51 protein-coding genes (2 of these 51 only partly in view) are annotated in these 57,671 nt (G+C 50.2%); 33 read left to right on the forward strand and 18 right to left on the reverse strand.

Annotated elements, in window-relative coordinates; all coding sequences use genetic code 11:
• The 5 genes from GM173_RS08515 to GM173_RS08535 all read left to right on the forward strand — a co-directional run.
• Positions 1-642: the 3' portion of a hypothetical protein gene (locus tag GM173_RS08515; protein ID WP_203570952.1), read on the forward strand. It extends 204 nt beyond the left edge of the window; only the last 642 of its 846 coding nucleotides appear in the window; its start codon lies off the left edge, out of view; its stop codon occupies positions 640-642.
• Positions 643-662: 20 nt separating this feature from the next.
• The gene (locus GM173_RS08520) at positions 663-1,424 is read left to right on the forward strand and encodes a GIN domain-containing protein (RefSeq protein ID WP_203570953.1); all 762 of its coding nucleotides are present in this window, start codon (positions 663-665) and stop codon (positions 1,422-1,424) included.
• Between the two features lie 325 nt (positions 1,425-1,749).
• On the forward strand, positions 1,750-3,201 hold the full coding sequence (gene nhaC / locus GM173_RS08525) for a Na+/H+ antiporter NhaC (RefSeq protein ID WP_203570954.1): 1,452 nt from the start codon (positions 1,750-1,752) through the stop codon (positions 3,199-3,201).
• Between the two features lie 136 nt (positions 3,202-3,337).
• On the forward strand, positions 3,338-4,345 hold the full coding sequence (glsA, locus tag GM173_RS08530) for a glutaminase A (RefSeq protein WP_203570955.1): 1,008 nt from the start codon (positions 3,338-3,340) through the stop codon (positions 4,343-4,345).
• Between the two features lie 28 nt (positions 4,346-4,373).
• Entirely contained in the window at positions 4,374-5,999 is a 1,626-nt protein-coding gene (locus GM173_RS08535) for an MFS transporter (RefSeq protein ID WP_203570956.1), read from the forward strand.
• Between the two features lie 223 nt (positions 6,000-6,222).
• Here GM173_RS08535 and GM173_RS08540 read toward each other — a convergent pair whose 3' ends face one another.
• Genes GM173_RS08540 through macA form a run of 3 tightly spaced genes read right to left on the reverse strand, consistent with a single transcriptional unit; the run spans position 6,223 to position 10,723 of the window.
• Complete coding sequence (locus GM173_RS08540; RefSeq protein ID WP_203570957.1) at positions 6,223-7,608, reverse strand: efflux transporter outer membrane subunit; 1,386 nt, start codon at positions 7,606-7,608, stop codon at positions 6,223-6,225.
• Positions 7,605-9,554, reverse strand: a complete 1,950-nt coding sequence (locus GM173_RS08545; protein WP_203570958.1) for a MacB family efflux pump subunit — start codon at positions 9,552-9,554, stop codon at positions 7,605-7,607. Before GM173_RS08545 ends, GM173_RS08540 begins: the two co-directional genes overlap by 4 nt.
• Positions 9,554-10,723: a macrolide transporter subunit MacA gene (gene macA, locus GM173_RS08550; protein ID WP_203570959.1), complete on the reverse strand. Its 1,170-nt coding sequence runs from the start codon at positions 10,721-10,723 to the stop codon at positions 9,554-9,556. The genes GM173_RS08545 and macA overlap by 1 nt, the downstream gene beginning before the upstream one ends.
• A gap of 297 nt (positions 10,724-11,020) precedes the next feature.
• Here macA and GM173_RS08555 point away from each other — a divergent pair, with 297 nt between their 5' ends.
• Positions 11,021-12,364 (forward strand): esterase-like activity of phytase family protein, encoded by a 1,344-nt coding sequence (locus tag GM173_RS08555; protein WP_203570960.1) that lies wholly within the window; start codon positions 11,021-11,023, stop codon positions 12,362-12,364.
• A gap of 77 nt (positions 12,365-12,441) precedes the next feature.
• Here the strand turns inward: GM173_RS08555 and GM173_RS08560 are convergent, their stop codons facing one another.
• A complete protein-coding gene (locus GM173_RS08560; RefSeq protein ID WP_203570961.1) occupies positions 12,442-15,981 on the reverse strand; it encodes an ImpA family metalloprotease in 3,540 nt (1,179 codons plus the stop codon).
• A 244-nt stretch (positions 15,982-16,225) separates the two neighbouring features.
• Here GM173_RS08560 and GM173_RS08565 point away from each other — a divergent pair, with 244 nt between their 5' ends.
• From GM173_RS08565 to corA, 3 genes are all read left to right on the forward strand, one after another.
• Positions 16,226-18,406 carry a CHASE2 domain-containing protein gene (locus GM173_RS08565; RefSeq protein WP_203570962.1) on the forward strand — a complete coding sequence of 727 codons (2,181 nt, stop codon included), beginning with the start codon at positions 16,226-16,228 and terminating at the stop codon, positions 18,404-18,406.
• A 91-nt stretch (positions 18,407-18,497) separates the two neighbouring features.
• Positions 18,498-19,184 carry a FecR family protein gene (locus GM173_RS08570; RefSeq protein ID WP_203570963.1) on the forward strand — a complete coding sequence of 229 codons (687 nt, stop codon included), beginning with the start codon at positions 18,498-18,500 and terminating at the stop codon, positions 19,182-19,184.
• 93 nt (positions 19,185-19,277) lie between these two features.
• A complete protein-coding gene (corA, locus tag GM173_RS08575) occupies positions 19,278-20,240 on the forward strand; it encodes a magnesium/cobalt transporter CorA (RefSeq protein WP_203570964.1) in 963 nt (320 codons plus the stop codon).
• Between the two features lie 48 nt (positions 20,241-20,288).
• Here corA and GM173_RS08580 read toward each other — a convergent pair whose 3' ends face one another.
• Both GM173_RS08580 and GM173_RS08585 read right to left on the reverse strand, forming a co-directional pair.
• Positions 20,289-21,035: a substrate-binding periplasmic protein gene (locus GM173_RS08580; protein ID WP_203570965.1), complete on the reverse strand. Its 747-nt coding sequence runs from the start codon at positions 21,033-21,035 to the stop codon at positions 20,289-20,291.
• 98 nt (positions 21,036-21,133) lie between these two features.
• Complete coding sequence (locus tag GM173_RS08585) at positions 21,134-22,045, reverse strand: LysR family transcriptional regulator (protein WP_203570966.1); 912 nt, start codon at positions 22,043-22,045, stop codon at positions 21,134-21,136.
• A 265-nt stretch (positions 22,046-22,310) separates the two neighbouring features.
• Between GM173_RS08585 and GM173_RS08590 the strand changes: the two genes are divergently transcribed.
• The 11 genes from GM173_RS08590 to GM173_RS08640 all read left to right on the forward strand — a co-directional run bounded on the left by GM173_RS08590 (position 22,311) and on the right by GM173_RS08640 (position 33,100).
• Positions 22,311-22,955, forward strand: a complete 645-nt coding sequence (locus tag GM173_RS08590) for a transglutaminase-like domain-containing protein (protein ID WP_203570967.1) — start codon at positions 22,311-22,313, stop codon at positions 22,953-22,955.
• 122 nt (positions 22,956-23,077) lie between these two features.
• Positions 23,078-24,358: a glutamate--cysteine ligase gene (gene gshA / locus GM173_RS08595; protein WP_203570968.1), complete on the forward strand. Its 1,281-nt coding sequence runs from the start codon at positions 23,078-23,080 to the stop codon at positions 24,356-24,358.
• The gene (locus GM173_RS08600; protein WP_203570969.1) at positions 24,358-24,690 is read left to right on the forward strand and encodes a DMT family transporter; all 333 of its coding nucleotides are present in this window, start codon (positions 24,358-24,360) and stop codon (positions 24,688-24,690) included. The genes gshA and GM173_RS08600 overlap by 1 nt, the downstream gene beginning before the upstream one ends.
• Before the next feature lie 122 nt (positions 24,691-24,812).
• Positions 24,813-25,760 (forward strand): glutathione synthase, encoded by a 948-nt coding sequence (gene gshB / locus GM173_RS08605; RefSeq protein ID WP_203570970.1) that lies wholly within the window; start codon positions 24,813-24,815, stop codon positions 25,758-25,760.
• Complete coding sequence (locus GM173_RS08610; protein ID WP_239078444.1) at positions 25,757-26,812, forward strand: FAD:protein FMN transferase; 1,056 nt, start codon at positions 25,757-25,759, stop codon at positions 26,810-26,812. Before gshB ends, GM173_RS08610 begins: the two co-directional genes overlap by 4 nt.
• Before the next feature lie 227 nt (positions 26,813-27,039).
• Entirely contained in the window at positions 27,040-27,444 is a 405-nt protein-coding gene (locus GM173_RS08615; RefSeq protein ID WP_203570971.1) for a PTS sugar transporter subunit IIA, read from the forward strand.
• Positions 27,445-27,524: 80 nt separating this feature from the next.
• Complete coding sequence (locus GM173_RS08620; RefSeq protein ID WP_203570972.1) at positions 27,525-27,797, forward strand: HPr family phosphocarrier protein; 273 nt, start codon at positions 27,525-27,527, stop codon at positions 27,795-27,797.
• Positions 27,798-27,881: 84 nt separating this feature from the next.
• Positions 27,882-29,609 carry a phosphoenolpyruvate--protein phosphotransferase gene (gene ptsP / locus GM173_RS08625; protein WP_203570973.1) on the forward strand — a complete coding sequence of 576 codons (1,728 nt, stop codon included), beginning with the start codon at positions 27,882-27,884 and terminating at the stop codon, positions 29,607-29,609.
• A 67-nt stretch (positions 29,610-29,676) separates the two neighbouring features.
• On the forward strand, positions 29,677-31,323 hold the full coding sequence (locus GM173_RS08630; RefSeq protein ID WP_203570974.1) for a GGDEF domain-containing protein: 1,647 nt from the start codon (positions 29,677-29,679) through the stop codon (positions 31,321-31,323).
• Complete coding sequence (locus GM173_RS08635) at positions 31,316-32,395, forward strand: tetratricopeptide repeat protein (RefSeq protein WP_203570975.1); 1,080 nt, start codon at positions 31,316-31,318, stop codon at positions 32,393-32,395. Before GM173_RS08630 ends, GM173_RS08635 begins: the two co-directional genes overlap by 8 nt.
• A gap of 39 nt (positions 32,396-32,434) precedes the next feature.
• Positions 32,435-33,100 carry an O-methyltransferase gene (locus GM173_RS08640; RefSeq protein WP_203570976.1) on the forward strand — a complete coding sequence of 222 codons (666 nt, stop codon included), beginning with the start codon at positions 32,435-32,437 and terminating at the stop codon, positions 33,098-33,100.
• A 299-nt stretch (positions 33,101-33,399) separates the two neighbouring features.
• Here the strand turns inward: GM173_RS08640 and GM173_RS08645 are convergent, their stop codons facing one another.
• The 6 genes from GM173_RS08645 to GM173_RS08670 form a co-directional block, all read right to left on the reverse strand.
• Complete coding sequence (locus tag GM173_RS08645; protein ID WP_203570977.1) at positions 33,400-34,383, reverse strand: peptide ABC transporter ATP-binding protein; 984 nt, start codon at positions 34,381-34,383, stop codon at positions 33,400-33,402.
• Entirely contained in the window at positions 34,376-35,359 is a 984-nt protein-coding gene (locus GM173_RS08650) for an ABC transporter ATP-binding protein (protein ID WP_203570978.1), read from the reverse strand. Before GM173_RS08650 ends, GM173_RS08645 begins: the two co-directional genes overlap by 8 nt.
• A 7-nt stretch (positions 35,360-35,366) precedes the next feature.
• Positions 35,367-36,287: an ABC transporter permease subunit gene (locus tag GM173_RS08655; RefSeq protein ID WP_203570979.1), complete on the reverse strand. Its 921-nt coding sequence runs from the start codon at positions 36,285-36,287 to the stop codon at positions 35,367-35,369.
• A 7-nt stretch (positions 36,288-36,294) separates the two neighbouring features.
• Entirely contained in the window at positions 36,295-37,305 is a 1,011-nt protein-coding gene (locus GM173_RS08660) for an ABC transporter permease subunit (RefSeq protein WP_203570980.1), read from the reverse strand.
• Between the two features lie 91 nt (positions 37,306-37,396).
• A complete protein-coding gene (locus GM173_RS08665; RefSeq protein WP_203570981.1) occupies positions 37,397-38,995 on the reverse strand; it encodes an ABC transporter substrate-binding protein in 1,599 nt (532 codons plus the stop codon).
• A 268-nt stretch (positions 38,996-39,263) separates the two neighbouring features.
• Positions 39,264-40,031 carry a DUF2189 domain-containing protein gene (locus tag GM173_RS08670; RefSeq protein WP_203570982.1) on the reverse strand — a complete coding sequence of 256 codons (768 nt, stop codon included), beginning with the start codon at positions 40,029-40,031 and terminating at the stop codon, positions 39,264-39,266.
• Between the two features lie 192 nt (positions 40,032-40,223).
• Between GM173_RS08670 and coxB the strand changes: the two genes are divergently transcribed.
• The 5 genes from coxB (at position 40,224) to GM173_RS08695 (ending at position 44,712) form a co-directional block, all read left to right on the forward strand.
• Entirely contained in the window at positions 40,224-41,330 is a 1,107-nt protein-coding gene (gene coxB, locus GM173_RS08675) for a cytochrome c oxidase subunit II (protein WP_203570983.1), read from the forward strand.
• Positions 41,331-41,339: 9 nt separating this feature from the next.
• The gene (ctaD, locus tag GM173_RS08680; protein WP_203570984.1) at positions 41,340-42,971 is read left to right on the forward strand and encodes a cytochrome c oxidase subunit I; all 1,632 of its coding nucleotides are present in this window, start codon (positions 41,340-41,342) and stop codon (positions 42,969-42,971) included.
• Between the two features lie 147 nt (positions 42,972-43,118).
• On the forward strand, positions 43,119-43,622 hold the full coding sequence (locus tag GM173_RS08685) for a cytochrome c oxidase assembly protein (protein ID WP_203570985.1): 504 nt from the start codon (positions 43,119-43,121) through the stop codon (positions 43,620-43,622).
• Positions 43,619-43,810 carry a DUF2970 domain-containing protein gene (locus tag GM173_RS08690; RefSeq protein ID WP_203570986.1) on the forward strand — a complete coding sequence of 64 codons (192 nt, stop codon included), beginning with the start codon at positions 43,619-43,621 and terminating at the stop codon, positions 43,808-43,810. Before GM173_RS08685 ends, GM173_RS08690 begins: the two co-directional genes overlap by 4 nt.
• On the forward strand, positions 43,810-44,712 hold the full coding sequence (locus tag GM173_RS08695) for a cytochrome c oxidase subunit 3 (RefSeq protein ID WP_203570987.1): 903 nt from the start codon (positions 43,810-43,812) through the stop codon (positions 44,710-44,712). The genes GM173_RS08690 and GM173_RS08695 overlap by 1 nt, the downstream gene beginning before the upstream one ends.
• Positions 44,713-44,785: 73 nt before the next feature.
• On the opposite strand, the gene GM173_RS08700 is transcribed toward GM173_RS08695, so the two are convergent.
• Positions 44,786-44,974, reverse strand: a complete 189-nt coding sequence (locus tag GM173_RS08700) for a DUF2909 domain-containing protein (RefSeq protein WP_203570988.1) — start codon at positions 44,972-44,974, stop codon at positions 44,786-44,788.
• Here GM173_RS08700 and GM173_RS08705 point away from each other — a divergent pair.
• The 5 genes from GM173_RS08705 (at position 44,958) to paeA (ending at position 49,574) form a co-directional block, all read left to right on the forward strand.
• Complete coding sequence (locus GM173_RS08705; RefSeq protein ID WP_203570989.1) at positions 44,958-45,689, forward strand: SURF1 family protein; 732 nt, start codon at positions 44,958-44,960, stop codon at positions 45,687-45,689. The genes GM173_RS08700 and GM173_RS08705 overlap by 17 nt on opposite strands.
• Entirely contained in the window at positions 45,673-46,125 is a 453-nt protein-coding gene (locus GM173_RS08710; protein WP_203570990.1) for a hypothetical protein, read from the forward strand. The genes GM173_RS08705 and GM173_RS08710 overlap by 17 nt, the downstream gene beginning before the upstream one ends.
• 26 nt (positions 46,126-46,151) lie before the next feature.
• On the forward strand, positions 46,152-47,168 hold the full coding sequence (locus GM173_RS08715) for a COX15/CtaA family protein (RefSeq protein WP_239078445.1): 1,017 nt from the start codon (positions 46,152-46,154) through the stop codon (positions 47,166-47,168).
• The gene (gene cyoE / locus GM173_RS08720; RefSeq protein ID WP_203570992.1) at positions 47,165-48,061 is read left to right on the forward strand and encodes a heme o synthase; all 897 of its coding nucleotides are present in this window, start codon (positions 47,165-47,167) and stop codon (positions 48,059-48,061) included. The genes GM173_RS08715 and cyoE overlap by 4 nt, the downstream gene beginning before the upstream one ends.
• A 211-nt stretch (positions 48,062-48,272) precedes the next feature.
• Positions 48,273-49,574, forward strand: a complete 1,302-nt coding sequence (paeA, locus tag GM173_RS08725) for a polyamine export protein PaeA (protein WP_203570993.1) — start codon at positions 48,273-48,275, stop codon at positions 49,572-49,574.
• A gap of 3 nt (positions 49,575-49,577) precedes the next feature.
• On the opposite strand, the gene GM173_RS08730 is transcribed toward paeA, so the two are convergent.
• From GM173_RS08730 to creB, 5 genes are all read right to left on the reverse strand, one after another.
• On the reverse strand, positions 49,578-50,396 hold the full coding sequence (locus GM173_RS08730) for a dienelactone hydrolase family protein (protein WP_203570994.1): 819 nt from the start codon (positions 50,394-50,396) through the stop codon (positions 49,578-49,580).
• A 225-nt stretch (positions 50,397-50,621) separates the two neighbouring features.
• Positions 50,622-51,971 (reverse strand): cell envelope integrity protein CreD, encoded by a 1,350-nt coding sequence (creD, locus tag GM173_RS08735; RefSeq protein WP_203570995.1) that lies wholly within the window; start codon positions 51,969-51,971, stop codon positions 50,622-50,624.
• 92 nt (positions 51,972-52,063) lie between these two features.
• Positions 52,064-53,491: a two-component system sensor histidine kinase CreC gene (gene creC / locus GM173_RS08740; RefSeq protein WP_203570996.1), complete on the reverse strand. Its 1,428-nt coding sequence runs from the start codon at positions 53,489-53,491 to the stop codon at positions 52,064-52,066.
• Between the two features lie 85 nt (positions 53,492-53,576).
• On the reverse strand, positions 53,577-54,080 hold the full coding sequence (locus GM173_RS08745) for a hypothetical protein (protein WP_203570997.1): 504 nt from the start codon (positions 54,078-54,080) through the stop codon (positions 53,577-53,579).
• 80 nt (positions 54,081-54,160) lie between these two features.
• Entirely contained in the window at positions 54,161-54,841 is a 681-nt protein-coding gene (gene creB, locus GM173_RS08750) for a two-component system response regulator CreB (protein WP_203570998.1), read from the reverse strand.
• 200 nt (positions 54,842-55,041) lie between these two features.
• Here creB and GM173_RS08755 point away from each other — a divergent pair, with 200 nt between their 5' ends.
• From GM173_RS08755 to GM173_RS08765, 3 genes are all read left to right on the forward strand, one after another.
• Positions 55,042-55,773, forward strand: a complete 732-nt coding sequence (locus GM173_RS08755) for a substrate-binding periplasmic protein (RefSeq protein WP_203570999.1) — start codon at positions 55,042-55,044, stop codon at positions 55,771-55,773.
• Positions 55,774-55,810: 37 nt separating this feature from the next.
• Entirely contained in the window at positions 55,811-56,008 is a 198-nt protein-coding gene (locus GM173_RS08760; protein WP_203571000.1) for a SlyX family protein, read from the forward strand.
• Positions 56,009-56,186: 178 nt separating this feature from the next.
• A protein-coding gene (locus GM173_RS08765; RefSeq protein ID WP_203571001.1) for a BCCT family transporter crosses the window boundary here: on the forward strand, positions 56,187-57,671 show its 5' portion. The gene runs 534 nt beyond the window's last position; 1,485 of the gene's 2,019 nt are visible here — the first part of the coding sequence; the start codon lies at positions 56,187-56,189; its stop codon lies beyond the right edge, outside the window.

Below are 57,671 nucleotides of genomic sequence, written 5' to 3' on the forward strand. Positions count from 1 at the left end.
GTGCTGTATATCGCGCTGGTTGGCGTTTTGCTGACGATACCCGGCCTGCCTTACCGCGATAAAGACGATAAATCACTGTCATTTTGGCGCTCTTTGCCCATCAATGAAGCGAGCGCGGTGATTGTGCCGGTGTTGATGAATGCGTTGTTGCTACCGTTTTTGGCGATTGTGTCTGCGCTTGGGCTTAATGTCTTGCTCTCTGCGCCACTGTGGGTTTCTGGTTTGACGGCATCCATGGGCGTGAATGTCTTGCTGGCTTTGCTCGGTTTTAGCTTGCAGGCTTTGCTGGTCTTGCTGTGGTTTTTGCCGCTGGTGCTGTTGCTGGCCTTGGGTAATAGCACGATTCGCCGCTGGGGAATTGTGATCGTCTTGATTGCTGCTTTTATGGTGCAGTCCTTGCTCGGAAGTTTGAGCCATTACGCGCCAGCGAGTCGCTTCGTCGATATTTATTTCTCGGGTCTGTTTGGTGTGATGAATCAAGTGGAGTTAGAGCGCTTTTTGGCGACGGACAGCACTTTATTGATGCAAATCGGTAATCTGCTGCGTTTTGCGATCAACGTGCCTTTTGTCATTACGGTGTTGATCAGTGGACTTTGTCTTGCCGCGCTCATCTGGCGTCGCAAAGCTGGTCAAACCGCCTAAGCCTTAAGGGGAAAGCGAGAATGAATAATATGAAGCAGCTAAAAAAATGGTTATTTCCAGCGTGCGTCTTGGCGGTACTAGCCTTGGGTACGGTGACTGTTTGGCAAGCAAAACCCAACCCGCATTTTGTGATTAACAATGGCTCTGCCGCGTTTGAATTTGCGCTGCAAAGCAAAGGTGCGATTCAACCGAGCGGCAAGGTGGTGCAGGTTTTGCTCAGCAACCAAGGGGCAAAATTAATTAATCGTAGCCCGGTGAATGTGCGGCAATTTTCTGCGCCGAAAGCAAGCATTGAGTTAGATGAGGCACTGCTGGCTGAGTTGGACCAGGACTTATTGGCGCAAGGCATTATTGAGCTGCGCAATGGGCAAAATATCAGCCCTAATATGCCAGCAATTGTTTTTAATAGCGCTTTGGTGGCTGATCAAAGCGTGTTGAGCGAAGTCGAGAATGACGGCAGCGGAATTACCAAAATCCAGTCACCTAATTTGAAGCAAATCCGTGTTTCTAACCGTGGCGCAGGCCGAGTCGAAATATTGACCAATAAAGTGCAAACCGCCATCGTCTCTAATGTTGGCGTTGGCGAGGTCTACCTGCCGAATGTGGGTCAGATTCAAATCGATAGTCGTGGTACAGGCAATGTTTATGTGGAAGACGCTGATACTGCAACCGTGCAGTTGTATGGCGTCGGTACCGTTACCTTTGCCAATGAGCCGAAAATGAATGCCAACATTAAAGGGATGGGGAAGATCAAAACGATGACGCCACATCCTTACGAATAATCAGCAGTCACGCATAGCGTGATTAAACAAAATTTGCGCTATTTATGATGGGTATAGTTAGCTAAATATTATTTTTAAATGTCTAGGTGTAGATACCCATTGCCGTAATTAGTTGTGATACTCGTTGCGGCATTTTTGTTGTTGGTCGATCGTCGGGCTTTTCACTCACTCTATTCTCTAGCTTGCCTAAGAACCTGCTGCTTAGTCTGTCGGCAAATTTGCGCTACAATTTACTACGCCCTTAGTAATCACTGCGGCATGCCGTAAACTATCACTTGCCGTTTGATTCATCTATTCCAAGTCCACATTCGAAGCGAGCCTCATCATGCAACGCCCAGACTCTGTTCAGCCGCTCAGCCTTATTGAAGCCATTATTCCCGTTGCGGCACTGATTTTATTAGTTGGTTTATCGTATTTCTTATTTGGTGATGCGGGGGCGCTAGGCCCTAACCAAGTGGCTTTGGTGGTGGCGACGATGATTGCCGTTTTCATCGGATGGCGGCGAGGCCATTCGGGCGAGTCCTTAGCCAAGGCGGCGACGGATAGTGTTTCCACTGGTATTGGCGCGGTGTTTATTTTATTTGCCGTGGGCGCATTAATTGGTACCTGGGCGCTCAGTGGCACCTTGGTGGCGATGGTGTATTACGGCTTGCAGCTACTAAGCCCGAATTACTTTTTTGTCACGGCCTGTGCAATCACCGCGCTGGTTTCATTGTGCATCGGTAGCTCTTGGACGGTGGTTGGTACGATCGGGGTTGGCTTTATGGGCATTGCGATGAGCATGGACCTCAATCCCGCGATTGCCGCTGGTGCCGTGATTTCAGGGGCTTATTTTGGCGATAAATCATCGCCACTGTCTGATTCGGCCAATTTATCTGCGGCTGCGGCGGGGGTTGAGCTGTATGACCATATTCGTGAAACGTTACTCACTTCGATTGTCGCATTGCTGCTGGTACTGGCACTGTTTTTTGTTTTGGGCCAGCCCGGTGACTTTGATGCATCCGAAAAAATGAAGGCCATTAGCAATTCATTCGAGATTACGCCGCTGTTGTTTATTCCGCTGGTGGTGGTGATTGCGCTGGCATTGTTGCGTGTTCCTGCGGTCACAGCGATTTTCTTAGGTGCGATTGCGGGTGGCATTTTGGCGGTGATTGTGGCGCCTGAGCGTGTTATTGCCTTTGCTGATGCAGGTGATTTACCTGCGCCGATTGCGATGTTTAAAGGTGTTTGGCTGGCTTTGGCCAGTGGCTACACCTCCACCACTGGCTTTGCGCCGATGGATTTATTGGCGACGCGCGGCGGTATGGACAGTATGCTCAATACCATTTGGTTGATTGTGACGGCGCTGGCCTTTGGTGGTGTGGTGGAAAAAGTCGGCGTGCTTGATCGCCTGATTACGCCGATTATCAGTAAGGCCAAATCAGATGGTGCTTTGGTGAGTAAATTAGCAGCTTCGATTTTTGCCACCAATGTGATTACCGCCGACCAGTACATCGCGATTGTATTGCCGGGGCGTATGTTTAAAAATGCCTTTGCTCAGCGCGGCTTGGCGCCAGTCGTGCTATCGCGTGCCGTGGGTGATACGGCTACACCGACTTCGGCGCTGATTCCGTGGAATAGCTGCGGCGCGTATATGGCGGCGACCTTAGGGGTAGCAACATGGAGCTATGCGCCATTTGCATTCTTCTGCTTTATCAGTCCTGCGATTACGATTGCGATTGCGTATGCGGGGATACGGATGAAGCGGATTGAAATCGCGCCTAGCGCTACGAATTAGTTTTGGCTCGGTATAGCTTTGTAAGCTTTATATACATTGACTTTGCTGTTAATGCGGGTGATTTTTATCGATTTGCTTATGCTACTGGCTTGTTAGGGGCATGGTACTGACGTAGATATAATAGGAGATAATAAAAATGTATCAAAGACTTCACCTAGAAGATCAGGACGAGTTTTTCAGGGTATCGACTGGCAAGTTGCCTGACTTGGAGCTTGTTCGCGATATTGTTAATCAAGCATATGAACGATTTGCCGATGATCGAACGGGCGCAGTGGCTGACTACATTCCAGCATTAGCTCGAGTTTCGCCAGATTTGTTTGGCATATCCGTGGTTGGGGTAGGTGGGAGCGATGTAGGGGTTGGCGATTGCGATCACATGTTTTCAATCCAAAGTATATCGAAGCCTTTTGTTTTTGCTTTGGTTTGTGAGGCGGTAGGGGCAGAAGGTGCTCGCGCAAGAATAGGTGTCAATGCAACTGGGTTGCCGTTTAACTCGGTGATGGGAATTGAACTTAATGCAGACCGGACTATGAATCCGATGGTGAATGCGGGGGCGATTGCGACGACGAGTTGCGTGCCAGGCAAGACGGCTGAAGAAAAATTTCGATTTATCCAAGAAGGCCTTTCACGCTTTGCGGGGCGGCAATTGGAGGTGGATGAAGAGGTTTATACCTCTGAAGCTGCAACTAATCTTCGCAATCGCGGTATTGCAAAATTACTGGAGGGTTATGACCGCATGTATTGGGATGCTCTGGAGGCAACTGATATCTACACCCGCCAGTGCTCGCTGAATGTGACAGCCAAAGACTTGGCAGTAATGGGCGCTACATTGGCGGGTGGTGGAGTGAATCCGATTACCCATGAAAGAGTGATTGATACGCGCAATTGTCGGCGTGTATTGGCCGCTCTGGCAACAGCAGGCCTGTATGAGCAGTCCGGTGATTGGCTCTTTGAAGTTGGCCTTCCAGGTAAAAGCGGGGTAAGTGGTGGGATCATCACGATAGCCCCAGGGAAGGGAGCTGTTAGCGTATTTTCACCGCGATTGGATGAGGCTGGAAATAGTATCAAAGGTCAACTGATCTCGAAATATCTATCAGAACGGTTAGGCCTTAACTTGTTCGCATCACAACCCGAACCCTTTTAATTTTTGCTAATTAGCTTCAGGAGTAAAGATGAGCACGAATACAGAAGAAGTAAAACAATCCTGGTTTCCAATGGTTATCATCGCCATGGGGCAGGCGCAGATGTCACTGAACATCAACGCCCTGCCTGTTTCGATTAGCGGTATCGTTGCCGAATTCAATGTCGCCCCGACGACAGTTGGCACCGCGATTGTCGCCTATTCACTCGGCGTGGCTGGTTTTATTATGTTGGGTGCCAAACTTGGGCAGATGTTCGGTTCATTGAAGGTGTTTCGCGCGGCAACTCTGGCATTGATGATTGGGGTCAGTATCGTAACCTTTAGTCCAAGTGCACTTTGGCTAATCCTGGGTCAGTTGATCTGCGGCCTGGCTGCTGCAGTTATCGTACCGACGTTGGTTGTATTGATTGCAAACAATTATCGAGGAAAGCAGCAAGCCGCTGCGTTAGGTATGCTCGGATCCGTTCAAGCCGCGGCAACCGTAACTGCTTTCTTCATGGCGGGTATCATCGGTGATCTGTTCGGATGGAGGTATGCCTTTGGCCTCGTGATCCCATTCACTGCTGCTGTGCTGGTAATGTCTGGCAAGCTCAAGCCCATTCCTCCACTTCCTGGCACGAGAATTGACTTTGTTGGTGTACTGTACGCAGCTACGGCGATTATTCTGCTTAGCTTTGGCTTTAATAACCTCAATCGTTGGGGGCTTTTGACTGCCGGGCCAAATGCGCCGTTTGATATCTTTGGTCTGTCACCTGCGGTTCTGATGATCGTGGTTGGCCTGATTGGTCTTCAACTATTCTTGGCTTGGACACAGAAGCGTGAGGCCGCGAAGTTGACGCCGCTGCTGTCTTTAGAAGTGTTGGAGTCTCGTCAAGAGCGTGGTGCTGCCTTTGCGATGGCGATGATTGTGTTGCTCGGAAATGCAATGACATTCCTCGCCCCCTTGTATATTCAAATGGTGCAAGGGCGATCAAGTTTTGACACGGCTGTTGCGATGATTCCTTATCAGTTTGCAGTTTTCGTTGCTGCAATGGTTGTCGTGCGCTTCTACCAGACCTATAACCCGCGCCAAATCGCCCGAGCCTCTTTTGTCTTGGTTGCTGTTGGCATGGCTGTTTTGTCCGTAGTGATGTTCAATGAATGGGCAAACCCGTTCGTTGTGGCCGGTTTGGTTATGGTTGGTATCGGTCAAGGTGCGCTAGTCACCTTGCTGTTCAATATTCTGGTGACTTCGTCACCAACCGAACGAGCTGGTGACGTGGGAGCATTACGAGGTACAGTGAACAACCTTTCGGCTGGTGTTGGTACCGCTATCGCTGGTGCACTGGTCGTTGGCATACTGTCGGTGAATATTCAGAAAGCCGTCGTTGATCATCCAGAGATTCCGCCGAGTTTAGTGGCTCAGGTGAATATGGATAATCTGACATTTATCAGCAATGATCGCTTAGAGACCGCTTTGGCTAGTACAACGGCTACGCCGGAACAAGTCGCTGCGGCATCGAAGGTGAATGCTGATGCTCGTTTGCGTGCGCTCAAACTCACTTTCTTGGTGCTCAGTTTGCTTTCTCTGCTGATGATTGTTCCTGCACGTATGCTGCCTTCTTACCGTGCAGGGGAATTGCCACCTGGCCCGCAGCCTCAAGATAAATCTGCCTAACGTTGATCTTAGTTATAAGTCTGGTGCGCTGAATGAGTGCACCAGCTTGTTATCCAATCAAATAGTCGCGATTGCGCATACGGGAATTCGAATGAAGCGAATTGCTGTTATGGCAATGTTGCGAATCGAGCTGTATCACCCTGCTTAAGCCGCCAATTGTATTGTTACGTTGGCGGTTTTTGTCTGTGCTGCTTATGCTGCTGATTGTGGGTTGCGTTAAAATTTAGTTGGAGATAACAATCGGCGCGCCACCCAGTACTTTGTAGATTTCCACGCTCGCCAGCGCGAGCTGATAGCGGTGTTGCAGCAACGCATGGTCGGCAGCTTGGCGGCGGGTGCGGGCGTTCAGTACCGAATCGAATGCCATCGCGCCAGCTTGGTAGCGCAACTGTGTTTGTTGCTCGGATTTTTTCGTTTCTTCGGCCAGCGCTTGCATCCGTGGCAATTCGGTTTTCAAATGCGCTAGATTGGCGAGCGCAGCTTCGACTTCCTGCAGTGAAACATATAGTTTTTGCCGATATTCAATCACTGCCTGCTCGTAATCGGCAGCACTGGTTTTGTTCGCCAGTTCCATTTCATTGAATTGAATAAACGGTAAACTGAGGCCCGCGCCCAAAGTTGCAACCGGATTGCTTAGTAAATTCATCAAATCCTGACTACTCGTACCCAAGCCTCCAGTGAGCGACAAGCTTGGATACCAGCTTTTGCGCGTTACCTGTTGGTCGGTAAAGCTCGCTTGTAATCGAGCGGTTGCCGCTGCCAAATCAGGGCGACGATTTAAAAGATCGGCAGGCACTCCTGCTGGAATCTCGGGGTAGACGCTGGGTAAATCTGCTGCGGTGCCGAGCGTGCTTTGTGGTGCTTGATCGAGTAGTAAGCCCAATCGCCATTGGCTCTTGGCTAATTTGAGCTGGGCTTGGCTGAGCTGATTTTCTTGTTGCAAGGTGCTGCTACGCGCCTGTGTGACATCTAAGCCTGACACCACACCTGCGTGATAGCGGCGCTCGACGATGCTTTGCGTGTCTTTGGCGCGCTGCAATTCATCCTGCGCGAGTTGGAGTGCATCCTGATCGCGCGCTATCGTCCAGTAGCTGCTGGCCACGCTGGCCATAATGCTTTGCTGCATTGCCGCTAGTTCTGCAGCGCTGGCGCGCTCACGCCAACGTGCCGCTTGCTGCTGATCGGCAAGTTTGCCCCACAGATCGATTTCCCAGGACACGCCCAGATTCGCCCCATAACTGTCGCCACGATAGCGACTTGGATCGAGCTCCCACGAGGCGCTGCCATTGGCGCTAGCCGATACATTTGGTGTACGGTCCAGCCCGCGCTGCGCGACCACAAAGCCCGCTTTGCGTAAACGAATCGCTGCTACGGCGATATCTGCATTGCGTTCACGCGCGGTTTTTTGCAAAGCCAGCAGTGATTCATCGGCAAAGCCTTGCCAAAAAGCCTGATCCGATTGCACAGCTGAAGCCGTGGTGGGCGCTTGCCATTGCTGCGGTAAATCCACTGCTGGCGCTTGCCATTGTGGCGACGCGCAGGCGGTCAGTAGCGCCACCCAAAATGGCGATACGCGACATAAAGTTCGAGTCAAAATCAGCATCCTCATTCGCGTGCCAGCGCCTCAATCGGCGCGAGCTGCGCCGCACGACGCGCGGGTAAAAATCCAAAGACAACACCGACCACCGTTGCGCACAGCACCGCCGTCGTAATCGAGCCAACAGAGAAAATCATCTGGAAATCTTTTACAAAGTGATTCACCGCCAATCCCAGCAGCGCCGACAGCGCAATCCCAATTGCGCCACCGAGCAAGCACACCACAATCGATTCGATCAAAAATTGAATCCGAATATCCGATTGCCGCGCGCCGACCGCCATTCGAATACCAATTTCGTGAGTGCGTTCGGTCACTGACACCAGCATGATATTCATGACGCCAATCCCGCCAACGACCAGCGAAATGACGCCGATCAGCATTAAAAACATCTTGATGCTATTGGCGGTGCTCTGAAATGATTTCACAAAATCCTGCATATTGCGTGTGTAAAAATCTTTCTTGCCGTGCCATTGCTCCATCCGCGTCAGCAGCGCTTGCTCGGCTGCGTCGAGCGATACATCGGGTTTAATTTGCACCGTGATGCGGCTAAAGTGCTGCTGGCCAAACATTCGGCTGCCTGCGGTGGTGTACGGCACCCAGACTTCCAAACTATCGCCGCCAAAACCGCTGGACTTTTTCTCGGCAACACCGATCACTTGCACCGGCATATTGCCGAGTAAAATCACTTCACCGATGCCCGTTTCGTCGCCAAACAGCGCTTTGCGGGTGTCTTCGCCGATCACCGCCACTTGCGATTGCCGCCGCACATCGTCATCAGAAAACGCCACACCAAACTGCATTGCCTGATCGCGTACCGTAAAATACGCAGGTGATACCCCCTGTATCACCGTGGCGGCATCATTACTCTTGTATCTCGTGCGCATACCCTGTGAGGTAATCGGTGTTACCGCTTGCACATACGGCTCGGTCGCTAGCAATGCCAAATCGGATTCGCGCAGCGATTGCACGCTCATCGCTTTATCGTCGCCTAAACCGGAGCCTGGCAAAATATCCAGATTGCTTGCGCCTAAACTGGCGAAATTTTTCAGCACTGATTGCTCCATGCCATCGCCCAACGCAACAATCGATACGACTGAGGCGATGCCGATGATGATCCCCAGCATCGTCAGCAGGCTGCGCATCCGGTTGGCGAGTAGCGCCCGAAACGCCATCGCAAATGCTTCGCGCCAGCGCCCCAGCAAGGCTTGTGGTGTCGCGTCTTGCGGCGGCGGGGCGGGTGCATCAGCGGGTAGTTTGACTTCATCACGCGTCGGATTGGGCGCGTCCGAGACGATTTTACCGTCGCGAATTTCAATAATCCGATCCGCTTGTGCCGCAACGTGGGCATCGTGCGTCACCAAAATGACGGTGTGGCCTTGTTCGTGTAGCTCTTTTAGAATCTGCAATACATCCGCGCCGCTGCGCGAATCGAGCGCGCCGGTTGGCTCGTCGGCCAGAATCACTTCGCCGCCATTCATCAGCGCCCGCGCAATCGAAACGCGCTGCTGCTGGCCGCCAGAGAGTTGACGTGGGCGATAATTCAAACGCTCGCCCAGCCCCAAACGGCTGAGCAGCATCGCCGCACGTTGTTGCCGCTCGGCAAGCGGCGTACCCGCATAAATCGCTGGCATCGCAACGTTTTCCGTTGCGCTCAGTGCACCGAGCAAATGATAGCGCTGGAAAATAAAGCCAAAATGGTCGCGGCGAAGTGCCGCCAATTCGTCGGCATTGAGCTCGCCGACTTCGCGGCCATTAAATCGGTACGAACCCTCAGTCGGGCTATCCAGACCGCCGAGCAAATTCATCAGCGTCGATTTACCTGAGCCCGATTGCCCGATAATCGCGATCATTTCGCCCGCTTCGATGACGATATTGATGTCGTCCAGAATGCGGATTTGCTGTTCGCCTGCGGCAAAGGTGCGGCCAATGCCGGATAGCTCAATCACTGGCGTTGCCATTAGCGTGGCCCCGGTGGACGTTTGCTGCTTTTCGCAGTGCCGCCTTCTGCATCATGGTTCATTGCGCTGGCGATAACGACTTTTTCGCCTTCTTTCAGTCCCGATTTCACTTCGGCTACAATATTGCCGCGCAAACCGATGTCGACCTTGCGCTCGCTGATTTGCCCTTGGGCATCGATCACTTTAACTTGATTTTTACCATTGATCGCACCGACCGGAATCGTTAGCACATTGCGCGCCTCGGCTAAAATAAAGGTCACTTGTGCGGTCATTTGCAGCCGTAGCAAGCCTTGCAAGTTCGGCACGAAAAAATGTGCGTTATAAAAAATCGCGTTATTGATTGTTTGTGGTGTGGGCTCTACGCCTGCGACGGTGGCGTTGATCCGTGTTTCTGGTGCGCCCAAGACTGAAAAATACAGTGGCGTACCGATTTTCAAGCGCACCACATCGGCCTCGGCCACTTGCGCTTGTACTTTCATCGTATCCATATCCGCCAAAGTTAAAATCGTCGGCGCCGACTGGATAGCGTTCACCGTTTGGCCTTCTTTGACGGCAATCGACGCGACAATGCCATCCATCGGCGCCAGAATTCGCGTAAAGCCCAGATTGGTTTTGGCCGTTGCCAATTTAATTTGTGCCTGACGCAATTGAGCCGCAAGCTGCTTGATTTCCGCTTCGCGCATTTTGACGGCGTTGGCTGCTGATTCCAGCTCTTTACGCGGCGTGGCGTCGCCTTCCATCATTGTTTTTTGCCGCGCCAATTCTTTTTGTGCGTCATCGAGCGCAAGCTGCTTAATCATTTTTTGCGCTTCCAGGCCTTCAATCGACATTTGCGCTTCGTCGAAATCATTTTGCGACACGCTTGGATCGATCTCGGCGAGCAAATCACCTTTTTTGACACGATCACCGAGTTTCACCAGCAAACGCTGAATTTGCCCCGAAGCCTGCGCGCCGACATCGACGGTTTTTGCTGCTTCGACTTTACCTGTCGCCAGCACCGAAACCTCCACATCGCCGCGCTTGACCGGGCTGCTAATGACTTGGCTGATTGGATCAACGGTCTCATGTGTAAAGTACGCGTAGCCACCAGCGATTAGCCCCAGCACGATGATCCAGCGTAGCCAAGCAAGTCGGGACCAGAAGCGCAAAATCGGTGACAGCACAGACATTCAGTAGACTCCAAAATAATGAAAACGCGAGCGCAAAAAGGCGCGTGATCGCTTGCTATGACCACGTAATAAAATACCAAAGAACGCGTTACAAAATATGTAAATTAATACCACGCCAAACTAACACCGCTGACGTATATTTGCACCAATAGGTATATCCTTGAGGTCAATTAAAATTAATGCATGCATTGATATACGTCTGTAATTAACTCAACTCTGCATTTTTGTCATCTTAATGTCATTGAGCGCGCCTAGTATCGCGCGCACGATAAGCCCATTCCATATTGAGAAATGATTATGTTGAAGTTACTTCCTATCGCCGCTTTATTGGCTAGCGTGGTGCACGCTGCACCTGCATTTGAATTGCAAACGAGTGAGCATCCTGCAATTGCTTCGATTGAGCGTTACGCGGTGCAAACCCCGAGCAAAGAAAATATCAATTACAACGGCCAATTTATTAGCGTGTTTCCCAAAGGATTCGGATTTGCGCCAGGTTCGGGTTTGGCGCTGAAAAAAATGGATAAAGACGGCACGTTGTATTTTTGGGCAACGGGCGATCGTGGCCCGAATGCCGATGCGCCTAAAGTGCTTGAAGGCGAAAAAAAACGTGAGGCAAAGATTTTCTTGGCGCCGGATTACGCACCACGCTTTGCTGAAATTAAAGTGACTCGCAAGCAATCGGCCGATGTGATTTCGAGCAAGCCGTTTTTGATCGACGGTGAATTAGCCAGCGGCCTGCCACTGCCGAAAGGTACGGTTGGTAGTACGGGTGAAGTCGCGCTGACTGATGGTTTGAAAACGCTCAATGCCAATACTCGTGGTATTGATCCAGAAGGGATTGTTGCGGATAAAAACGGCAAACTATGGGTGGTGGATGAGTATGGCCCATTTTTGATGCATGTCGATGCGGCCAGTGGCAAAGTGCTCAAGCAACTCGCGCCGGGCGCTGGTTTGCCCGAGGTGTTAAAGCATCGCCAACCGAATCGCGGTTTTGAAGCCGTTGCCGTAACACCAAACGGCAAAGTGTATGCCATGCTGCAATCGACGCTGAATATTGATGGCGAAACTAAATCAACAGCGCAATTTATTCGTTTGGTTGAGTTTGATCCAAGCACGGGCGCAACGCGGATGTTGGCTTATCCTTTGGATGTCGACGCGTATAAAAAAACCGGTGACGCAAAAATTGGCGACTTGGTGGCGATTGATAACACCCGTTTTGCTTTGATCGAGCAGGGTAAAGGCAAAGACAAAAAGCTGCGTAATGTCTTGTATGTGATCGATATTGCGGGCGCGGATAATTTGGTCGCCATCGATGGCAAAGAGCCTGAATTTGCCAGCAAAGACGCGTTGGCGAACGTGAAGATGATTCGTAAACAGCGCGTGCTGGATTTGCGTGAGCTAGGCTGGACTGCTGAAAAAGCCGAAGGCTTGGCGCTGTTTGAGAATGGCATCGCGGTGATGAATGACAATGACTTTGGCCTAAAGTCTGAGCTAGCCAGTGGTAAAGATGTGGATGATTTGCTGATTAAAGATGGGCAATTGCCTGATGGCGACCGTCTTGTCGTTGCGCCAAGCGCTGAAACGACTGATTTGTGGTTGTTGAATTTAAAACAACCACTCAAAAATTATTTCCCTAAGTAATTAAAGCCATAAGAAAAAGCCCTTGCTGCGTTAGCAAGGGCTTTTTTGTACCTGTTTAGGTGATGCTCTCATTCGTTTTAATATGGATAGTTTGGTGTTTGTCCTGCCAAATTGACCCATTGCCCTGTACTGGGTTGATTATGTTTACCGCTGGCTATTGCATAAAACTCTTCTGCAGCAATCGGTAGCCCTAGGCTAGCGACTGAATCGCGCGCGGTTTGCGAGACACTCATGCCGTACATAGCAAATATCGCTCGTAAGTCTTTGCCAATGATTTTTGAGCTGAGCACAAATAACAAATCAGGATTGCTGATGGTGTTATTGCTAAAGCTGCCCATCGCGTATTTATTTTTGTTATTGGCATCCCAGGCACGAGCGACGAGGCGATCGCCTTTGGTGAGCAGCGTAAAGTAGTCGAGCGTGGCCTCCATACTAGGAATGCTTTCCATTGCGCGGTATTTGCTGAACAAGAATGCGAGTTGGAAATGCACCGCGCGCATTGGGTCTTGTCCCTTATTCATATCCCAAAGATTGGCTTGCATATCCAGCAGTTTGGCGTCTCCTGTGAGTCCGCTATTGCGGTTGGCGACGATGCGCTGATACAAACCGGGGTAATCCGTATTGTGGCCCGTATCGATGCCCAGCGTTTTAAATTGGCGCATCATTTGAATGCTGGCGAGAATATTATTGTCACATTCAACCACGCAGCCTTTGCCATTAAAGGTAATGTGCATCACCCGCTGTACTGTATTGTGGCCTAGTTCATGGGCATGCCCCCAACCGGTGCCGCCAATCCCGGAAAAGCCATCAGATGGATTGCCAGAACAAAGATAACCACAGGCCGCGATCCAACCGATAAAGTGTTGCACGCTAGGTGCACGATGAATCGGTCCAGTGCAGTCCCAGCTAAATTGGCTACATAAGGTTGAAACATTATTGCTCATCGGCATATTGTTGTAGCCGTTGGCAATGTGGTTGGAGTCGAACAAGCTGCCTTTGATTTGATCGACAATGACGACTTTAGGATCAGCATTGCCGATAGCTTGCTTGGCGTAGCCTATCGTTTGCTGGATTTCACCACCGACAAATTTGGATGTTTGCCAGCCAAAATCGCCTCGATTAAGGGCGGCTACCGCCTCGGCAATATCGGCCTCAGTTTGTGGTTTAGTAAAGTCAAAGTGGGCGTATTTGGCCGCGCCACGGATGCGTAAAGTCACGCTTTGCCCTGCAGTAGCACCACTGTAGCGCAGCATTAATGGCCCGCCAAATGGCGTCACGAATACGCTTTCTCCGCTGTCTGCTAGCGGAATCGGGAAAGATTGTGGTTCACGCGGGCGTTTGTAGCCTTGGTTTTCGTTATCGGTCAGTGGGTTGCCATAAGCGCGTACATAACTGGTTTGTAAATTGAGCTCACTGGTACCACCATCATTAACTACCTCGATATACACAGGTTTGCCTGGAATTGCACCGCGGCCAATCGCCGTGATGCCAGAACTTTGCGCAATGGTGACTTCGAGCGTTTCGCTTGTGCTGCTTACTGGAATCGCTTGTGCCGCCGCAGGCATGTAGTCACCTTGCCCTGTTTTGCTAACGTTGGTATCGGCTCGATTGTAGGCTACCCACGAGTCTGAGGCGTAGGTACGCAAAAATTTAGCAGGGTCTTTGCTGCGAAAAATAGTGCCATATTGAATACTCGGGCGATATAAATCCGCCCAGTTAATCAACAAGCGATGAAGTTCTGTTGTGGGATTTGTGAAAATATTGATGTTTCGGCTTTGCATCCAAGCCATTTCATCTTGCATTTGTGAAATGGCATTGGTCAAGGCTGTTTCATTGCTGATGTTGAGGTTTGGATTATCTTGGCTCAATTCAGTCAGCGCACGCACGAGGTCGCCCATTTGATCGGCTTTCTTGATGGAGTCCGCGATCGTACGGCTTGCACCGACAGAAACCCCTGCCAACGGTGCAAACCAGTTGCCAGGATAGCCACCCAACTCCATGCCAACGCCCTGCAATACTTTGCGACCACCAGCCGATTCGATCCAGCTTGGGTGCATATAGATTATGGCTTTGCCGTTTTCTTGATATTGGCGAACCAGCGCAGAGAGGGTTGGGCTGTCTTTAACGCCGCCACCAAACACCAGTACATCCGCTTCTCGCCAACAGTTGTTATTGGCATCGGCTAGATCACAGCTAATCACTTGCGGCGTTTTGCCAAGCAGCGTGATGAATTTGCTGACTGTGGGGGCGTCATAGCCTGCTGTGGCAAATTTGAGTGTCGCCGGTAGCGGGCCAGTGGCTTTACCGGTCACCACCCAATTAAATGCACGGGTAAATAAGGGTAGATGTTGTGTTTCCTTGGACTGGTAGGCCATCCAATTGAGCACATTCGCGCCATAGGCGAGCGCACGCCCCTGACCAAACTCTGAAATTGCGGCCATTCCGCTGCCATCGTCGGCCACAATGAATGGTATCGCTGACGTTGAGTTTGAGCGTTGAATTTCGCTACTGCTGCTCGTGCCATGATTCAATGTCAGATTAAGGCTGGCATCACCATAGATATCTGCAATTGCAGTCGATTGGCGTTGTTGGTAACTGATTGCCCGTTCCGTCGCGAGACCTAGCGCTTGCTTGGCGGGGTCAGAAGCGGGTGCAGGTGTCACTGTTGGAGGGGGCGTCACCGAAGGCGGTTTAAAGTCCGGATTGTTTGTGGGCGGCGGTGTGATGACAATATGTCCTGGCGAAGTTGCAACTGGGGTAACACTTGCTCCGGCGCTTGGTGTTGGGCTTGGTGGTTTAGGGGTGCTGCTTGGCTTCATCGTGATAACGGGGCTTGGCGTACTGACTGGCGTGGTTACCGCAGTAGGGGGCGTGCTCGGTTTTAGGTTGGTTTCTGGGGTGTTTGCAATGTCCGTATTGCTACACGGGCCTTGATTTCGCCAGTTTTTCCAATCTTTCCGTTTTTTCCAAAAGGCTGCACTAAAGATATTGGTGCTCACTCGTTTGGGGTTTTTATTGGCATTTTGCTTGTTCGCTTGATAATTACTGCCGCCCAAACTAACGATTTCACCTGCGGCATAGACGATGTTAGACGCCCAAGGTGCGGCGCATTTGGGCGCGATTGGTGCATTCAATAAGGGCGCTGTCGTGCTGGCGATCAGCTGCTCTGTGGAGCTTGCTGGGCTATTGACCGTTGCCGATGTAAAACGACTGACGCTTTGCAAAGGGGGATTGCTTGCCTGCGCCGATGAGGTGTCGCTGGCTTGTTTGTATCCTTGTAGGTACTCGTTGTGGTCGCGCGAAATTGGGGCCAAATACGGGCTGGGTGTGCTGCTCACGGCAGCGTGTTCTGTTTCGATTAACTTAAGTTGCTTGGCTGTGCTGGGCGTCACTGCTGTTGCGGCACCTAGATCCCGCCATAGCGCAGGTGCTTGGCTTGGTTGCCATATTGAATTAGAAATTTGGTCTGTTCGTGCTTGGTAATCACGTCCTTCAAATGTCACCACATCGTTCGTTTGATAGGCCGTGTTGATTTGCCAGACGGGGGCGGCGAAGGTGATTGAAGAATAGAGTAGTAGACCAATTGAGTTAATTAACAGCAGTTTAAGTTTTGGCATGGTTTGGGAAGGGGCTCAATAGATGTTTCGATCAATACAAGGTGGCTGAATATTGAAACATCATATCACAATATTAGATTTTTCTAATTAACAATAGGCTTATAAATCATTGGTTTACGCGGTGTTTTCAATTTTATTACTTACTTGAAATTAAAGCAGAATCACTACATCACTGCTGATACTGAGTTCCCATAGGCAGCAATCGCCGCTAGACTGCTTGTGTACAACAACTCAAGCCATTCCCATGTTGCGCCGCCATCTTGCTGCAGGACTTTCTTTTGTGTGTATTGCCCTACTGCTAATGTATTCATTAGGTTTTGTGGCAATACCTGCACTAAAGATGTTAGATGCTTTGACTTACGACGCGCGGATGCGGCGGATTGCCCCGCAGCAGGCCGATGCTCGTGTGGTGATTGTGGATATTGATGAGGCAAGTTTGGCCACGGTGGGGCGCTGGCCGTGGCCGCGAAATCAGCTTGCGCATTTAGTCGATACGCTGTTCGATCATTATCAAATCCGCGCCTTGGGGTTTGATATGGTGTTTGCCGAAGCCGATCACAGTAGTGGTTTGGCGGCGCTGAAAGATTTGGCGCAGGGCGAGTTAAAAGACAATCCGGCCTTTTTACAGTCACTGCAAAAACTACAAACGCATCTGGATTACGATGCGCAATTTGCCCAATCACTACAACAGCGGCGGATTGTGACTGGATTTTATTTTGCTCGCGATGGCATTAGCAGTGGCGCATTGCCGTCGCCATTACCGATGACCGATTGGGGCGGGCTAGCCCATCGGCTGCATCGTGGCACGACGTTTGGTGGGAACTTGCCGCAGTTGATGGCTCAAGCGGGTGGGCATTTTTTACCGGCAACTGATGGCGATGGCGTTACGCGTCGTATTCCGCTGGCGGTGAATATTCAAGGCGCGGTCTATCCTGCGCTGGGCTTGGCACTAGCGCAAGTGGCGCAAGACTTACCGCCGCCGACTCCTGTTGTTTATGACGATGGTGCTTCGGGCGTGATTGAAGGAATCCGCTTGGGCGAACAGGTGTTGCCGGTTGACGAGGCCGCACGCGCTTTGGTGCCGTATCGCGGCAAGGCGTTCACGCATCACTACTTATCGGCGGCGGATGTTCTGCAGCAAAAGATTCCATTAGAAAAACTACAGGGCAAAATTGTGTTGCTGGGCACGAGCGCGCCAGGGCTGAATGATTTGCGCGCGACGCCGATGGGCGAGTCATTCCCCGGCGTGGAAGTGCACGCCAATTTGGTGTCGGGCTTGCTCGATGGACAATTATTGCATCGGCCCGATTATTTGCGCGCCGCTGAATTGCTGCAGTTATTGGTCTTGTCGGCGCTGCTGTTATTGCTGTTACGGCGTAACTCGCCGCTACGGGCAACGCTAGCGACGATCATTTTGTTGGCGCTGGTGGTGGCGATCAATGTTTATCTTTGGCGGCAGCATAGCTTGGATATGCCGCTCAGTAGCAGTATTGCTTTGATTGCCGCGCTGTATTTTATTCATATGATTTGCGCTTATTTTCAAGAAACCCGTCACAAGCAACAGCTCACGCAACTATTTGGCCAATACGTGGTACCGGAGCTGGTCGATAAAATGAGCGCGTCACCGGCCAATTACAACACGCAGGGGCAGAGCCGCGAGTTGAGCGTGTTGTTTACCGATGTGCGTGGCTTTACGCAGATTTCCGAAGGGATGGATGCCGAGTCACTCGCGAAATACATGAATCAATTTTTGACTGGCATTTCAACCGTGATTCGCGAAGGCGGCAACGCGCCAGCGTATCAGGCGGGAACAATTGATAAATACATCGGCGACTGCGTGATGGCCTTTTGGGGAGCGCCGGTCGCCGATCCGCAGCACGCGCGGCATGCGGTGGCGGCGGCGTTAGAAATTCAAGCAATGCTGTTGACTCTGAATCCACAACTCGAGCAGCAAGGTTGGCCGCCGATTGCGGTGGGAATTGGCATCCACAGCGGCGTGGCGAGCGTTGGCGATATGGGTTCCAAGTATCGGATGAGTTATACCGCGATGGGCGATACGGTGAATTTGGCATCGCGGATTGAGAGTTTGACCAAACTGTATGGTGTGGCGATTTTAGTTAGCGAAGCTACCAAAAATGCCGCGCCTGAATTTGCTTACCTCGAAATCGACCGCGTTCGCGTACTGGGCAAGCAACAGGCGGTGACTTTATTCGCACCAGTTTTGGATACCGAGCGAGAAAAAATCACTACTATGCAGCAGTTTTTGGCGATGTATCGCTCGCAAGACTTTGATTCAGCTGTTCTGCAGTTAGATACTATCGATAACATCGTTTTGCGAAATTTGTATGCCAAGCGGATCGAGCAATGTCGCCTCAATCCGCCGCCCGCCGATTGGGATGGTGTTTATGAATTGGATCGTAAATAAGTTCGCGGCGTGTTCTATACCGACATGAATCTTTGAATATTCTGTTGACGTTTGGTAAACCAAACGTCAACAGACTCTAAAGGAGTTTCACATGTCGGCAGCGCCCTATCGTTATCCCGAAATATCACGCCGTGCTGTTTTGCAGCGCTTTGCCGCCATGCTGGTGCTGGGCGGCTTGTTACCTTGGCGGCAAGCGTTGGCGATGCAGACGGGGATTGTGCGGCTCAAAGGAAAAGTGCATTTGAACGGTCAATCCGCGCGGATTGGGCAATTGGTCAAAGACGGCGATCATGTCGAAACCTTTGCCGATGCTGAAGTGGTGTTTATTGTTGGCAAAGATGCTTATTTACAGCGTGCAGGCAGCAAAATTCGTTTGGAAAGCGGCAGTGGCTCGACGTTTAGCCAAGTATTGCGTGTCATTTCAGGGCGGGTTTTGGGCGTGTTTGCCAAGGGGGATACACAAATTCAAACCCCAACCGTGACGCTCGGAATTCGCGGTACTGGCGTGTACTTGGAAGCCAGTGCGGATAAAACCTATGTGTGCTTGTGTTACGGTACGGCAGAATACATTCCGCTGGCCGATCCTAGCCACACCATCACGCAAACGACGCAGCACCACGAAAAACCGCTATGGATTTACGCCGACGCTAGCCGCCCCTTGATGGCGGCAGCAGAACCGATCAATCACACCGATGCCGAGCTGCAAATGCTCGAAGCTTTGGTCGGCCGCGTACCGCCCTTTATCAGCAATCCTTCGCCGCTGCGAAATCGATATTAAAACTTGCGGCTTGGCTTGGAATACTTGCGATGGGTATGGCGAGGCGGCGTATAATCGCCCGCGTTTCTTGCCTCTTTCACTTAGGGCTTTTTAATGCTGAATGCTTTTGTTCTCTCTGCTGGTCGTTTGATTCAAGTACCGGCCTTGGTGCCTGCCGATTTGTCACGCCCGGAAGTGTTGTGGGTGGATATGGTTGACCCGACCGATGAAGAGCGTGAATTGGTACAGCAGGTGTTCAAGTTGGAGCTGCCCGAAGACGAAGAAGTCAAAGATTTGGAAGAATCTGCCCGTTGCTATGTTGACGAAAACGGGGTGCATATTAGTTCGTTTTTTCTCTCGCACGACGACGATGAATACAGCAACGTGACGGTGTCGTTTTTGCTCAATCAAGGCCGTTTGCTGACTATTCGCCAAGAAGAACTCGCCGTATTTCGGCTGTTCCGTCTGCGTGCGCGGGTGCAGCCAGGCTTTGTGTCGACGGCGCAGGAAATTTTGCTGTCAATTTACGACGCCGCCGTTGAGTACGATGCGGATGTGCTTGAGGCAATTTATACCAAGCTCGACGGCGTGAGCCGCCGCGTGCTCGATCGTAGTGCCGAAATGACCGATGAATTGATGGGGCAAGCACTGGCCGAGTTGGCGGGCCACGAGGACATTAACGGTAAAGTGCGGCTGGATTTAATGGATACACGCCGCGCACTGTCTTTTTTGCTGCGTTCACGCGTATTGGCGGCGGCACAAGAGAGCGATTTACGCGAAGTGTTGCGCGACTTGGAGTCGCTGAACAATCACAGCGCGTTTTTGTTCGACAAAATTAACTTTTTGATGGACGCCGTGATGGGTTTGATTAATCTGGCGCAGAATAAAATCATCAAAATTTTCTCGATTGCCAGCGTGGTGTTTTTGCCGCCAACCTTGGTCGCGTCAATTTACGGGATGAACTTTGCCCATATGCCGGAATTGAGCGAAAACTGGGGCTATCCGGCGGCACTAGTGCTGATGATTATGTCGGGGATTGCGCCGTATTGGTTCTTTAAACGTAAAGGCTGGTTGTAGGGTATTGGCTTGGGATATTTTAAAGTCAATGTTTTTGCAGGTATACCTCTATTCTTTTTTGATGGTGAGCGGCGTTTTATTGGCTTTTAGACTTTGATTGAATTCGTGTATTAATGGCAGCATTTTCATGCTTTTGGCAAACCCCAAATGCAGTGGGTCGCGCACCAGTGGGTTCGCCAAAATCACAAATTCATGTTTATTTGCCAAGAGTTCTGGGTCGCTTTTGAGAATGGCATCCAAGCCAATTTGTCCGTGCGAAACCACCGCCGCATCTAGCCGCCCACGCAGTAATTTCCGGATCCGAATCACGTCGGTGGTGCTTAAATCGGCTTTTAAAGCGCCATTTTTAACGGCATTGTCGATCTGTTCACCGTAGCTTGCGCCTAAATGCATGCCGATTAGTTTGTTTTTTAAGTCATCCAAGGTTTTAAATTCAAATTCTTTGCCACGGCGCACGGCTAAATAAATGTTGTCCTCAAAAATAACGTCGGAATAATCAAATAGCGCCAGCCTTTCCTTGGTTTTCGAAAGCCCAATCACCCCGCCCTTACCTTTTACGGCATATTCATAAGCGCGACGCCACGAGGTTGGCTCTAGTTTGAGTTTTTGAGAGCTGAATTTTTCAAAATTGCGCACCGCATCGGCCATTACGCCGCGTGCTTGGCCTTGTGCGTCTTTATACATAATCGGTGGATAGTCTTCGTCGGCGTAAATGATGACTTCGTCTGCGTGGCTGGGTAAAGCAAGCAGGGCGCAAAGCCAATAGCAGCAAGTTGATTGCAATATTTTGAGCATGATCTTCACCTGCAAACAGACGATGTGCCTTCAATCTAATGTGTAAGAATTACAGACGCATATAAAAATTACAAATTACTGTGCTGAACGGAGTCTGCCTATAATTTTTGCGCCAAATGCGCGCGTAAAGCGGGCTCAATAAAATCGATAAAAACGCGATATTTCCGTGGCATCGCGGCGCGGTGCGGGAAAACCAGATACATCGGCGTTGGTTTTTCATACCACTGTGGTAGCAGCGCTTGCAGCAACCCCAGCCGACAATAACTATCACCGACGATTTCTGGCAATAGTGCAATGCCGTGCGCTGCGACTGCACTCATTGCGAGGGTGGGATTGTTATTACTACATAGCACGGGTTGTAAATTGACGGTGACCAACTCTTTGGCATTGCGTAACTGCCATTGCCGCGAGGCTTGGTAGTCATCGCTGAGCAAGATATCGTGCCGCGCCAAGTCGGCAGGCTCTCTGAGCGGTGCGGCTTGATTGAGGTACGCGGGGGCGGCGTAAAGTTTATCGAGCGAGTAGCCGAGCAATTTGCCAACCAAACGTTCATCGCCCACTTGGCCGGCGCGGATGCAAAAATCAATATTTTCGACAATCGGATCCTGAAAACGACTATTGGCGTCGACGCGAATCCGTAGCTTGGGCTGAATTTTGCTAAATTGCGCCATTAATGGGCCAACGACATATTGCGCCATCGATGGGGTGGTGCTGATCAGTAATTCGCCCTCGATATGTTGCTGCGTATCTTCAATATCCAGTCGAACCTGCCCGAGCAGTTCGCGTAGCGACATCGCGTGCGGTAGCAGCTTATGCCCCGATTCGGTCAAGGAAATCCGCCGCGTGCTACGCAACAGCAGCACACTGCCGAGCTCATGCTCGAGCTGGCTGATGAGTTGGCTCACATGGCTTTTGGCGCAGCCCAATTCGGCAGCGGCGGCGGTAAAACTGCCCAGCCGAGCGAGAGATTCAAAAGCGATCAAGGCTTCGGGTAATAGTTTTGTTTTCATTAGAGAACAGTGAGTTTTAGTTTCGATGGCTAATCAACACCCTATTATGCCCATAGGATAGCGATATGGGGTGAATTGATGCGGGGTGGGTGATGTGGAGTTGGGTGTGTGCAATATGGCTTTTTCTGACTGAAAACCAATCAAAGTATGATGCTTTTGCGCGTTCTCATCATGAATGGTGGCGCGGCTTGAATTCGCACTGTCGACAAAGCTGCCGCGATGAAAGCGAGGCGCTTGAACAATTGCGTGATCGCTGGCGGCGTTAATGATGACGATTTGTTCTGAAATACAAAGTAATCCCTTACTACCTGCGCTCGTGTCTGTCGATTTTTTAGGCCACGATGCGATAATCGATTGGCAGCATCCGCATATTCGCCAATTGGCGCAGCGATTACGCGGCGATTCGCCGAGCCAAACGGTGCGGCATTGTTTTGAGTGGGTGCGTGACGAAATTTCGCATTGCTTGGATGTCGGGCGTGAAGAGGTGACTTGCGTTGCGTCGGATGTCCTCGCGGTGGGAACGAGTTTTTGCTACGGCAAAAGTCATTTGCTGGTCGCGCTATTGCGCGCGAATGGTATTGCGGCTGGTTTGTGTTATCAGCGGCTGACGTTTGCGGGCGTGCAACCGCCGTTTTGCTTACATGGTTTAGTCGCGGTTTGGTTGGCAGATTACGGTTGGACGCGTTGCGATCCACGTGGCAATAAACTGGGCGTGAATGCACAATGGACGCCGGGTCAGGATAATCTGGCGTTTTCGCATGACTTGCCAGGGGAGTGTCTTTTCGATGGAGTTTATGCCACGCCTTGGCCGAGCTTAGTCAAGGCTTTAGCAGGGCTGAAGCACGCCTCCCATTTTCGGTTTCGGCCGATTGATTTATTTTCTTCTGATGTATGTCTGTCTAGCCACTGATTAATAATGTTTAGATAGATATACATCAAGTAAAGCTAGTGCGGGGTAATACTGCCGCTTGAATTTGCCGTCCTCGCCGCCATATCTTGCAAATTACTTTCTAATTTTTTGCCGGAGTCGCCATGAGCGTGCCGCATTTGACCACTGCCTTAACCGGCCCCCTCTTAGACCTTGAACGCAAAATCCTTGCGGCGCAGCCAGAAATTGAGCATTGGTTCCGCAATCAATGGCAAGAGCACACGCCGCCGTTTTATGGCTCGGTTGATTTACGTAATGCGGCGTACAAGCTCGCTCCGGTAGATATGAATCTATTTCCGGGCGGCTTTAATAATCTGAACCCCGATTTTCATCCTTTAGCAGTGCAAGCGGCGATGATGGCGCTGGAAGGCTATTGCCCCGACGCGCGCCGGGTGTTGCTAATCCCTGAGAATCACACGCGCAATCAGTTCTATCTGCAAAACGTCGCCGCATTGGCCAAAATTTTGCGCCAAGCAGGGATGGTGGTGCGTATCGGTAGCCTCAATCCTGAAATCACGAAGGCCACTACGCTGGAGTTGCCCGATGGTTCGACGATGGTGCAAGAGCCGGTGGTACGTACAGGTAATCGCGTTGGTTTAGGGACTGATCTGAGTGAGTTTGATCCTTGCGTAGTACTGCTCAACAATGACCTGTCATCAGGTATTCCAGCGATTTTGGAAAATATCGAACAAACCTTGTTGCCACCGCTGCACGCGGGTTGGTCGACGCGGACTAAAACGCAGCATTTCACCGCCTACGACAAGGTAGTGAGCGAGTTTGCTGAACTCATCGGCATCGATCCCTGGGTGGTGAATCCTTATTTTGACCATGTTGATGGACTTGATTTCCAATCGCGCGAAGGCGAAGAAAAGCTCGCTGCGACCGTGGATGCGATGATTGCCAAGATTGCCGCCAAATACGCCGAGCACGGTATCGCGCAAACGCCGTTTGTCATTGTCAAAGCCAATGCCGGTACTTACGGCATGGGTATTATGAGCGTGAAATCGGGCGAAGAATTGCTCGGTCTTAATCGCAAGCAACGCAATAAGATGTCGGTGATTAAAGAAGGCGTCACCGTGCACGATGTGATTGTGCAAGAGGGCGTGCCGACGATGGAAGTGGTTGACGATGGTGTGGCTGAACCGGTCGTGTATATGCTCGATCGTTTTGTCATCGGTGGTTTTTATCGCGTACATACAGGGCGTGGTATCGATGAGAATCTAAATGCACCGGGTATGCACTTCAAACCGTTGGCCTTTGCCACTCCGCTGACTACACCCGACTGCGATGGCTCGCCTGATTGTGAAGCAAATCGTTTTTACGCTTACGGCGTTGTCGCGCGTTTGGCGCTGTTGGCTGCTTCACTTGAATTGGAGCAAGGCTAATGTCGGCGCTGACCCAAGCTTGGCTGTATTTGCTGGCGGCGGGTCTGTGCGAAATTGGTTGGCCGTTGGGTTTTAAATTGTCACAGACATCAAGCTATCCAAAGCTTGCGATTGCGGCGTCTATCGTTTCCATCGCCGTGAGTGGTTTTATGTTGTGGTTAGCGCAAAAGCATATTCCGATTGGTACGGCGTATGCAGTATGGACGGGCATCGGCGCTGCAGGTACATTTTTGGTCGGCGTATTATGGTTTAACGACCCGCTCACCGTGATGCGTAGCGTTGGTGCGATGCTGATTATTGGTGGCGTGATTGTGATGAAATTGGCGCATTGATTGGAGCAATTTTATGCGTATATCGACGAAATCATTTATAAATAATAGCTAGGCTAATATACATGTAGATTTTGAGGGTTTTTCCTTCACTGCTCACCCTTACTCCTCACGGGTAATTAAAAATGCGCTTTTTGTTTGTCGTTGATCCACTCGCCAGTTTCAAAATTTATAAAGACAGCACTTATGTGATGATGCGCGAGGCGATTGCTCGTGGGCATCAGGTGTGGACTTGCTTGATTGATGAGCTGAGCCTGAAAAACACCTTGGTACAGGCCGCTGCACGGCGCTTAACCATTCATGATGTTGAATCGGGTAAAACTTGGTACGGCGAGGGCGAAACTGAAACCATCGCGCTGCGGGAATTTTCTGGCGTCGTGATGCGTAAAGACCCACCGTTTGATCAGCAATATTATTACGCTACCCAATTGTTCACCTTGGCCGAAGAACAAGGCGCGAATGTGTTTAATAGCGGCCAAGCGCTACGCGATTTTAATGAAAAGCTGGCGATTTTTAAGTTTCCGGAATTTACGACGACCACGATGGTTAGCCAAAATCCGGCTGATATTCGCGCTTTTGTCATTGAACAGGGCGATGTGATCGTGAAGCCGCTCGATGGTATGGGTGGGGCGGGTATCTTCCGCTTGCGCCCAGATGACGCCAATTTGGGGTCAATACTCGAGACACTCACCGCCAATGGCACACAAACTATCATGGCGCAGCAATATCTACCCGCGATTGTGGATGGCGATAAACGCATTTTGCTCATCGACGGTGTGCCAGTCGATTGGTGTTTGGCGCGCATTCCAGCGCAAGGAGAAACGCGCGGCAATTTGGCCGCAGGCGGAACTGGGGTGGCTAGACCGCTGACGCAGCGTGATCGAGATATCGCCGAAAGCCTAGGCCCCCGTTTGGCGGCGCAAGGTCTGCTATTGGTTGGTTTGGATGTGATTGGCGATAATCTGACTGAAGTGAACGTGACCAGTCCTACATGCTTCCAAGAAATTACCGCGCAATCAGGAATCAATGTTGCAGCGCTGTTTATTGACGCGCTAGAAAGGAAAATCATTTGATTCAAGAGCTCTGCGCCCGTTTAACAAGCCGCTGGTTGGTGCTAGCGGCTTTGGTGCTTTTAGCGGGCTGCGATAAACCGCAGCTTTATACCCAAGAAAGCTATGTATTTGGCACGCGGGTGCAAATTAGTATTTATGGTTTGGAAGAGGATGTTGCCGCTAAGCATGCCGGTGCGGCATTAAAAGAATTAGATCGGCTGCATGCCAAATTACACGCTTGGCAACCTTCCGAAATTACCCGTCTTAATACCGCGTTTGCCAACGGTGAAGCGGCGGTAGTGGATATTGAATTAGCACAAATGCTACAAGAAGCCGCCGATTATGCGCGGCGATCAGATCAATTATTCAACCCTGCGGTCGGGCAATTGGTGAGGCTGTGGGGGTTTCATCAGGATACCTTTGCCCCCCTGACTCCGGATCCACTGAAATTGCAGGCGGCCTTGGCGGCGCAGCCGAGTTTGGAGAATCTAGTTTGGAATGGCGCGAGTGTCAGCAGCAATAACCCACATGTCGCCCTTGATTTGGGTGGTTTTGCCAAAGGTTGGGCGCTGGATCATATTGCCAATCAGTTCCGTAAAAAGCGGGTGATGAATGCGCTAATCAATATCGGCGGGAATGTGCTGGCCTTGGGCAAAAAAGGCGGAGAGCTGTGGACCGTCGGCCTGCAAAGCCCACGCCGCCCCGAAGCGATGGCGACGATTGCGCTCAATGATGGCGAAGCGATTGGTACTTCGGGTGATTATCAGCGTTTTTTTGAAATCAAGGGTAAACGCTTCTCGCACATTATTGATCCGCGTACTGGGCAGCCTGCGCAAGGGATGCAGGCCGCGACGGTGTTGGCTTCTGCTAGTCAAGACGCCGGCGCGATTTCAGATGTGGCGACTAAGCCGATGTTTATTAACGGCACTGCAACAGCGCTACAGTATGCTGCTCGCTTTGGTGTCAAAGAAGTGCTGCTGATTACCGCGAATGGCGATGTGTATATCACCGAGCAATTACAAGCGCGGCTGAAATGGCTGATACCACCACCGCATCTTTATCGTCTGCGTTAGCGCTTTTAGCTTAGTCAGCATCAGTCATTGACTGCAAGTTGTTGTAGCGATGTGTCTAGGTACTATGAACATGTCGTAAGTTTAAAAACAGTTATATTATACAAAGCTAGCTTGATTTTAAGGCCCACAAGGCAGGATCTGTTGATGTTGGGTTTGCTGCCGCCGCAGTGCGGTTGGCAAATTCAAAGACAATAGACCCAAACAGTTGTAAAAGGACTCCAACACACATGGTCGGAATCATCATTGTCACGCATTACACAATGGGCGAAGCCCTGATTGCTTGTGCTCAGCACATCATGGGGCGCGCCTTGCCGCAGCTTGCGCAGCTGGCGGTGAGCAAATCGGATGACCCCGAAGAGTTGGTGCAGCGCGCACAAGCCCTTATTCGTGAATTAGACGATGGCACGGGTGTTTTATTACTTACCGATATTTATGGTGGAACACCATCGAATATCGCCAATCGCTTGATTGTGCCGGGCAAAGTTGAAGCCGTTGCTGGCGTGAATTTGCCGATGCTGGTGCGCGCATTAACGTATGGTCATCAATCGCTTGATATAGCGGTCAGCAAAGCGATTACAGGGGGTTTGGAAGGCGTACTGTATATGTTGCCGACCATACAACCAGAGATTTGAATTGCAGTAATCAGGCAGAGTCGGCGGCTTAATGTGGTGTAGGCCGCCATCGATGCAGTAAAAGATAAGGGCGTTTTCATATGCAGCAGCAAGAAGTTGAAATTATTAATAAATTAGGTCTGCATGCTCGTGCATCGAGTAAGCTGACTCAGCTAGCGAGCCAGTTTCAGTGTGAAGTGTGGATTACCCGCAATCAACGCCGCGTCAATGCCAAATCAATTATGGGTGTGATGATGTTGGCGGCCGGCAAGGGTAGCAAAATTACGATTGAAACCAGCAATGCACCGGATGAAGAAGCTGCAATGGCGGCTTTGCTTGCGTTGATCGCCGATAAATTTGGTGAAGGCGAGTAAAGCCGTAACGACTTGCAATCCATCATATTGACCTTGGACAAAGAGCCAAAGGCAGTGGCGGTAACGCCGAGCGGAGGGTAGTGGATGAGTATTACTTTGCATGGTTTGGGAATCGGTGGCGGGATCGCCATCGGTCACGCTCATTTGGTGTCACAAGCTGATATCGAGATTGTGCATTATCAAATTCCCCCTGAGGCCATCGCCTCGGAAGTCACACGCTTTGAAGACGCAATTCGGAGTACGCGTAAAGAGCTTGAGATGTTGTGGGGAAGCATCCCAGAAAATGCACCAACCGAGTTGGGGGCGTTTTTAAGCCTGCATATTATGCTGCTCAACGACCATACGCTGTCGAAAGACCCCATTCAATTGATTCAAACGCAAAAATGCAATGCCGAATGGGCGTTACAACAGCAACTTGATGTGTTGCTGGCACAGTTTGATGAAATTGAAGAAGAATACCTCCGCGAGCGCCGCACCGATGTGATTCAAGTGACCGAGCGGATTTTCAAAACGCTAGCCGGTCACGAGCCGATTTTTCATGCGCCGCATTGCGGCGGTGATGATTGCATTTTGGTGGCGCACGACTTGTCGCCGACCGATATGGTGCTGTTCAAAGACACCAATTACCGCGCCTTTATTACTGATGTGGGCGGGGTAACCTCGCATACGGCCATTTTAGCGCGTAGTTTGGATTTACCCTCGGTGCTGGCTTTGCGCCATGCACGCGAGATGATCCGCGAGCAAGAGCTGATTATCGTTGATGGTATCAACGGTGTCGTGATTATTGATCCCGATGAAACCATTCTGGCCGAGTACCGCCTGCGGCAGGGCGAATGGCAGCTCAAACAAAATGCGCTGCAAGATATTCGAACCAGCCAAGCGGTGACGCTTGACGGTACTACGGTCGAGTTGTTTGCCAATATTGAATTGCCAGAAGATTGTGATTTAGCGCTTGAAAATAGCGCATCAGGGATTGGTTTATTCCGTTCCGAATTTTTGTTTTTAAAAGAAGACGACCTACCAACTGAGGAAGAGCAATTTATCGCCTACAAAGCCGTTGCCGAGTCGATGCAAGGCCGTGCGGTGATTATTCGTACCGTTGACTTAGGCAAAGACAAAATTCCTTCGTGGCAATCGGAGAGCGAAGCGCCCAATCCAGCGCTCGGTTTGACCGGAATTCGGCTGTGTATGGCCGAGCCACAAATGTTCCGCACTCAATTGCGTGCTTTATTGCGGGCTTCGGCGTACGGCAATATTAAATTACTGCTGCCGATGCTCTCGACGATCAGTGAGGTAAAGCAAACCCGGGCGCATTTAGACGAAGTGATGGCCGATTTACGCGCCAACGGTATCGCGTTTGATGAGCAAATTGAGCTGGGGGGAATGATTGAAGTGCCTGCTGCAGCGATGGCGGTGGGGAGTTTCTTGAATCATTTGGATTTTGTGTCGATTGGTACCAATGATTTGATTCAGTATTCCTTGGCGGTGGATCGCAATGATGATGCAGTAAGCCATTTGTACGATCCGCTCAATCCTGGTGTGCTTCAACTATTGCACCATGTGATTAGCACTGCCAATCGGCTTGGAAAGCCAGTATCAATGTGCGGAGAAATGGCGGGTGATCCAAGCTTAAGCCGCTTATTGCTAGGTCTTGGTCTACGCCGCTTTTCGATGTTGCCGATTCAATTGCTGAAAGTAAAACAGTTGATTTTGTCTGCTGAAATGGACTATATCAAACCAATCGTGGCGAAAATGCTGGATGCAGAAGACAGCGATCGTTTGCGTGAACTGTTACAGGAACTCAATCGATAGTGAGGTATTGCCATCAGGTCTTTATATTTGAGAGGCTTGATGGGGATACCCTAGTGTGGTTTTTGTTTTGAAGATAAGCCAATTCAGTGATGCTGCTGTCACCTCAACCGCCGATATTGACGCTTTGTTGCACAAAGCGCGGGCGCAGTATCGTGTTAATTGCCTAGAAACGCGCCAACTCGCACAAGCTGCCTATACCGCCGCCGAACAACTTAACTATCTTGCGGGGCTTGCACACGCTGAGTTTTTGATTGGCAAGGCCCAATTGATTTTACAGACCGCAGAAACGGCACTCCCTCGATTGCGCGCCGCACTCAAGCGCGTTAAACCCTTGGCTTTACCGCAATTAGAAGCAGAAATTTTGATTAGTTTAGCGACAGCACAGCAAATGCAGGGGCAATTTCATGCCGCCTTTTTGCTGTGGTTGGATGCTTTACAAAGTGCATTGTGCGCCCAAGCACGTGAATGCTACGTTGAAGCTTATTTGGGTTTGGGCGATCTACACGTTCAGTGCGCCGAGCCGAATAAAGCTTTACACTTTTTGACGCTGGCGGTCGAGTGGGCTGATTTATGCGCTGATCAAGATTTACGTTGTAAAGCTCGCTTGCATTTAGCTGCGGTGTTAGTCACCTTAGAGCAGTACTCGCTCGCCGAGCGTATTTTGATGTTCGCACAAACCTTGTTGATTTTACCTTTACGACGCGATTGGCAAGCTGAGATTTACAATTACCTAGGCATGATTCATGCCGCCCAGCATGACAATGAGCTGGCATTAACGAGCTTTAATCAGGCGCTTAAAATTAATGCTGAGGCTGGTTTTTTATGGGGACAAACCCTCAATCTACTTGGCTTGGGGCGTTTAAAAGTGAGTTTGCAAGACGCCCAAGGTGCCGAGGCTGATTTGCAGCAAGCGCTGCATTACGCAACGCAATTTAATGGTTTGGGCTTATTGCAGCAAATTCATCACCAGCTGTATCAAATCTATGAAGCACGCGGCGATTATGTGCATGCGATGATGCATCACATCGGATTTCACGATCACTATATGAAGTTGCAGCAGCAACTGACGGCGAGCAAACTCAGTGCGGTGGATGCGCGGCGTTTAAGCCTGATTGAAATGAAACTTAAACTACTTGCCTCCGAATTGGAAGTTACTCAGCTCAAGCAGCAGCGGCATCAAGAATCTGGGCGAATGTTGGCATTAGAGAGTGCGGCTTACCGCGATGCCCTAACCGGAGTCTATAACCGCCGTGCGCTTGAAGAGCGGTTGCCGATCTTGATTCAGTCGGCGCAGCAAAATCAAGAAAGCCTATGGGCTATTATGATTGATTTTGACCACTTTAAGCGTGTAAATGATCATTTCTCGCATCATATCGGCGATGTTGTGCTGCGCAATGGTTGCGCGGCACTGAGCAAATTGACCCGTGAACGCGATATGTTGGCGCGTTATGGGGGCGAAGAATTTGTGCTCATCGTCACGCAGGTCGATGCAACGATGATCGGCAAAATTGCCGAGCGGATGCGTCGAGTCATCGAGCAATTACCGTGGCAAGAGGTGCATGCTGGCTTGGAAGTCACCATTAGCTTAGGTGGTGCGCCGTGGCTGCCTGGTCAAACCTGTGAGCAATTAATGTCACGAGCCGATCAGGCGCTCTATGCAGCCAAAGGCGCAGGTCGAAACTGCGTGCGTTTTATGGGGATCGATGATGCCTGAGCGTTCCCATGAAGACCTGATCGCGCAATGTAATGAAATCGTCCGCTTGGCCGATTTGGATTACGCGGGTGCTTTATCGGCGGCCAAACAGTTTTATCAGGATTCGGTGAAAGCGCGTCTTCCGCGGCAAATCGCGCTGGCGATGCAAACAGAAGCAAGGGTTTTGAAACGGCAGGCTGATAAGACAGCGGCGATTCGGTTGCAAAACGAAGTAATTCGCTATTTAAAACGCGAACAATTGAATCAAGATTTGACCTCGGCTTATCGCGTGTTGGGGCAAATGCTATACGATGCGATGGCGTATTTTAAGTCCTTGGATGCGTGGCTGAAATCGCTCGAATTAGCGGGTTTAGAGCACAACGTACAAGGTACTACCCTGGCGTATATTGGTATAGGTAAGTTCTACTATGCGCTTGGGGACTATACCAAGGCAATTCAATATCATCAGCTGGCTCAGTTAGCCGCGCAAACTCTCAATCGTGCGGCTTTGAATGCCGAGATCAATATCAATATTGCAGCTGATGCATTTCGCTTGCGCGATTTTACGCTTGCACAACAAGCGCTGGATGAGGCGCAAAAAGCACTCGAATCAGGCTACGACCGCCCGGCATGGCTAGGTGAAGTGGTGTTTTACCGCGGGATGGTCTGTTTTGAACTTGGCCAGTATGCCGAGTCGCAAGAATTTTTGAGTCGTGCTTATAGTATTTATCGAAAGTGTCGCAATTCATGGGGGGAAGCCCATGCCTTGCTCGCTTTGGGGCGTGCGTTTTTAAAGCTAGCCGAACAAGAACATGCTGTTGAGTGTTTGAGCGTGGCGTGTGAAATTTGCGAGCATCATCAGCTGATTGCGCTAGGAATCGAAGCGCATGAAATATTGGCTTATTTGTATGTTGATTTGGGCGATAATTTACAGGCTTTGCATTATCACAAACGCTTGCATCAGTTGATTTGTCAAAGCAAATCAGAGCAACGTTCGGTATTACGCTTAAGCCGACACGCCCAGCAGCGCTTAAAAGAAATCGAAACGGCTTTTGAGTTAGCGATGCTGCAAGCTCGTTTAACCGGTGGCTAGTCGCGGTATAATCATCGTTTTGCTGTTGTGTTGATTGCCATGTCTCGTGAAACGCTCTCTTTAAATGATGAAATGCGCTCGTATTATTTGGGTACCGCTTTGCGGGAGCCGGCGATATTGGGTGAATTGCGTGAATTCACAGCTCAGCATAAGCAAGCCAAAATGCAGCTCTCTCCAGAGCAAGGCGCGTTGCTGATTTTCTTATTGCGTTTGATTAAGGCGCAAAAATACCTCGAAGTTGGCACTTTTACCGGTTATAGCTCGATTGCTGCTGCGTTGGCGATGGGGCCAACAGGTCGGGTGATTGCTTGTGATTTAGTCGAAGAATTTACCAAAATTGCGCAGCAATGGTGGAAAAAAGCCGGCGTTGAATCGCAAATCACGCTCAAATTACAGGCGGCGGTGTTTTCACTCGAAACGCTGGTTGCGGAAGGGCATTCTGGCACGTTTGACTGTATGCTGATTGACGCGGATAAGCCGTATTATCCAACCTATTATGATTTTGCTTTGCAGTTGGTGCGCCCCGGCGGACTTATCATTTTGGATAATATGTTTTTAGGCGGCCGTGTCGCCAATCCGAAACCCAATCATCCGGCGAGTGTACAAATCTTGCACGACTTTAATCGCCAACTGCGTGATGACCCACGCGTTGAACACGCGATGTTGCCAGCCGGTGATGGCATGACTTTATTATTTAAGCGCTGAACATCTTGCTCAGTATGATAATTTGACTCTTTGTAAAAAGGCGACTGAGCTGACTCTGTGTTTGAGTATGTTGGTTCGCTTTGATGTTTGTCGTGGCGCTGTACGGCGTGTACGGCACTAGAAAGGCAAGGTCTGCCGGGTATCTTGCTCTAGTCTTTAATTATCAATGCCTATAGATCAATACTGTATGTCTTGCTGAGGCTATTGCTTGCACTAAGTTTTAATCAAGCCGTGTGTGCTGTGTTTGTGTAGGCCATGCTGAGGATGGCGACATGGTTCGCCATCCTTCACAACCGGGCTTATTGAATTTCTTCGATGCGGTGGCAAGCAATCATCCGACCGGCAAAAGGTCGTAGTTCTGGTACTGCCGTTTTACACGCTGTATTCGCGTATGGGCAACGGGTGTGGAAAGTACAGCCAGTTGGCGGGTTGATCGGCGATGGCAATTCGCCAACGAGTTTGATCTTCTCGCGGCGATTTTCGGCGCGGATCGCTGGCGTTGCCGACATTAAGGCGCGCGTATACGGATGAAGTGGCTGTTCGAAAATAGTTTGTTTCGGCCCGTATTCAACGGTGCTACCAAAATACATCACCATCACATCGTCAGCGACATGCTCGACCACCGCGAGATTGTGGCTAACAAACACATACGCCGTACCGAGCTGATCTTGCAAATCCATAAATAGATTTAAAATCTGCGCCTGAATCGACACATCGAGCGCCGACGTAGGCTCGTCGGCAACCAGCACCGCCGGTTGCAACATCATCGCGCGCGCAATCGCAATCCGTTGGCGCTGACCGCCAGAAAACATATGCGGGTAGCGGTGATAATGCTCAGGCCGCAGGCCGACCGTTTTAAGCATCTCGTGTACGCGGGCTTTACGTTCTTCTGCGTTCAACTCCGTATTGAGCAGTAGTGGCTCACTCAGCATATCGCCGATGGTTTTGCGTGGATTCAAGCTGGCGAATGGATTTTGAAACACCATCTGCACTTTCGGGCGAAGTACTTTCAGTGCGGTTTTGCCTGCAGTCGCGATGTCGACGTCATCGATTATCAAATGACCCGATGACGGTTCTTCAATCAATGTCAGTTGGCGCGCTAAGGTTGATTTACCGCAGCCTGATTCACCGACGACCGCCAAGGTTTTACCTGCAAACAGTTCAAACGACACGTCGTTGAGTGCTTTGACTGTGGCAGTGCCTTTTAAAAAACCGCGCCCGACGTGGTAATGCCGCGATAAGTTTTTGGCGACCAGAATTGGATTAGGAATAATTTCATTCATGGTTAGGTATACCGTCAGAATCTAATGGTGTGAAGCAACGCACGCTGGTACCTGCTATGGGCACTAGTGGTGGTTTTTGCTCAATACAGCTTTGCGTCGCGTACGGGCAGCGTGGGCTGAGCAAGCAGCCAACGGGTCTATCGTATTGTCCCGGCACCACACCTGCGAGCGTCGCTAAACGGCGTGCGCCTTTGCTGTGCTCTGGAATCGCGCTCAGCAGTGCTTGTGTGTACGGATGGCGTGGCGCAGCAAACAGCGCGTCGGTTTTGCTGGTTTCAACGACTTCACCGGCGTACATCACCACCATCCGCTCGGCGATTTCAGCGACTACTGCCAAATCATGGGTGATTAAAATCAGCGCCATATCATTTTGCTTTTGCAAATTGACTAGCAAGTCCATGATTTGCGCTTGCACCGTCACGTCGAGCGCCGTGGTTGGCTCGTCGGCGATTAAAAGCTTGGGTTTACAGGCAATCGCCATTGCAATCATCACGCGCTGACTCATCCCGCCTGACAGTTGGTGTGGATAAGCACTGAGTCGTGATTTGGCATCAGGGATTTCAACTTGTTCGAGTAACTCCAAAGCGCGTGCGCTTAATGCAGCACCGCGTAGTGGGGTATGTTGCTTGAGCGTTTCCATCAATTGATAGCCAACGGTATACGCAGGGTTCAAGCTGGTGAGTGCATCTTGGAAAATCATCGCGATATCGCGGCCGATGATTTGGCGCTTTTGTGCGGGCTTCATGCCGATCAAGTCTTGACCAGCAAAGGTTAGCGCATCGGCAGTGACAATGCCGGGCGCGTCGATCAAGCCCATCATCGCGAGCATCGTGACCGATTTGCCTGAGCCGGACTCGCCGACAATACCGATGATTTCACCGGTGTTGATGCTTAAATCAAGGCCAGAAACCGCTCGAAATGGATTGCTGCCCTTGCCGAAGGTGACATTTAAATTGCGGATGTCTAATAAACTCATTATGACCTCAGGCCAGTTTTTTTAGTTTTGGATCGAGTGCATCACGCAGCCCGTCGCCCATTAAGTTCAGCGCAATCACCGTAATCAAAATCGCTAAGCCAGGCATAGTGACGACCCACCATGCGCTTTCGATGTAATCGCGTGCCGAGGCCAGCATCGTGCCCCATTCTGGTAGCGGCGGTTGTGCGCCCAAGCCCAAAAAGCCCAGCGCAGCGGCATCCAAAATCGCTGCCGAAAATCCGAGCGTTGCCTGAACGATCAGCGGTGCCATGCAGTTGGGCAGCACGGTATTGAACATCAAACGCAATTGACTAGCTCCTGCGAGACGGCTGGCGATGACATAGTCTTTGTGTAGTTCGGTCATCGCCGAAGCGCGCGCCAAGCGCACATACGATGGTAGTGAAACAATCGCAATCGCTAGCATGGTGTTGGTGAGGCCGGGACCTAAAATTGCGACAATTGCTACGGCTAATAAGAGCGATGGCAAGGCCAGCATGACGTCCATCAGCCGCATAATGGCATCGCCAATTTTGCCCGGATAAAACGCAGCAATCAGGCCCAAAATCACGCCAGGAATCAGTGATAGCAGTACCGACACCACGCCAATCGTGAGTGATAATTGCGAGCCATGCATCAGGCGCGACAAAATGTCGCGGCCTACTTCATCGGTGCCGAGAATAAACTGCCACGAGCCACCTTCAGCCCAGACTGGCGGTTTGAGAAAAGCATCACGGTATTGCTCGATAGGGCTGTGTGGAGCCAGCACAGAAGCAAATACTGCGACTAATACTAAGCAAACGAAATACAGTAAGGCAATCAATGCACCGCGGTTGGCGCGAAACGATTGCCAAAACTCCGTCAGCGGCGACGGATGGGAAAATTGCACTTCGACGTCGGTGGTCGAAGTCGTAGAGGTCGTCGCATTCATACTGATCTTACCTCGCGTGACGAATGCGTGGATTGATAACGCCGTACAGGATATCAACCAGCAAATTAACAAAAATAATCATTGTGGCGATCAGCAAAATACCGCCTTGTACGACCGGGTAATCACGGCGTGAGATCGAATCGATCAACCATTTACCAATGCCGGGCCAAGAGAAAATCGTTTCAGTGAGCACTGCGCCAGCCAGTAGCGTGCCGACTTGTAGACCGATCACGGTGACGACCGGCATCAGCGCATTACGCAGCGCGTGAACCAGAATAATGCGCGAGCGCGACAGACCCTTAGCGCGCGCGGTGCGGATATAGTCTTCACGCAGTACTTCGAGCATGCTCGAACGCGTCATCCGTGCAATCACGGCCATTGGAATCGTGCCCAATACAATCGACGGTAAAATCAAATGCATCACGGCGGATTTGAATGCGCCTTCTTCGCCCGAAAGCAAACTATCAATCAACATAAAGCCGGTAACGGGTTGAATATCGTATTCAAGTGCGATTCGGCCTGAAACGGGCGTCCAACCCAGATGCACCGAAAACAGCATAATCAGAATCAGGCCCCACCAAAAAATCGGCATCGAGTAGCCTGTGAGTGCGGCACCCATCACGGTATGGTCAATGACTGAGCCGCGTTTTGTTGCCGCGAGCATGCCAGCGGCTAAGCCACAGACGACGGCAAACAGCATCGCACAGATCGAAAGCTCAACGGTGGCGGGGAATAATTTGAGAAACTCAGCCATCACGGGTTCGTGCGTGACCATCGATTCACCGAGATTGCCTTGCAATAAATTGCGCAGATACTCCCAATATTGCACGTACAAAGGTTGATCTAAACCTAAGCGCTGCATTGCTGCGCGATAAAATTCGGGATCAAGGCGGCGCTCGCCAACGAGCAGCAACACGGGGTCGCCCGGAATCATGTGAATCAGCGCAAAGGCCAGTAGCGTAATACCCAAAAAAGTAGGAATGGCCACTGAGATGCGCTTGAAGATAAAGCTAAACATAAGCACTCTCCCCGTGAAAGACAGCACGGGCGGTTAGACGATAAGGCAGAGAAAGACCCAACCCCTGTGTGGGGTTGGGCTCAGTAGTGAATTATTTTACAGTCACACCGTAAAATGAATTAAGACCAAATGGGCTGACTTTAAAGCCTTCCACTGATTTGCTCACCGGTTGATAAACCGTAGAGTGGGCAATCGTTGTCCAAGGCAGTTCACGTTTGAAGACTTCTTGGGCTTTTTCGTAAAGCTTGGTGCGCTCAGCTTGATTGCTCAGTGTGCGTGCTTTGACGACCATGTCATTGAATTCTTTATTGCACCAGCGTGCATAGTTATTGCCGCCAACCGCTTCGCAACCCAAGTTCACGCCCAACCAGTTGTCTGGATCACCATTATCGCCAGTCCAACCAATCATCAATGAATCGTGTTCACCCGCTTTGGCGCGCTTGATGTATTCACCCCATTCGTAACTAACGATTTTGGCTTTGATGCCGATTTTGGCCCAATCGGCTTGAATCATTTCCGCCATCAGTTTGGCATTTGGATTGTATGGCCGTTGTACTGGCATCGCCCACAGCGTGATTTCGGTGCCTTCAGGCACGCCGGCTTTTTTCAGCAAAGCTTTGGCCTTGACTGGATCATAGGGCGCGTCTTTCAATTTTTTATTGTAAGACCATTGTGTTGGTGCCATTGGGTTAGTCGCTGGCTGGCCTGCACCTTGGTACACCGCAGCTAAAATCGCAGGCTTATTGATGGCCATATCGAGCGCTTGGCGTACTTCGAGCTTATCCATTGGCTTGTGCTCAACGTTGTAGCTGAGCCAACCCACGTTAAAACCAGCTTGTTTTAACAGATTTAATTTTGGATTGGCTTCAATCGATTTCAAATCTGCAGGGCGTGGGTAAGCCATTACTTGGCATTCATTTTTTTGTAGCTTTTGATAACGCACAGATGGGTCGGTAGTGACAGCAAAGATCAATTTATCCAGTTGTACTTCGCCTTTACGCCAATAGTCTTTATTACCGTCATAACGAATATTCGAGTCTTTTTGGTACGATTTGAATACAAATGGGCCTGTGCCAACTGGCTGGGTATTGATTTGATTGGCTTTGCCTGATTTTAGTAACTGATCAGCGTATTCAGCCGAGTGGATTGAGGCAAACGACATTGCTAGGTTTTGCAAGAAAGCAGCGTCGACCGTTTTCAGTTTGACGCGAACAGTATGCGCGTCGACTTTCTCAATCGCGGCAATATTGGTATCCAAGCTCATGTCGGAAACATATGGGAAATCCGCGGGCGCGGCTTTATTAAACGGATGATTTTTATCAATCATGCGTTGCAGCGTAAACACAACGTCGTCTGCGTTAAATTCGCGTGTTGGTTTGAAATAAGGGGTGGTATGAAATTTCACGCCTTTGCGGAGTGTGAAGGTATATGTTAGGCCATCGGCAGAAACATCCCATTTTTCGGCCAAACCGGGGCGAATTTGTGTTGAGCCTCGTTCAAACTCAGTCAGGCGATTAAACATGGTTTCGGCTGAGGCATCAAAATCAGTGCCAGTGACTTGGCGTGTTGGATCAAAGCCAGAAGGACTTGCTTCGGAGCAATAGATCAAAGTTTTGTTGGCCGCGAGCGTTGTGCCTGCAAGCAAGGCTAGCGTGGTGGCCAGCATTAGTTTGCGTAGTTCAAATTGCATTGAAAATTCTCCGAAGTCATAAAAAAGGCCGTTGATTGCATTCAATCTAACGGCCATGCTAAAGGGTAAGGTGATGCATCCAAATCGGGATTATCCCGCACAGACTCAGTTTTTCTGATTTCCGTCAAGATGCAGAGGCGATGTATTTTTACTCAACCAGTTTCTAGTCTCTGCCCCAAATCGTGCAACTAAAAGCACGAAAAAGGATGAGTTGCTTGATTAAAAGTCAGTTCAGCAATCTCCGTCAGGCTCCTCAATGTCTGAAATTTTATTCAACTAGTTCTTTGTAGGCGTACCAAGTTGCATGACCCAGTAAGGGGAAAATCACCACTAAACCGATGAGGTAGCTGGCAAAGCCCACTGCAGTTAGCCCGACTAGAATTGCGGCCCAAACGGTCATCGCGGGAATGTTTTCCGCGACCGCACGTAGGCTAGTCATCATGGCCGTCACGCTATCCACTTCACGATCGGCAAGCATCGGAATTGAAATGGCGGTCACTGCAAATACAAAACAAGCCAGCACAAAACCTGAAATAGCCCAAATAATCGTAAACGGCAGCAGCTCCCCGGTTAGCGATGCAAAAATGGAGTCAGCCGTGGTAATTTGCCTTGGTACCAGTAGCGCAAACAAAATCGCCGAAGCGCGTTCCCAAGCAATCGCCACCATCGCTAAAATAACCCCTAAAAATGCCAATTGCCCGCCGTTTTTATATAGATCGTGAATCGATTGCATAAATGAAGTTTCGCGGCCTTCTTCACGTTCGCTGGTTAACTCGTAAATTCCTGCCGCTCCTAATGGTGCTAGTAATAAAAACCCTGTAATTGCAGTGGTAAATAGATGGAGATTTTGCTGTGAAAACAGCAATAAGCCGCCACCAATCACCGCAATTAAGACCCCATACATCAAGCTCGGGGCGGGGTGTTTCATCATGTCTGCCCAGCCCATTTGTAGCCAAACCAAAGGTCGGTTGATGGCTATTTTTCGAGTTACCGGCATGCTGAAGTGTTGGTCTAGTTCATTAAGATGCAAGTCCATGATGTCACCCTCCTCAGAGCTAAATCACAACGATGAGTGATTTTTATTTAGATAGCTGTAGTTAATGGACTTTGCGGTTTTTTCAGATAAGCGGTGATTGTTGCGATGTACAATTTTTCTTTTTAATTCAATGGCTTGCGTGTTGTGAAAACTCGGCTACTGTGACAATACCAGTCAGCGGGAGATGGACGAATGTTCAGACGTCTATTGGCATTCATGGTTTTATTCGCAACGCAATCGACGTGGGCTCAGGATGCCATTTGGACTTTCCAAGCCCCCGTGACTGGGATTGCTCGGCAAATTGAGTCTTTGCATAGCTGGCTGATGCTGGTGATTTTGGTGATTTTTTTCTTAGTGTTTGGCTTTATGTTTTATGCCATTTTGCGCCACCGAAAATCGCTTGGCCATGATGCCAAACCTTTTCATGAAAATACCCTCGTTGAAATTCTGTGGACTTTGATTCCGGCGCTGATTTTATTGGGGATGGCGTGGCCTGCTGCTAGGGTGATTTTGGCGCAAAAGAACACGCACGGTGCCGATTTCACTATCAAAGCCACCGGTTTTCAGTGGTTTTGGGCTTATGACTATCTCGACCACGGCTTCGGTTTTAAAAGCAAATTAGCTACGCCACGTGCGCAAATTGAAAACTTTACCGGCGCAGGGCATGACAAAAGTCAGCACTATTTGCTTGAGGTCGACCAGCCTATTGTTGTGCCGGTGGGTAAAAAAATCCGCATTCTCACCACCAGTAATGACGTCATTCATAGCTGGGGTGTTCCTGCGTTTGGCGTGAAGCAAGACGCGATTCCCGGCTTTATTCGCGATACGTGGTTTAAGGCTGAAAAGATCGGCACCTACCGAGGGCAGTGCGTTGAGCTGTGCGGTAAAGATCATGCGTTTATGCCGATTGTGGTGAAAGTAGTGTCTGAAGCTGATTTTTCTGCATGGATTGCGGCTGAGCAAGCTCGCGCTAAGGCCGCAAAAGACGATCCGAATAAGGCATGGACACGGGGTGAATTAATTGCCCGTGGTCAGCAAGTGTATGAAGCCAATTGCGCCGCTTGTCATCAAGCCAATGGCATGGGTGGTGGGGCGTATCCAGCCATCGCAGGGTCCAAGATTGCCACTGGCGCGAAAACGGCGCACATCAATCTGGTTTTGCAGGGCAAAAATGCGATGCCTAGCTGGGTGGCTTTGTCGGATGTTGAGCTGGCAGCGGTGCTGACGTATCAGCGTACCAGTTGGGGCAATCAGGCCGATATCGTGATGCCAGCAGAAATTCGTGCGGCGAGAAAATAAGGACGAATGATGAGCGCAGAGACTTTACAGCATTCAGATCACGGATCCGACTCCCATCATCACGGTGGCTGGCAGCGCTGGCTGTACGCGACCAATCATAAAGACATCGGCACATTGTATTTGTGGTTTGCTTTTACGATGTTTATCACCGGTGGCGTGATGGCGTTAGGGATTCGCGCCGAGCTTTTTCAGCCCGGATTACAGTATTGGCAGCCCGAGTTTTTCAATCAACTGACCACCTTACACGGCATCATCATGGTGTTTGGCGCGATTATGCCGGCGTTTACGGGATTGGCGAACTGGATGTTGCCTTTGATGTTGGGGGCACCGGATATGGCGTTTGCGCGGATGAATAACTGGAGTTTTTGGTTATTACCACCAGCGGCTGCGTTACTAATTATCTCTTTATTTGTGCCGGGCGGCGCAGCAGCTGGCGGCTGGACTTTGTATCCGCCGCTATCGATTCAAAGCGGTATGGGGATGGATTTGGCTATTTTTAGCATTCATTTGCTAGGATTGTCGTCGATTATGGGGTCAATTAACATCATCACGACAGTGCTCAATATGCGCGCACCAGGGATGACTTTGCTAAAAATGCCCCTGTTTGCATGGACCTCGCTAGTGACGGCCTATTTGCTAATTGCCGTTGCGCCTGTCCTAGCAGGCGCGGTGACGATGTTGCTGACTGACCGGCATTTTGGCACGCATTTTTTCAAAGCGGCGGGTGGTGGCGACCCCGTGTTGTTCCAGCATATTTTCTGGTTTTTTGGCCACCCCGAGGTCTATATCATGGCTTTGCCTGCCTTCGGGATCGTGAGCCAAATCATTCCGACTTTTGCCCGTAAACCCTTGTTTGGTTATGTCTCCATGGTGTACGCGACGTGCTCGATTGCGATTTTGTCGTTTATGGTTTGGGGGCATCATATGTTCGCCGTCGGTATGCCGGCCACGGCGCAGCTGTTTTTTATGTTTCTGACGATGTTGATTGCTGTGCCCACGGGGGTGAAAGTCTTCAATTGGATTGCGACGATGTGGCAGGGCAGTATGACGTTTGAAACGCCGATGCTGTTCGCGATTGGCTTTGTGTGTTTATTTACCGTGGGCGGTTTTTCTGGGCTGATTTTATCGATCGCTCCCGTCGATACGCAGATGCACGATACCTATTATGTTGTAGCCCATTTTCATTATGTATTGGTCGCCGGCGCACTGTTTAGCTTGTTTGCCGCCGTATACTACTGGCTTCCAAAATGGACCGGCAATATGTATCACGAAGGACGTGGTCGGTTTCATTTTTGGTGGTCGATGATTTGGTTCAATGTGACGTTCTTCCCGATGCACTTTCTTGGTCTTGCTGGGATGCCGCGCCGAATCCCCGATTATGCCCTGCAATTTACCGACTTTAATGCCATTGCCAGCGTGGGGGCACTTTGCTTTGGTCTGGGGCAGATTTTCTTTTTATTTAATGTCATTCACACCATACGTGGCGGCGTTGGCCCTGCACCCGCTGCGCCTTGGGAGGGCGGCAATACGCTGGAGTGGGAAGTCGCTTCGCCTGCACCGCATCACACGTGGGAAACGCCGCCTGATTTGGCGACCGTGCAGCGGGGATTACGTGCGCAAGGTGTGGAGCATTCAACATGAGTGCCAATCAAAAAACTGCGTTGAAGCTGGCTTTGTTGGCGATGGCATTTTTTGCTTTAGTCATCGTTAGGCAGATTGTTTTTAATGGGTAATACGCTGCATTCACTTATAAATATGGCTTAGAAGAACATACATCAAGAGAAGAGCATGTCTAGCTTGGCGCACCGCAATCAAAAGTTAGCGATTCGATTAGCAGTGATTGCGCTGCTGATGTTTGGTTTTGGCTATGCGATGTCGCCGTTATATACGGCGTTTTGCAAAGCCTTAGGCATCGATCAAGCGCAAGCGTCGATTGTGCAATCGGGTGCGGCATTGCGTGTTGAGTTTGATGCCAATGTTGCCAGTGGCGTCCCTGCGACGATTCAAGCTTTGGATGCCGTGCAAATGGCCAAAGCTGGCGGCATTGTGAAAGCACGTTTTTTACTGGTGAATACCTCGGATCAGCCGCTCAAATTACGCGCCATTCCTAGCTTCGCGCCAGTCCGCGCGGCAGGATTGCTGCAAAAGTTGGAATGTTTTTGTTTTGATGAATTGCTGCTGCAAGTCAATGAGCGGCGCGAAGTGACGGTAGTGCTGTTAGTGGCTGACCAATTGCCCGTTGAAATGGGCGCCGCGACTTTATCGTATACCTTGCAGGCGGTGGGTAAATGAATAATTCGCTCATCGCCGCGCTAAAGGCCGTATTGGCCGGATTTTTTGGGGTGCGAAGCCGTAAAAATGCGGAGCAGGTGCCGATGAAAGTCTGGCATATCGTCGTGATTGGCTTGTTGTGTGCTTTGCTGTTGGCGGGGCTGTTGTTTGCTGTGGCGCGCTATCTCGTCGTACAAGGGGGTGGATGATGAATGTGGAATCGACGGAGAGCTTAATCGAGAACGTGAACGACGATTTTATCGTTCATGATGCGCACTATTATGTGCCTGCCCCATCACGCTGGCCGATCGTCGGAGCCCTTGCTTTGTTTTTTATCGGTTTCGGTGCGGCATTCAGCATGAATCATATGCGGATTGGGAATTGGAGTCTATTGCTCGGGTTTGCGATTTTCTTATGGATGCTGGTGGGCTGGTTTGGTGATGTGGTCAAAGAGTCCGAGGCGGGTCATTACGGGCCACAGGTGGATTATTCATTTCGCTGGGGAATGAGCTGGTTTATTTTCTCTGAAGTGATGTTCTTTGCTGCTTTTTTTGGTGCTTTATTTTATACGCGGATGATTTCTGTGCCCGAATTGGGCTTTGCAAGTGAAACGCAAAAGCTGCTTTGGCCGCAATTTAGCGCCGCTTGGCCAACAGCAACGGGCCCGAAAATCGGAGACTATCAGGTGATGGGTGCGATGGGTTTGCCAGCGCTCAATACCGCGATTTTATTGACCTCTGGGGCCACGTTGACTTGGGCGCATTGGGCATTAATCGCCCAAAAACGGAATCAATTGAGCTTAGGTTTAGGTATCACAGTGCTATTGGGCGCACTTTTTTTGAGTTTACAAGCGTATGAATATCGGCATGCGTGGCATGAACTCAATCTTACGCTCGCGTCTGGTGCCTATGGCGCAACGTTTTATTTGCTCACAGGTTTTCATGGACTGCATGTTTTGGTCGGTACGCTCATTTTGGCGGTGATGTGGTTGCGTGTTCAACGCGGGCATTTTACGCCGCAGCATCATTTCGGTTTTGAAGCCGCAGCTTGGTATTGGCACTTTGTCGATGTGGTGTGGTTGCTGCTGTTTATCTTGGTGTATTGGCTTTAGAGGCTGTTGAGGTTTTTAGCAGAACTTGGCCAAAAAGAAAGCGTTTTCACGCTAAGAAGCTATTTTTCACCGTCTATACATTGGGTCGAATCCAGCCCATAAAGCCCGCTAGTATTAAAAATAAAAACAGCGCGATGGACAGCCCAATGCGCCAAGTTAATGCATACAGCAGGCCCTGCGAAGCACCACGGATTAGCCGAGTTAAGGCTTGGCCCATCAGCACAATGATGGCAAGGAGCACAATGATGACGACGATTTTCATAAGTAATCCCCCTTTGCATCAGACTAGGCCAAGCCGCCAGGTTTTGCGCCAGCGGCAATATGCAGCTTTGCTTTCATTAGCCGGATTGGTATTGCTCACGGTGATGTTGGGCGTGTGGCAGTTGTGGCGTGCACAGCAAAAACAAATCTTGCTGAATGAAATTACTGCACAGCAAGCCTTGCCAGAATTGACATGGTCGCAAGGCATTCCGCCGCCTTGGCGTGTGTTGCGGCTGGAGGGGCAATGGCTGAATCAGGCCGAAATCATGCTTGATCAACGGGTGCTCGATGGGCGAGTGGGTTATCACTTGATTACGCCATTTCAGCTTAAAGATGGCAGCATCATTATGGTGAATCGCGGGTGGTGGTCGCCAGGAGAGCGTATCAATCCGCCGCTTGCCACGGGCTTGCCACGTGTTGTGGTGCAACCTTTACCGCGCTTTTTTGAACTGGATGACGCGGTGATTCAAGGGCGGGTATTCCAAAATCTGGATTTTGGCCGCTTTGCTGCATGGGCGCATTTACCACTGCCCGTCGCGTATGGCATCGCCACCGAAGCACCGCTGGGTATACAAGCTCTGAAAACCAATCCACCGTTAGCCGTTGAGCGACATCTCGCCTATGCATTGAGCTGGTGGTGCATGAGCGGACTTGGATTTTTTCTGTGGCTACGGTTTTATCGCGCCACAAAGGCTGTGTATGTCGCTCAAGACTAGGTCAAGGTTGACTTTGCTGGCTATACTGCTGCTTTGTGTTGCACCCATTGTGTTAGCGCAATGGGTGTGGAGTCGTGGCGAGGTGCAGGGCGGCCAAAGTTATGGGCGACTGTTGGCCAAGCCAGCCATTGAGCATGATACGCAATGGCGCTTGCTTGCGTATGATCCGGCTGGTTGCTCAACACAAGTAAAAGCGCTTGCGCAAAGTGTCCAGCAATTGCAAACCGCCCAAGGTAAAGAGCGGCATCGGATTCGTAGCGTTGCCGCGTGTGATTTGGCTTTACCGCCTCAGTTTGCGCTCGGTATTTACTTAATCGATCCACACGGCAATGCCGTGATTTTTTATACCCCCGCGCAATTGTCGCAAGTGGATGGGCGGCAGAAAGTGATTCAAGAAATTGGCAAAATTCTCAAAAATAACCGTGGTCTAGGTTAGATTCTCGCAGAATGGATGGTGATGACATGAAGACAAAGGTTTTATTTGGATTGATCATCATTTGGACATTCGCACTCATTATGCTCGGTGCCTATGTGCGCTTGTCGGACGCAGGTTTAGGTTGCCCCGATTGGCCAGGCTGCTACGGGCAACTGACTGCACCCGACGAAGCCCATGAAATCGAGTTGGCACAGCAGCGGTTTGCGGGTGAAGTGGAATCAATTAAAGGTTGGATCGAGATGAGCCATCGCTACGCTGCGGGTATTTTGGGCTTGTTGGTATTGGTTCTTAGCTTCACTTTGTTCGCGCAGCGTGAGCGTTTTGCTGTGCCTTGGTGGTTTATCGTGTTGCCAGTATCAGTGATTGTATTCCAAGCGTTACTGGGGATGTGGACAGTGACTTTAAAGCTGATGCCTGCCGTGGTGACCGCGCATTTGCTTGGTGGGATGACGTTACTGGCCGTATTACTCGCACTATTTGCACGGTGTTTTACTCAGCCTCATGCGATTTTATCGGGGCTACGACCTTGGTTTTTTGCTGCTTTAGTCGCGGTATTCGCGCAAATTATGCTGGGCGCTTGGGTTTCGACCAATTATGCCGGTTTGGCCTGCAATGATTTTCCGCTCTGCCAAGGGCAATTGTCGCCACCGCAAGGCTTGATGGCGGCAATGCGACCGGATCGCGATTTGGGGCGTGATGTGAGCGGCGTGCTGTTGACGGTGGATCATTTGGCCGCGATTCATTGGCTACACCGAGTTGGCGCTGTGCTGGTGTTGTGTGTGCTGGGTGGTTTGATTAGCAAATTACGCACTTTAATGCCGAGTTTGGCGCTGGCGCTTGGTGCGGCTTTGTTACTGCAAGTGGGCTTGGGCATCGCTAATGTGTTGGCCGCGCTACCTTTATGGTTGGCGGTTGCCCACAACGGCGGTGCTGCGTTGTTGTTGAGTGTGCTGGTGTATGGCTACGCTTTGCTGCCGCGCGCCATTGAACGGCCAAGCTTAGCGTCGACTTTGCCAGCTAACATGGTCAGGAGTCCATTATGAGTAGCGCCACGCTGATTGCGTCTCATCGCGGCATTGATTTATTTCGGCTGGGCAAGCCGCGTGTGGTCGCTTTAATTGTCTTTTGTGCTTTGATTGGCATGCTGCTCGCCGTGCCGGATGTGCGCAATTGGCCGGTGATGCTGGCGGCGAATTTGGGTATCGGATTGGTGGCGACTGGGGCTGCTGCGGCAAATTGTGTGTTTGAGCGTAAGCGCGATGCTTTGATGGTGAGAACGCACCTGCGCCCTTTACCGCAGGGTGTGCTGTCGTGGCAGCTGGCGGCGCTGTACGCAATGTTTTGTGCGCTAGTGGGCTTGTTAATTTTGGCGTTGTTCGTTAATTTATTAACGATGTATCTCACGCTAGCCACTTTCTTTGCTTATTCAGTGGTGTATACCCAGTGGCTAAAGCCGAGAACCCCGCAAAATATTGTCATTGGCGGTGCAGCTGGTGCGATGCCGCCGGTACTGGGTTGGGCGGCAATGAGTAATTCGGTGCCGCCTGAGGCGGCGGTTTTGTTTTTGATTATTTACGCATGGACGCCGCCGCATTTTTGGGCGTTGGCGCTGTATCGCTTGGATGATTATCGCCGAGCTGGTTTGCCGATGTTGCCCGTGACGCATGGCGCGCCATTTACGCGGCTGGCAATTTGGCTGTATTCATGGATTTTGGCTGCAACAACGCTGTTGCCAGTGGCCTTGGGATTTTCAGCGGTGCTGTATTTGAGCGCAGTGCTGGTGCTGAATTTGGGTTTTTTGCGTCGCGCATGGCAGTTGTATCGACAGCCAAATGACGAGTTGGCCAAAGCGTTATTTCGCTATTCAATCCGCTATTTAGCTTATTTATTTTCCGCTTTATTGCTCGACCATTATGTACAAATCGCTTGGTTTTAAATGCTAGTTTGTTGAGTTATCGAATGGCGGCCTGATTTTTGTAATCTAAATGATTTAGTCTGTGCGATGCCGCTGTATTCCTCTATATAAAATTATTTTAAAGTAAGATTTAATATTGATATTGTCGTCTACTTTGTATTAATTTTTTACTGTTGATTTAAGCTGAAAGTCGTTATGCTGCGTGTGTGACGCCCGAAAGGAATGAGTTCGAATGAGTCTATTAAGTAGTACGCTGCTAATTGCACTATTGATTGCGTTTAGTGCTTTCCTATCGATTTCCGAAATTTCACTCGCCGCCAGCCGCAAACTCAAATTGGAGCAAATGCGCGATGATGGTGACGAACGTGCCGATTTGGTGTTGGGTCTACAAGCGCAGCCGGGGCATTTTTTTACTGCGGTGCAAATTGGCGTCAATGCGGTGGCGATTTTGGCCGGTGTGCTGGGTGAAAGCGTTTATTCACAAGTGGTGACTAATTTTTCGCGTTCTTATGTTGAGGTAGAAACTGCGCAGAGCTTGGGTTCGGTCGCTTCTTTTGTGATTGTAACTTCGGTGTTTATTTTATTGGCGGATTTGATTCCTAAGCGGATCGGCATGGTGGCATCTGAAGCGGTTGCGGTGCGGATTGTTCGACCTATTTTATTTTGCGTCACTTGTCTGCGTCCTTTAGTGTGGATTTTTAATGGTTTGTCCAATTGGGTGATTGATCGACTCGGTTTACCTGCGGCGCGAATGAATGATGTCACGACTGATGATATTTTGGCATTGGCCAACGCAGGCGCTTTGGCTGGGGTGGTCGCCAAACAAGAGCATCAATTGATTGAAAACGTCTTCGAGCTGGAAGAACGTACCGCACCATCGAGCATGACTGTGCGGGAAAATATCGTCTGGATTGACCGACTTGAAAGCGATGAACTCATCAAGAATAAGATCCTCGCCAATCCGCACGCCAAATTTCCGGTCTGTATGGGCAATATCGATCAGGTGATTGGTTACGTTGATTCGCAAGATATTTTGAGTAATGTGCTGCGTGGCGAGAGTATTTCGCTGCGCGGCGATGGCCTGCTACGTAATGCCTTGATCTTGCCGGAATCGCTCACTTTGGCGGAAATCATGGCGCATTTTAAAACCGCGCGTGAAGATTTTGCGCTGATTATTAATGAATATGCGCTGGTGGTGGGCCTGATTACGATGAACGACATCACCGGTATGCTGATGGGTGACCAATACATCGCCCCGGACGAAGAGCAAATCGTGCAGCGCGATGCTAATTCGTGGCTAGTCGATGGCATTACCGCGATTGGCGATTTAGAGCGCGTCTTGCAGATTGATACCTTCCCCGACGACGATCAATACGAGACCATCGCTGGTTTTATGATGTACGTGCTGCGCAAAGTACCGAAGCGCACCGATTGTGTCATTCATGCCGGGTTTAAATTCGAAGTGGTCGATATTGATCATTACAAAATCGACCAACTGTTGGTGACGCGGGTGGATAAAGCGGAATCGACTTAGGTTTTAGACGCCAAATTGTTTAAACCAAGCCAACATCGTTTTCCAGCCGTCTTGCGCGGCGGCGGGGTGGAAGTTCGGACGATAATCGGCATTAAAACCATGGCCAGCCTCGTCATAAATCACCAATTTGAAAGGCTGTGCTTGGCGCTTTAAGGCTTGGCGCATTTGCTCTACCGATTCCAAACTAATGCCTTGGTCTTTCCCTGCGTACAATCCCAATACAGGCGACTTCAACTGCTTCGCAATATCGACTGGATGCACTGGGTTGTTGGCGCTTGGCGCGCCAGTGAGGCGACCATACCATGCCGCGCTTGCCGCCACTTTGGGATTGTGTGCGGCATACAGCCAAGTAATGCGCCCCCCCCAGCAAAATCCAGTGACCGCCAAGCGCGCTGGATCGCCGCCATTTTGCGCCGCCCATGCCGCCACGGCATCTAGATCCTTCATCACCTGCGCATCGGGTACTTGGCTGACTAATTCTTTGATCAATAGATTTACATCGGTAAACGTGCGTGGATCGCCTTGGCGGAAAAATAACTCAGGGGCAATCGCCAAGTAGCCCAACTTGGCCAAGCGGCGGCATAGGTCTTGAATGTGCTCATGCACGCCAAAAATTTCTTGAATGACAATAATCGTCGGCAAAGGGCCGCTGGCATTGTTAGGTCGAGCCTGAAACGCGGGCAGCTCACCGATTTTTACCCAACCGGTATCCAGCCCTGCCGCATCGGTTTGTATTGTCGAAGCCATCACCGGCTGTACCGCCAAGGCAAAGCCAGTCAGCAGACTGGCTTGTAAAAATGAACGTCGTGTATCCAATTGCATTTTAAACACTCCAAAATAGGATGGGGATGTGAAGGCTTGCTAGTCGCGTATCCCAGTTTAGTTGAGTATCTTGAATTTAAAATGTCTAAAAGCCCAGAATAAACTGGGCTTTTTGTGGTGAGCATGAATTAGCTATCTATTGGGTATATCAATTTATGCCTTGATTAACAATAACGCTATTAATATACCCATGGTTGTGGATGCGCTGCTACATTTCAACACACATCATTCGGCTTTGAATGTTGGTGTTGTCGGTGCGCTCAATCCTTGCCAGTCGAGTTTACGCGTTAACACCATCACGCCGCTGAGTAAGCCAAACAAGGTCAAACTACCCATCAATAAAGCCATGTCTTCCGATTGCAAAATCCCAAACAGCAGGCCATACAATGCAGCAAGCACGACGGCAAAACCAACGCCGCGCTGCCACGCTGCCAGCACAAAGCTGACGTAATAGCCGAGCAGCAGTGTCGAAGCACTTGCCGCAATCCAGTATGCTTTGTTAAATCCTAAATGCTCAGACAAAGACAAAGTCAGCAAGAAAAACAGCGCTAATGCTGCACCAACTAGCGCATATTGCACCGGATGAATCGCGATTTTTCTCATTACCGACATCAAAAACACCGCGCCAAATAGCACGAGCACAAACAGTTCGGCATATTTTAATGTCCGCTCATTGAGCACATAGCGATCAACCGGATCGATCAAGCGCAGGCCCAATGAAGCGCTCGGGCAGGCAGACTCACCGCATTTCGCGTTGGTATTGCTCCCGCCAGTCGCCAATTGGCTGGTTTGCCAGCGTGCTGTAAAGCCTTGCGCAGTCACTGAGCGTTCTACCGGCGCAAAATTGCCGCTAAAGCTCGGGTGCGGCCAATTGCCCGATAACGCCACATGGCTTTCCTTGCCAATCGGCTCAATTAATAGCTGCGTGGTGCCGCCCAGTTTGAGATTGAGTTTGAAGTCGACGCTGTGCGCCGCTTCGCTCAACGTGATCGGCGCATGTACGCCGCTACCCATTGCGCCTGCCGTGCCGGGTGCAAACGTCATCGATGTTCCCGCCAGCGTGCCATGTAAATTTTGAATCCCGCGCACATCCGACAAGCTTAAGGTGAGATACGGTTGCCCCCATTGCGTGCTGATTTTTTCGCGGCTAGAGCTGGTGGTGCGCTCGAAATCACTGCGTGCGGGCAACGCAAATTTACCGCTCAAGATTAAATCACTGCGATAAATGGGCGCTTCAAAAATGCCGCGTTTGAGGCTCTCTACCGCCAATCGACCATTGGCCGCGAATTGCTCGGGGCTGAGGATAATATTGCGCTGGTTTTGTGTTTGCTGCCATTCGCTGATTTTGCCTTCTGGCGTTTGTTTTTCGATTAAAGTGGCGACGGTTTCGGTGAGCGGCAATACCAAAAATGGCCCCTTCACCGTTTGCTCGCCCGCGCTAAATTGCGCAATCTCGGCGCGTACTTCCTGCGCTCGCTGTTGCCGCTCAAACACCAAACCGCGCACCAAATTGAGTGCAAACAACATCCCGAGTAATAAGGCCACCAGCGTGACGATTCTCCATTGCATTTTCATCGCATTCCCCTTGTAGTTGTACATCGACCGCTGCAGTGTGCCGCGCTGATGTGGAGGGAAAATGCGGGAAATGTGGAGATTGTGTGGAGACGTTAGGCCGTAGGTAATTCGATACGCACAATGACACCGCCTTGCTCAGCATTCGCAATCTGAATCTGCCCGCCATGCAATTGGATGATGGTTCGCGTCAGTACCAAACCAAGGCCAGTGCTTTTTTGCCCGTTCGGGCGTGGCAATGAGTAAAAGCGGTCAAATAGTCGATTCAGTGCATAGTCAGGTATTGGCTTGCCATCATTATAAATATTGACTTGCCAGCCAATACCGTTGCTAGTGTGTTTGAGTTGTATGCAAATTTTGCCATCGCGCTGTGTGAAATCAATCGCGTTTTGCAGCACATTGCGCAGTGCTTGGCCGAGAAGAAATGCTTCGCCGAGCACGAACCCTGTTTCAAGCACATCAAGTTCAACCGTGCGCTCATCGGCTTGGCTACGCAGCGCGTCGATTTGCAGTGTGATCAATTCGTGCAAATTAATAATTTGCGTATCCTGCAATTCATTGCGCGCCTCAAGCGAGGCCAATTGCAGCAAATAATCGACAATATGCTGCATTCTGGCGACTTCGGTATCGATATGCTGCAAAAACCGCGTTTTATCGGCAGCAGCTAGATCGTCGTGCAAAATCTCGGCCGATGCGCGAATGCCAGCCAGTGGTGATTTCAATTCGTGCGTTAGTTCGTGCACGTAATTTTCGATATACGTTTTGCCGTCGAGCTGATCGCGCATCGCGCCCAGCGCAGTGGCTAGGCTGGTCAGTTCGCGGTTGGCCACAAAGCGGGGCACTGGCGCGGCTTGTCCCGCACTCACATCCTGCGCAAAGCGCGTTAATCGGGTAATCCCGTGGCTGAGCCACCATGAAAATAGCGCGCCGATTCCAAGGCCGACGATCAGCAATACCAGTCCTGCACGCCACAATTTACCTTCTGAGCGCTCGATAAACGGCTGCATTGCCCAATTGGGGCGCGCCACGGTGAGCACACCGATGATTTTTTCGCCGTCCTTGATCGGCGCGGCCACGTGCATGATGGTCGAGAGGGGATCTTTGGCATCGGCCAGCGTGCTGCGCGCACCGTACTCGCCGCGCAGCGTGAGTAGCACATCGCGCCATTGGCTGTAATCTTGACCAATCGATTGCCCGCTTGAGTCGAGTTTGACAATACCCTTCGCATCGGTCACATACACGCGTAAAAACGTCTTATTCCGATCTACACCCCACACTTTGGCTTGCGGATTACGCGCCGCAAATTGCTGCATCGCCCGCGCAAAGCGCCCATCATCGAGTCGCCCCGCGACAAAATCGGGCTGAATCAATTCGGCCAGCAAATTCGCCGTATCGACCAACACCTCTTCACTGGATTGGCGCACCGCAGGCTTGATTTCTTCTTTTACCAAACTTAGCACATAGGCCGCTAGCAAGCTCACCAGCAGGAAATAACCAAAGAAAATCCGAAGTGAAAAGCGCATGGGAAAGGCTTTAAAAAGAAAATTGTGAGGCGGTGAGTGATTAGTATTAAACTTCGTAAATAAGTTTGATGAAGCTAAATAATATCTACCGGCTTTGAGAAAAATGATTATTTAGTAAATGCACCGCTTCTTCAAACGATTCTTTGTAAAATTTACTTATATCTTTAGGGTATAAACCAACTCCATGCTCTCTTATAGTGTAGTTGTAATACAAACAAACGAATTTCTCAGCAGTTTCAAGATTTGGTAGTTTAATATTCGTGTCTTCATCAAAGTGTGATAAGTACTTGTCACGATAGTCTTTTATTGTCTTTATATACGCTTCGAATTGAATAAGGTTAAGATTTGTTTCTTCTTCGATTTTTTTCTTGAAATCTTCTTGGTTTGTTACTATTTTTTGCCATCTATATTTTTCATTTTTTCCACCAGATAATTTGCAAAATTCTAATATTGCAATCTCGGCAAAATTTCCATTCGCTAATCTTAAGAAGTCATATCTAAGGAATTTTTGTTTGTCACTAGCACGAAAGTAAGCTAGGTTTTTAGTGAAGTGACAACAGATTAATTTTATTTCTGCTAGTTTGCTCATTTTTATTAGCCTAGAAAATAATGCCTATGAATATTCTTGAAGAACTTTGATTAAAATAAAGATTGTCTATGTAAAACGGATTAGCTTTTCTCCAACGCATACCCAAACCCACGATGCGTCGCAATCGGATCGAGGTCGGGGCGGATGGCGCGCAGTTTGGCGCGTAGGCTTTTGATGTGGCTGTCGATGGTGCGCTCGAAGCTGTCCTCAGCCGCTTCGCCCAGCGCGTCGAGCAATTGGCTGCGGCTAAATACATGGCCGGGATGCGCGAGTAGTGTAATCAGCAGGCGATATTCCGATGGCGTGAGAGCCAAACTTTTCCCGGCAAACTGTACTCGTTTGGCTTGGGTATCGTGCTGAAATAATTGGTCATCAATGCTTGGCTGGCTATACGTGGTTAATTTCTGGCTGCGCTTTAAAATCGCTTTGACGCGTGCAGCCACTTCACGGGGGCTAAACGGTTTGACGACGTAATCATCGGCACCGAGTTCTAAACCCAAAATCCGATCAAATTCCTCGGCGCGGGCGGTGAGTAGTAGCACGGGTATTTCGCTATTTTTGCGCACGCGTTTCAGGACTTCCAGCCCGCTGTCGTCGGGCAGGCCAATGTCCAAAATCACTAAATCGGCGTGCTGCGCGGCGGCCTCGCCTTCCCGAGCCAGCGCGCACCAAGTGACGTTAAAGCCATCACGCTCCAGCGCAAAGCGCAGCGTGTCGGCGATGGCGGGTTCGTCTTCGATTAATACGATGTGCGGGTTCATGGTGGCAGGGCGGTAAGAGTGAGTTTTGATTGTAATGTAAGTGCTTAGTTATCGTCATGTTTGATACTACGCGAGGTCACATTCGCTTTGTTGGGGTGATGCGCAAGAGAATAAAAATCTCTACCGTTTAGCATTTTAGAGATGGAAATTGAATCCTTGTAAGGTCTAAGCTGAAAGCTAAGCAATTCAGGAGCGCAGCGATGCGATATCAATTTTTGGTGCTAATGTGTGCTGCGTGGCTTGATGTGGCGCAAGCTACCGATTTAGTTGGGTTTACCGAGGAATTTGCGCCATTTAATTACACCGAAAACGGCCAGCATAAAGGTTTGGCGAATGAAATTATTGATCGTATTAGTAGCAAAACAGGTTTGAAAATCGAGCGTAAAGTGTATCCGTGGTTGCGTGCGGTCGAGGCAAATCAAGCGTTGGACAATAGTTTGCTTTACACCACAGTGCGTACGCCTGAGCGCGAGAGCAAATTTTTGTGGGTTGGGCCATTTGATGAATGCGAGATTTGGCTGATTAAATTGAAAAGCCGTAAAGATGTGGTGGCCAGCACTGTGGAGCAAGCCAAGCAATATCGAGTGGGGGCGCCGCGTGGCTCGGCGGGCAATGGTTTGTTGCTGAGCAAGGGGTTTAAAGAGGACAAGCTCGATTTGAGCCTGGATGAAGATCGCAATACGCGAAAATTGTTTGCTGGGCGATTTGATTATTCGGTCGGGATGATCGTGTCGCATTATGCGAGCGCTAGAAAATTGAAGCTGCCTGTTGATGATCTTGAGCCCACGCTTCGCTTGGAAAAGGGCTTGGGCTGCTATTTTGCGTTTAATCCCAAAGTGGATCCCAAGCTGTTTCAGCGCTTTTCTGAGGCATTTAGCGTGTTGGAGAAAAGTGGTGAGTTGGAAAAAATCCGTAGCAGTTTCTTAAACTGAGTATCATCTGCGATTGTTTTCGTTTTCTGGAGTGATCATGGAGTCGCGCATTACCGAATTAGAAATCCGTCTTGCTTTGCAAGACGACTTGCTCGACGATCTGAATCAAATTATCGCGCGGCAGCAGCAACAAATTGATCAATTACGCCAAGATATTCGTTATCTACAGGAGCGTAGCGCGGTGCCAGAGCAGGGCGCGCGCAGCTTGCTCGATGAAATTCCGCCGCATTATTGAGTTAATGCTTAGCTAGTGATCTACGCCGCAGTCATGACGGCGTTTTTTTTGTTTGCTGTTTATGTGCAGCTTTGAACACAAACAATGCGAACTATTTACTTTTAATAATGTACATAGTGCGTTGGTCATGCGATTTCAGGATGTTAAGGTGTTGACTCTGATATAAAAGGAGCGGCGGATGACGACGTCTACTTTCGTAAATCGAAGTACATTGTGTTGGCCAGTGGTGATACCGAGTTTGATTTTTGTGCTGGCGCTGTTGATGTTTTCGATTTTTTCTCCGGGTGATACGGAGCAGATTTTTATTACGAGTAAAGTTTGGGTTACGCAGTATTTCTCTTGGTTTTATACGCTTGCGGTGGCCGCTTTTGTGACGCTGTTGGTCGGGATTGCGATGAGCCGATACGGCAAAATTCGTCTTGGTCCCGATGATGCCGAGCCTGAATTTAAGTTCTCATCTTGGATTGCGATGCTATTCGCAGCGGGTATGGGCGTAGGATTAATGTATTTCGGGGTTGGCGAGCCGATACAGCACTTGATTGCCCCGCCTACGGCACAAGTTGGCACGCCTGCCGCCGCACGCGAAGCGATGTTGGTGACCTTTTTTCACTGGGGCATTCATGCTTGGGCGATTTATGGCGTGGTTGGGCTGGTACTCGCTTATTTTGGCTTTCGCTATAACTTGCCGCTGACGGTTCGCTCTGGCCTTTACCCGATTTTAAAAGACAAAATTAACGGCCCGTGGGGGCATGCGGTCGATGTGTTTGCGCTGTGCGGTACGATTTTCGGTATTGCAACGACCTTGGGTTACGGTGTGATGCAATTGTCGGCGGGTTTAACGCATGTAACTGGCTGGAATTTTGGCGGTTTGCCTATGCAGTTGGCTTTGATTGCGGCGGTGGTGTTTTTGGCTGGCTTGTCGGCCGCTTCGGGGGTGGGTAAAGGGGTACGGATTTTAAGTGAATTGAATTTGGGCCTGGCTATCGCTTTGATGGGGTTTGTGTTGATTGCGGGGCCGACGCTGTATTTGCTGGGCGCATTCAGTGAAAACATCGGTAATTATTTGTCGAATATCGTCGATTTGACCTTCCGTAACTTTACTTATGAGGCAGCCAATTCAGAAGGCTGGTATCAAGGTTGGACGATTCTGTATTGGGCGTGGTGGATTTCTTGGGCGCCTTTTGTTGGGATGTTTATTGCGCGTATTTCACGTGGTCGTACCTTACGTGAGTTTATTATTGGCGTGTTATTGATTCCCGCGACCTTTAACTTCTTGTGGATGACGGTGTTTGGTAATTCAGCGATTTGGATTGATACCCACACGGCGATGGGCGCGTTGAGCGCTAGCGCATCGAACGTTGATGCACTGCTGTTTGCATTTTTGGATTATCTACCGCTCGCAGGCTTGAGCTCTGCACTGGCAATGACGCTGATTGCGATTTTCTTTGTGACCTCAGCAGATTCGGGCGCGATGGTAATTGATAATATCGCCAGTCGTGGTAATCCGAATTCACCAGTTTGGCAGCGTTTATTTTGGGCCGTCGTATTAGGTGTTGTGGCGGGTTGTTTGTTGACTGCGGGAGGCTTAAAAGCTTTGCAGGCGATGACGATTGTGGCGGCATTGCCGTTTGCAATTGTGATGTTGCTGCTCAGTTGGGGCTTA

The sequence above is a fragment of the Deefgea chitinilytica genome, assembly GCF_016881405.1.
Lineage (GTDB): Bacteria > Pseudomonadota > Gammaproteobacteria > Burkholderiales > Chitinibacteraceae > Deefgea > Deefgea chitinilytica.

Coding starts and splice junctions, on each gene's coding strand:
- GM173_RS08560 (WP_203570961.1), bottom strand. CDS start 15,981: ATGCCAAAACTTAAACTGCTGTTAATTAACTCAATTGGTCTACTACTC.
- GM173_RS08690 (WP_203570986.1), top strand. CDS start 43,619: ATGAATAATTCGCTCATCGCCGCGCTAAAGGCCGTATTGGCCGGATTT.
- cyoE (WP_203570992.1), top strand. CDS start 47,165: ATGAGTAGCGCCACGCTGATTGCGTCTCATCGCGGCATTGATTTATTT.
- GM173_RS08710 (WP_203570990.1), top strand. CDS start 45,673: ATGTCGCTCAAGACTAGGTCAAGGTTGACTTTGCTGGCTATACTGCTG.
- paeA (WP_203570993.1), top strand. CDS start 48,273: ATGAGTCTATTAAGTAGTACGCTGCTAATTGCACTATTGATTGCGTTT.
- GM173_RS08655 (WP_203570979.1), bottom strand. CDS start 36,287: ATGAATGCGACGACCTCTACGACTTCGACCACCGACGTCGAAGTGCAA.
- GM173_RS08730 (WP_203570994.1), bottom strand. CDS start 50,396: ATGCAATTGGATACACGACGTTCATTTTTACAAGCCAGTCTGCTGACT.
- creB (WP_203570998.1), bottom strand. CDS start 54,841: ATGAACCCGCACATCGTATTAATCGAAGACGAACCCGCCATCGCCGAC.
- GM173_RS08670 (WP_203570982.1), bottom strand. CDS start 40,031: ATGGACTTGCATCTTAATGAACTAGACCAACACTTCAGCATGCCGGTA.
- coxB (WP_203570983.1), top strand. CDS start 40,224: ATGTTCAGACGTCTATTGGCATTCATGGTTTTATTCGCAACGCAATCG.
- GM173_RS08650 (WP_203570978.1), bottom strand. CDS start 35,359: ATGAGTTTATTAGACATCCGCAATTTAAATGTCACCTTCGGCAAGGGC.
- GM173_RS08620 (WP_203570972.1), top strand. CDS start 27,525: ATGCAGCAGCAAGAAGTTGAAATTATTAATAAATTAGGTCTGCATGCT.
- GM173_RS08695 (WP_203570987.1), top strand. CDS start 43,810: ATGAATGTGGAATCGACGGAGAGCTTAATCGAGAACGTGAACGACGAT.
- GM173_RS08535 (WP_203570956.1), top strand. CDS start 4,374: ATGAGCACGAATACAGAAGAAGTAAAACAATCCTGGTTTCCAATGGTT.
- ptsP (WP_203570973.1), top strand. CDS start 27,882: ATGAGTATTACTTTGCATGGTTTGGGAATCGGTGGCGGGATCGCCATC.
- GM173_RS08570 (WP_203570963.1), top strand. CDS start 18,498: ATGTCGGCAGCGCCCTATCGTTATCCCGAAATATCACGCCGTGCTGTT.
- GM173_RS08565 (WP_203570962.1), top strand. CDS start 16,226: ATGTTGCGCCGCCATCTTGCTGCAGGACTTTCTTTTGTGTGTATTGCC.
- GM173_RS08590 (WP_203570967.1), top strand. CDS start 22,311: ATGATGACGATTTGTTCTGAAATACAAAGTAATCCCTTACTACCTGCG.
- GM173_RS08755 (WP_203570999.1), top strand. CDS start 55,042: ATGCGATATCAATTTTTGGTGCTAATGTGTGCTGCGTGGCTTGATGTG.
- GM173_RS08700 (WP_203570988.1), bottom strand. CDS start 44,974: ATGAAAATCGTCGTCATCATTGTGCTCCTTGCCATCATTGTGCTGATG.
- gshB (WP_203570970.1), top strand. CDS start 24,813: ATGCGCTTTTTGTTTGTCGTTGATCCACTCGCCAGTTTCAAAATTTAT.
- GM173_RS08635 (WP_203570975.1), top strand. CDS start 31,316: ATGCCTGAGCGTTCCCATGAAGACCTGATCGCGCAATGTAATGAAATC.
- GM173_RS08760 (WP_203571000.1), top strand. CDS start 55,811: ATGGAGTCGCGCATTACCGAATTAGAAATCCGTCTTGCTTTGCAAGAC.
- creD (WP_203570995.1), bottom strand. CDS start 51,971: ATGAAAATGCAATGGAGAATCGTCACGCTGGTGGCCTTATTACTCGGG.
- GM173_RS08685 (WP_203570985.1), top strand. CDS start 43,119: ATGTCTAGCTTGGCGCACCGCAATCAAAAGTTAGCGATTCGATTAGCA.
- GM173_RS08645 (WP_203570977.1), bottom strand. CDS start 34,383: ATGAATGAAATTATTCCTAATCCAATTCTGGTCGCCAAAAACTTATCG.
- gshA (WP_203570968.1), top strand. CDS start 23,078: ATGAGCGTGCCGCATTTGACCACTGCCTTAACCGGCCCCCTCTTAGAC.
- GM173_RS08555 (WP_203570960.1), top strand. CDS start 11,021: ATGTTGAAGTTACTTCCTATCGCCGCTTTATTGGCTAGCGTGGTGCAC.
- GM173_RS08745 (WP_203570997.1), bottom strand. CDS start 54,080: ATGAGCAAACTAGCAGAAATAAAATTAATCTGTTGTCACTTCACTAAA.
- corA (WP_203570964.1), top strand. CDS start 19,278: ATGCTGAATGCTTTTGTTCTCTCTGCTGGTCGTTTGATTCAAGTACCG.
- GM173_RS08520 (WP_203570953.1), top strand. CDS start 663: ATGAATAATATGAAGCAGCTAAAAAAATGGTTATTTCCAGCGTGCGTC.
- GM173_RS08705 (WP_203570989.1), top strand. CDS start 44,958: ATGACGACGATTTTCATAAGTAATCCCCCTTTGCATCAGACTAGGCCA.
- creC (WP_203570996.1), bottom strand. CDS start 53,491: ATGCGCTTTTCACTTCGGATTTTCTTTGGTTATTTCCTGCTGGTGAGC.
- GM173_RS08665 (WP_203570981.1), bottom strand. CDS start 38,995: ATGCAATTTGAACTACGCAAACTAATGCTGGCCACCACGCTAGCCTTG.
- GM173_RS08715 (WP_239078445.1), top strand. CDS start 46,152: ATGAAGACAAAGGTTTTATTTGGATTGATCATCATTTGGACATTCGCA.
- GM173_RS08545 (WP_203570958.1), bottom strand. CDS start 9,554: ATGGCAACGCCAGTGATTGAGCTATCCGGCATTGGCCGCACCTTTGCC.
- ctaD (WP_203570984.1), top strand. CDS start 41,340: ATGAGCGCAGAGACTTTACAGCATTCAGATCACGGATCCGACTCCCAT.
- nhaC (WP_203570954.1), top strand. CDS start 1,750: ATGCAACGCCCAGACTCTGTTCAGCCGCTCAGCCTTATTGAAGCCATT.
- GM173_RS08615 (WP_203570971.1), top strand. CDS start 27,040: ATGGTCGGAATCATCATTGTCACGCATTACACAATGGGCGAAGCCCTG.
- glsA (WP_203570955.1), top strand. CDS start 3,338: ATGTATCAAAGACTTCACCTAGAAGATCAGGACGAGTTTTTCAGGGTA.
- GM173_RS08580 (WP_203570965.1), bottom strand. CDS start 21,035: ATGCTCAAAATATTGCAATCAACTTGCTGCTATTGGCTTTGCGCCCTG.
- GM173_RS08585 (WP_203570966.1), bottom strand. CDS start 22,045: ATGAAAACAAAACTATTACCCGAAGCCTTGATCGCTTTTGAATCTCTC.
- GM173_RS08600 (WP_203570969.1), top strand. CDS start 24,358: ATGTCGGCGCTGACCCAAGCTTGGCTGTATTTGCTGGCGGCGGGTCTG.
- GM173_RS08660 (WP_203570980.1), bottom strand. CDS start 37,305: ATGTTTAGCTTTATCTTCAAGCGCATCTCAGTGGCCATTCCTACTTTT.
- macA (WP_203570959.1), bottom strand. CDS start 10,723: ATGTCTGTGCTGTCACCGATTTTGCGCTTCTGGTCCCGACTTGCTTGG.
- GM173_RS08640 (WP_203570976.1), top strand. CDS start 32,435: ATGTCTCGTGAAACGCTCTCTTTAAATGATGAAATGCGCTCGTATTAT.
- GM173_RS08540 (WP_203570957.1), bottom strand. CDS start 7,608: ATGAGGATGCTGATTTTGACTCGAACTTTATGTCGCGTATCGCCATTT.